Here is a 52,421-nt window from a genome sequence, read left to right on the forward strand (position 1 = left end):
ATATTGCCAAATTTATAGCTCATCTAGATGCTGCAAAAGCCGCATTTGATCAGCATAAATAACTGTTCCAAAGTGAATAAAAAAAGCCCCAACTTTTTAAAATGTTGGGGCTTTTATATTTTTAGATTGATTTTTACAAAGCAATTTGTTTTTCAACCATCATCTTTCTGAGATTGATTAAGCCGTAGCGCATTCTACCTAATGCGGTATTGATACTGCAATTGGTGATTTCAGCAATTTCTTTAAAGCTCATGTTGGCATAGTGCCTTAAGACAATAATTTCTCGTTGCTCTTCAGGTAATAGGTCTAACATCTTTCTGACGCGATCATGGCTTTGACCTTGCATGATTTTCCCATCTGGACCTTCTTCTGAAATTTGCAGTACATCAAAAATGTCTTTGTTGTCGCTTGTTTTAATAGCAGGTGTACGCTTTACTTTTCTGAAGTAGTCAACACAAAGATTGTGTGCAATTCTTAAAGCCCAGGGTAAAAACTTACCTTCTTCTGTGTAGCGCTTGTTTTTTAATGTGTCAATAATTTTAATGAACACATCTTGAAACAGGTCTTCGGCTAAATAAGTATCTTTTACGAAAAATAAGATAGACGAAAATATTTTGTCTTTGTAACGATAGATAAGTGTTTCAAACGCATCGGTGTCGCCATCTTGAAATGCCCTTATCAGCTCTGTATCAGACGCATGGTCTAATGTTCTCATAGTTTAGGTTTTTGAGTCAGGATTAAAATGAGGATATTGGATAGCGATTTTTTAAATCAAGAACAAAATAGAATTCTTTTGTATACATAAATAGGTTGTGGAAATTAAAATGAAACGGAATGGGGTTATTCACATTCTAACTGACTGATTTTTTGGCTGTTATTTGTTGTTTACTCAACCAAAGCTGTAATAATCTGTTTAATTTGTGAACCTTATGGCAACGAGTAAAAAGACGGCAAAAGCATCAATAGACAAAGCAAACAGCCCTGCTGACGAGATATTGGTATGTGGTGCGAGAACGCATAATTTAAAAAATGTAACTGTCTCATTTCCCCGAAATAAGCTGATTGTAGTAACAGGAGTATCAGGAAGTGGTAAATCATCATTAACTATTGATACTTTATTTGCAGAAGGGCAGCGGCGGTATGCCGAAAGCCTAAGTGCTTATGCTCGTCAGTTTATGTCTAGAATGGTTAAGCCCGATGTAGACTATATAAAAGGATTATGTCCTGCTATTGCTATTGAACAGAAAGTGATTACTCGTACACCCCGCAGCACAGTGGGTAGTATGACAGAGATTTATGATTACTTGCGATTATTATTTGCAAGAGTGGGTAAAACCATTTCGCCTATCAGTGGCAAAGAAGTAAAAAAAGATGAAGTAGCAGATGTAATGCATGTAATTGCTGCAATGCCAGCTGGAACAAAAATGGTAATGCTGGTAGCTTTTAAGCAGCATGAACATCGAGCAATCAGAGAAGAGTTGAGTATTCTAATGCAGAAAGGATTTTCAAGAATGTTTTTGATGAAGCAGGGAGAATCAGGATTGCCAGAAAGGATTGAAGATATTTTATCAATGTCAGATTCAGCTTTAGCAAAACATTGGAAAACGCATCAGCATAATTATTACGTGTTGATTGATCGAATGGTTGTTAAGGAATTTGAAGAAGACGACTTACATCGCTTAGCGGATTCGATAGGTACTGCTTTTTTTGAAGGTCATGGAGAAATGTTGATTGAAATAAATAGCAATCAAGTTCTGCATTTTAGCAATAAGTTTGAAGCAGATGGGATGCAATTTGAAGAACCCTCTCCCAATTTATTTTCCTTTAATAATCCTTATGGTGCCTGTGCAGTATGTGAAGGCTTTGGGCAAGTGTTAGGTATAGATAAAGATTTAGTAATTCCTGATAGGCGTTTGTCATTATATGAAAATGCTATTGCGCCGTGGAAAGGAGAAAAAATGAGTTGGTGGAAAGATCAATTTATAAAAGGTGCGAGTAAGTCGGGCTTTCCCATTCATAAACCCATCATGGATTTGACCAAAGAACAGTACCAACAATTATGGACAGGTGTAGGTACTGCATTGGGTATTAATGATTTTTTTAAAGAAGTAGAGCAGAATTTATACAAAGTACAATACCGAGTTTTATTAAGTAGATATAGAGGTAGAACCACTTGTCATGCATGTGATGGGTTTCGCTTGCGAAATGAAGCACTGTATGTTAAAATACATGGAAAGCATATTGGAGAACTCTGCAATATGCAAGTGAGTCACTTAAAAAATTGGTTTGATACAATACCATGGTCCGAACAAGAACAAGCTATTGGAAAAAGAATTTTGACCGAAATAAATCAACGGGTCAAAACTTTATTAGATGTTGGACTTGGTTATTTAACATTGGAACGTTTAGCAAATACCCTCAGTGGTGGAGAAAGTCAGCGTATTCAATTGACTAGAAATTTAGGAAGCAACTTAACCAATTCACTATATATATTGGATGAACCTTCCATAGGATTGCACTCGCGAGATACGCAGCGCTTAATTGGGGTACTAAAATCATTGAGAGACTTAGGTAATACAGTTGTAGTAGTTGAGCATGATGAGATGATGATGCGAGAAGCAGATCATATTATAGACATGGGACCATTAGCATCGCATTTAGGCGGAGAAGTTGTGGCAGCAGGAGATTACAATCATTTAATAAAGGATAAGAATAGTTTAACAGGTAAATACTTAACAGGTGAATTAGCCATTCAAGCTCCTTCAACAATAAGAAAGTGGAATAGTTTTATTCGGGTTGAAGGTGCCAGGCAGCATAATTTAAAAGATATTACAGTCGATTTTCCATTACATTGTTTTTGTGTTGTAGCCGGTGTGAGTGGCAGCGGTAAAACAACTTTAATTAAACAGATACTTTATCCTGGCTTACAAAAAATTAAGGGTGAAGCCGCAGAAAAAGTTGGCTTACATAAAGCCATTACTGGCGATATTGATTCAATTGCACAAATTGAAATGATTGACCAACAACCCATTGGTAAATCATCAAGAAGTAATCCTGTCACTTATATTAAAGCGTATGATGCCATTAGAGATTTGTTTTCAAAGCAAGGTTTGGCTAAAATGCGTGGATTCCAACCTAAGCATTTTTCATTCAATGTGGATGGCGGTAGATGTGATACCTGTAAAGGAGAAGGTGAAACCGTTGTAGAAATGCAATTTTTGGCTGATGTACACCTGACTTGTGAATCTTGTGGTGGTAAAAGATTTAAAGAGGAAGTATTAGAAATAAAATATAATAATGCTTCTATTCATGATATCTTAGAAATGAGTGTAGATGAAGCATTCGAATTTTTTAAAGAAGAAAAACAAATTCAAAAAGCCATCAAAACCTTGCAAGATGTTGGGTTAGGGTATATTAAACTAGGTCAGAGTAGTAATACCCTTAGTGGGGGAGAAGCACAAAGGGTTAAATTGGCCAGCTTCTTGGGTAAAGGAAAAGGAATAGGTCATGTGCTTTTTATATTTGATGAACCCACTACTGGTTTGCATTTTCATGATATTCAAAAATTACTCAACTCATTTAATGCATTAATAGAGCAAGGGCATTCACTCATTGTGATAGAGCATAATACCGATGTACTCAAGTCTGCCGATTGGTTAATTGAATTAGGTCCAGAAGCGGGCAATGCAGGCGGTGAACTAGTTTATGCAGGATTGCCGGCTGATTTGAAAAAGAATAAAAAAAGTATAACCGCCCCCTTTATTTAAAAAGTGGGCGGTTGGTTTATCTTAATCGGTCTGCGTTCTTTACCAATTGCTCGTCTTTATAAATCCCAATAGCTGCTAATACCAGGCATACAGGAATAGATAAACTGATTAATGCGGTAAGGTCTGTATTGTATTCTGTAAAAGATTTGCTTGCGTTGAAGTATAAAAAAATATTCAATAGCGAAACTGCCAATATTATCAGATTAATCAACAGTTGTCTCTTTCTGTCTTTATACATAAAAATGCATACCAGGGTTGCAACACATATCGTGATGGTTAAAATTGCATTTAAGCTTCCTTGAGCTGCAGTATATTCAATCCATTCTTTAACATTGGTTTCTGTATTTAGCTTATTACCACTAAAAAAGGAGAATTGTAAACTTAGTGCACCCATTGTTGCAGCAAGTAGCAACCAAATACTTTGTATTCTTTGTAACATATTAATTAAGGTTAAACTATCCCATTTCAGGATATAAAATGAATTGTTCCATGAACTCGTTTACTTGTTTGCGAACTGCCCCAATAATTTGGGTATCGTCTGCATTCATTAAAACACGGTCAATAGCATCTACAACAAAAGGCATATGGGATTCATTCATCCCACGTGTAGTAATAGCAGGTACACCAAAGCGAATGCCAGAGGTAACAAATGCAGATTTGTCGTCAAAAGGGACCATGTTTTTATTAGCAGTAATATCGGCCTGAACCAATGCTTGTTCTGCTTTTTTCCCACTGATATTTTTATTTCTCAAGTCAATTAGCATGAGATGGTTGTCGGTGCCTCCACTAATAATATGGTATCCTTTATCAACAAATGCCTTTGCCATAGCTTGGGCATTTTTTTGAACCTGCTGTTGGTACACTAAAAACTCATCAGTTAAGATTTCGCCAAAAGCAACTGCTTTTGCTGCAATAACGTGTTGAAGTGGACCTCCTTGAATACCAGGAAAAACAGCCATATCAAGCAGGTTACTCATCATGCGGATATTTCCCTTTACATCTTTAAGCCCCCATGGATTTTCAAAATCTTTGTGCATCATAATAATGCCACCTCTTGGTCCACGTAATGTTTTATGCGTAGTTGAAGTAACAAAATGACAATGTTCGAAAGGAGAATTCAATAATTTTTTTGCAATTAGACCTGCAGGGTGAGCTATGTCAGCTAAAACCAATGCACCTACTTCGTCGGCCACTTTTCTGATTCTTGCGTAATCCCAATCTCGGCTATATGCACTTGCTCCACAATAAATTAATTTAGGTTTTAATGAACGTGCTTTAGATTCCAGCATTTCGTAATCAATCAACCCCTCTTCTTTGGTTACGCCGTAAAAGTGCGGCTGATACAATTTACCTGAATAATTCACTGCACTACCATGCGTTAAATGGCCACCCATACTTAAGTCTAGTCCAAGAGTAATATCGCCAGGTTGAAGTACGGCAAGTGCAACTGCAGCATTTGCTTGAGCACCACTATGGGGTTGAACATTGGCATATGCTACCCCAAAAATTTCCTTTAAACGGTCAATTGCTAATTGTTCGGTTTGGTCAACTATTTCACAACCCGCATAATACCTTCTGCCAGGGTAACCTTCGGCATATTTATTGGTCATCACATTTCCCATTGCTTGCATTACCTGAAGACTGGTAAAGTTTTCTGAGGCAATCAGCTCAATTCCATGTCTTTGTCTTTCTAATTCTTTTCTAATTAAGTCAAAAACCAAAGTATCTCTCTGCATGAAGTGTATTTTTGTCAAATTTACGCGTTATTTACTATTTTACAGCCCCATTTGAACATTGCTGCCTTTAATTAGGTTGAAATGTTTAAACATTAAAGACCTCCCAATGAAAGCGATTATCCCTGTTGCAGGTGCTGGAACAAAGCTTAGACCGCATACTTACACTCAACCCAAAGCATTAATACCTATTGCTGGTAAAACAATATTGAGTTTTATTGTAGATCAGTTAAGAGACGCGGGTATCACAGAGTTCATTTTTATAGTGGGTTATTTAGGAGAAAAAATACAGGACTATGTAAAGCAAACCTACCCAGATTTGACCACTCATTTTGTATTCCAAAATGAAAGACAAGGAACAGGACATGCCATTGAATTAACCAAGGCGATTGTAGGAACAGATGAAGTATTTGTGGTTTTAGGGGATACCATTTGCGAATACGATGTAAAAGAAGTGGTAGACAGTCCTTACAGTATGTTAGGCGTTAAAAAAGTAGATGACCCAAGAAATTTTGGCGTTGCAACAATTGGCGAAGACGGATTTATTGAACAAGTAGTTGAGAAGCCCTCCATACCCAAAAGTAATATGGCATTAGTGGGATTATACAAAATTAAAGAGACTCATTTTCTATTTGAATGCCTACACCATTTGTTTATGCAAGACATTAAAACACAAGGTGAGTATAACCTAACCGATGCCTTAGATTGCATGATTAAACGGGGAGCAAAATTTCAATCTTTCAAAGTGAAGAGTTGGTTTGATTGTGGCAAGAAAGAAAGTCTGTTAGAAAGTAATGCCACTTTGCTGAAAAAATTTGGAGGCAATACAGGTCATGAACATTCATATAAAGACACTATTATTATACCACCAGTGAGTATAGCACCCGGATGTGAAATTTCCCATTCGATTATTGGACCTCATGTGGCCATTGGAGCTAATACCTCTGTTAAACATTCCATTGTACGCGATAGTATTATCGGCTCGTTCACCAATTTATTTGAAGTAGTGCTAGACAATTCTTTAATTGGTAGTGATGCTTCTGTAAAAGGACTTAGTAGAAGTTTAAATATTGGGGATAATACAGAAATTGATTTTGGTTAGAGGGCTTTAATGCTATTAACGCAAGCATTAAATTCAGCAATCATTTCTGCTACAATTGCAGCAGCAGGTTTTATTTCATGGATTAAAGCCGCTACTTGACCAATTTCTAACTCTCCTTCTTTGAGGTCTCCTTCGAACATGCCTTTTTTTGCACGCGCTCTGCCTAATAAATGAGTGAGTTCAGCTTCATCGGCACCTTTATTTTCTGCAGCAGCAACTTGATGAAAAAAATCGTTTTTTAATAAACGAACCGGAACCAGTTTTTTCATGCTTAACTGCGTATCTCCTTCACCTGCTTTAATGATTGCATCTTTAAACTGCATATGAGCAGATGCTTCAGGCGTACAAACAAAACGACTCCCAACTTGAACTGCATCTGCACCTAATGCAATGGCAGCATACATTTGTTGTCCTGTAGCAATACCGCCAGCAGCTATCAATGGGATATTGATTTGTTTTTTTACCGAAGGAATTAATACCATGGTAGTTGTTTCTTCTCTGCCGTTGTGCCCACCTGCTTCAAAGCCTTCAGCAACCACCGCATCACAACCTGCTTCCTGTGCTTTAAGCGCAAACTTGCTACTACTTACTACATGTACTACTTTTATGCCCTGTTGTTTAAATAACGAAGTGTAGGTTTTAGGATTACCTGCACTTGTAAAAACAATGGGTACTTTTTCTTCTAGTATGATTTGTACAATGGCTTCCAAATCTGGATATAATAATGGGATATTAACCGCAAAAGGATGCGGAGTAGCTAGTTTACATTGTTGTATATGTTCTCTTAAAACATTGGGGTACATAGAACCAGCACCAATAATTCCTAAGCCCCCTGCATTACTTACCGCACTAGCTAATTTCCATCCACTGGCCCATATCATACCTGCTTGAATCAAGGGATACTTTATACCAAAAAGCCGGGTGATATTGGATGGGTTTCCTGTAAGCAGCATAAAAAATTATTTATGTAAGTAAAAAGAATTAGCCTGAGATAAACAGGTGACAACTAAATCATTAATGCATACATGGGCAGGCAAAGTAGAAACATAGTAAACTATTTCCGCAATATCTTTTGCTTCCAAAGCTTTATAACCATCGTATACAGCACTTGCTTTTTGTTCGTCCCCTTTAAATCTCACAACAGAAAATTCTGTTTCAGCTGCACCAGGATGAATGGCAGTAACTTTAATTTGATGGGGTAATAAATCAATGCGCATTGCTTTACTAATTGCATCTACTGCATGTTTAGAAGCACAGTATCCATTGCCGTCTTTGTATACTTCTTTCCCTGCGGTAGAACCTATATTAATGATATGTCCTTTTTTTCGCGCAATCATGAAAGGTAAAACCGCTTTAGAAACATACATTAATCCCTTTACATTGGTATCAATCATCGTCTCCCAGTCAGCTAGATTTGCCTATTCAAATGAGTCTCTGCCTAATGCTAACCCAGCATTATTTAATAAAACATCAATCGATTGCCACGCTTCTGGTAAGCTATTGATTGCAGTAAACACATCGATTTTGTTTTGCACATCAAAGCAAAGAACCTGTACTTGAATGCCGTATTTATTTTCTAAAAAATGGGCAAGTTCGGTTAAACGTTCTTTTCTTCTTCCGGTAATAATACAATTCCAATTGGCTGCAGCAAAATGTTCGGCTGTAGCTTTGCCAAAACCAGCAGTAGCGCCAGTAATTAAAATGGTTTTTCTCATAACAACAAAATTAAACTATCTGATAAGTACAGCAGTACCTTTTTTATAAATACGCTTTCCTAAATAGTCTATTCCTTCTACTTGAAAAACATAGGTTCCTGCGGGTTGTGGTTCCCCATTAAATGTGCCATCCCAACCGCTATTTAATTGATTAGTAGTAAAAATACGTTGCCCCCATCTGTTGAAAATAACAAAATAATTAAGCCGAGTGACGCCAACTGTTACGGGTCTTAAAATATCGTTTCTACCATCACCATTAGGTGTAAATCCTGAGGGGACAAAAATTTGAGGACCATCTGTAAAAACACGGATGGTCATTTGGTCTTCTGCAAAGCAACCACCTTCACCAGTAAGTCTAACAGTGTAGGTGATAGAGTCTATACCAGTTGGTAAAGTTGCAATTGGATTAGCAATAGTTGAATTATTTAACCCTGTTGAAGGTGACCAATTAAATTGTCCAGCACCAGTAGCCCTTAATTGAATGGGTTGATCAGGTGCTGCAATAGTATCACGACCTGCATTAATAGTTAAAGGTTGAACTACTCTAACAATGATGGTATCAGTTACCGATTTGTTACAGCCTAAAGTATCAGAAACAGTAAGGGTATAAGCAGTTGTTCTTGATGGACCAGCTAGTGGATTCAACGTGTTTGAATTAATCATTGAATTGGTAGGTGACCACTGAAAAGAAGCACCAACCATACTAGCGGGTAAATTGAGTCTGCTACCAAAACAAATGACGGTATCAGGCCCAAGGCGAACTGCTGGGTAAGGGGCCACATTGATCCGAACAGAATCGCTTGCTTGGCAGTAACCTAAATTGGCGGAAACATAATACGTTTCATTTTGTAATGGGGCTAGCTTCGGAAATTTATCCCGCGAAACAGTTGTTCCAGCTCGGTTAGTCCATAGATAACTTAATGCATCGCTTACCGTTTGCAATTGAATGGTGTCTGTTCTACAGATGCTGGCAGCAGGACCTGCATCAACAGAAATAAAATCTAATACATTTACTGTAACTGTATCCTGATTAATACATCCATTATTATTAAGGGTTACAATGTAACGAGTAGTATCTATTGGATACACCAAAGGATTGGCAATATTTCTATTGGATATTCTAGTTAAGCTGCTTGGTATATCTGGGGTCCAAGTAATGGTTCCCCCTCCAATATTAGCTAATAAGGGTAATGTATCAATACTGCAGATAAGCGTGTCTTTAAATGCTAAATTCAAAGAAGGCCTATCCAAAACAACAAAGGGTTTGGTAATACTGTCGATACAACCTTTGCTATTGGTTACTACTAATTTAATATTGGTACTGGTGGGTGCTGGATATTTCCAAGAACTGTCTTTTGCAAGCGAAGTATCTGCTAAACTAGTGTTGTCTCCAAAATTCCATTTCCAACTATTTACTGTTCCGTATCGGGTAAATGTAGCATCCTTAAAATTGTACTCATTTAGGTAACAGGTTCCTTCAATTTTAATATCTGGTGTGAAACCAGGATAAATACGCACTTCGGCAAAAGCAGAGTCTTGACATCCTCCCGTATTGGTCACTTTTAAAGTTAACCGATAAGTACCTGTGTCTGCATAGGTATAAGTAGGCGTAGGATTAGTTGATATATCAGTAGTGCTATTGGTTACCCCAAAATCCCAAAGATAATTGGCGGCCGCACCAGTAGATTCATTTTGAAAGGTTAGCGTATATCCATTGCAGCTAATATAGGTTGGTTTTAAATCTGCTGCAGATAAGGAACAATCGGCCACTTGAATATGAATTTCTTTTCTTGTTTCGCCAATTTTAACCCCATTTCTAAATTCACTTGCACAAACGGCAACAATATATTCTCCTGTTATAGGGGGAGCAGTGCCGCTAATTAAACCTGTAATTGGATTAATCGTTACAGAGGGAGACATGGGAACACCCCCATCAAAAGGCGCTTCATATAATACAGGTGCATAGGGTGGTGGGCTTGGCGGATTGGGTTGTGAACCTCCAGGACCTGTACTCCCTCCAATCACTCCACTGCAAAAAGAATAAGATAAACTGTCTCCATCCGCATCTGTTGCACCAAAGTCAAAAGTAAAAGGGGCATTAAAACAAACAATCGCAGTATCTCTTTGTGCAAATACGGGGCTACTATTTTTTTGGTAATTAATGCTGCTAATGCGGCCAGGAATGGTATTAGTATAGCTCACCCCAATTTGATCAGAGTTGGCCCCCACATTAATGATATTATCAATTCTGCAACAACGCTGTACCGTTAAGGTATACCCTTCAATCGTATTGGGTAATTCTACCTCAGTAGTATAACGGTCAATAATATAACAAACCCTTGGTCTCGAACTTAAACAAGGGTCATAAGTGCCTTTATCAAGATTGTCGGTGCCAGTTAACGGAATGGTTACGGTGTTCACTAAGACAGAACTGAGGCTATTAAAAATTCCCATATAAACCACTGCGTCTCTTTGGCCACCTCTTGAACTACAATCTAAATATTGTCTTACGGTGATGCGGTATCTTGAACTATTAGCTGAAGAACCATCACCCAAATATTCATATTGAATCCATCCACCTTTTAAGTGTGCTGCATTCAATTGAACAAGCATAAAAAAACTTAAAACAAAAAATAAGCATTTCCTCCACATAACCAAAAGTAAAATTAAAATAAGCCAGAATAATGGATTAAACCAATTGAATGAAATTAGTCAAATGAAGGTTCATCTCATGAGGTGCTTCTAACATTCCCATATGACCTACACCATCCAAAATAGTAAGATACGATTTATTGGGTAATGTTGCTTGCTCCTGAACGTCCTTCAAAGGGGCTGCAATATCTTCAGGTCCAGCAATAAATAAAATGGGGAAATTGGCTGAACCTAAAACAGTGGATCGGTCGGGCCGATTCATCATAGCTCGGGTATACCCAATTAGAATCGAGGATTCAAAATTTTTACTTTGATTGATTAATTGTTCAATAATATGCGCCTGATTTTCTTTGAATTTTTTACCAAATAAATTGGGCATACTGGTTTTAAAAAAAGCAGAGCCGCCGTTTTCTGCAATGAATTGAATACTTTTTTGTCGGACTATTTTCTTTTCGTTGTTGTCTGCAAAAGCTGTACTATGCACCAATCCTAAGCCTAGTAATTTGGATGGGTATAATTCGGCAAATGCTAACCCAATATAGCCACCCATGCTATGCCCTAATAAGATACAGGCAGATACATTTTCTGCAATTAATAGTTGATTGATGCTTTGTGCTAATGAGTCAATGCTCATATTTGGTAACCACTCATCTAAACCTTTAGCCGTAATAGAAGACTTTCCTGAGCCAGGCAAGTCTGGAACAATCAGTAAGCAATGAGCTGATAAATGGGCAATTTGGTTGAGCCAAATTTGACTATCTTCTCCATATCCATGTAATAATACTACGGGAGTTCCTTTGCCATACACCGAATAAGAAAGTTGATAATCCTGTCGATTAAGTTGTTTTATGTTGGCTTGCATGGCTTGTTTTTTTGTAAAAGTAAACTACTACAAAAAGAGCAGCAATGACAGAAGCAATTTTAAAAATATAATCACCGTGTTGAACGTAAAAGCTTAAAGTAGCGCTGGTGGGAATATCCATTTTAAGGGCCCCCGTTTTGTCCCATCCAAGTTCCTGTACTATTTCACCACGCGGATTGATAAAAGCAGAAATACCAGTGTTAGCAGAACGAGCGACCCATCTTCTGGTTTCGATCGCTCTTAGTTTTGCATAAGACAAATGTTGATGGTGTCCAGGTGTATTTCCCCACCACCCGTCGTTGGTCATGATGGTGAGCATGCTGGCCCCACTTTTAACATAGTTGGTTACGTATTCACCATAAATACTTTCGTAACAAATAATGGGAGCAGCATTTAATTGCGCAATAGGGCCTCTAAAAACAACAGCTGTGTCAGATACGCCATATCCTCCAGTAGAACCACCAAACTGTTCAAAAACAGGCGCCATAAAACGTAAAAAAGAAGGAAGCGATTCTACCCCTGGTACTAGTTTACTTTTGTTATAATAAACCGGTTCTTGATTGGCTCTTAAACTTACTGCAGCATTAAAGGCATCGTAATAAATGCCATCATTGGTTTTTCTAGCAGTTTTAGTAGCAGCAGTATTGCCGTACTGTTTAAAAGTTTCAATTCCTGAAATCAATTGAATAGATGGATGCGCTGCTAAGAATTGAAAAATGGGTTGATAGTATGGATTGACTTTGATATTGTGTTGCCAGTCAGCTGCACTCATAGCGGTTTCTGGCCAAATCACCATAACGGTATTAGTATCTATTGCATTCACCGATAATTGAACCAATCTGTTTACCTGATCGGCAGTAGTGAGCGTTTCAAATTTTTGGTAGGGATCAATATTGGGTTGAACCACCACCACATTTTTTTTATTGGGATTATTGCTCGATTTTGGCATTAATAGAAAACTAATCCAGCCTAATAGTAACCATGATAGCAAAATTGAGCCACCCAAAATGCCAGCTCGTAGAGGTGCTTTTTTTTGTATAGCTACAAAAAGCTGAAACCATAAAATGTTCATGATCCATATGAGTAATGATCCACCCCCAACCCCTGTATATTCGTACCATTGAATGTAAAAAGAGATAGCGCTTAGTCCATTGCCCAATGTAAGCCAAGGCCAACTGATACTCCAATTTAAATGAACGTATTCAAATGTTAACCAAAAAACAACCAATGAAAAAAGGCTGATTGATTCAGAAAAATACCGACGGATTTTGATAAATCCCCACCATGGAATACACATTAAAGTGGTGTTGATTACAATGGCTGCAATAGCACCAAACCCGGTTGAATTCCATAGCCACCAAGTAGTGCCAGTGTTCCAAATCAATAAACTCAGTGCCACATATCTTAATAGTGGAAAGGAAGTGTCTTTTTGATGGGCCAATAATAACAAGGGCACCCATGCAAATATCAAACCAATGGTTAAAGCCGTATTAGGCCAAGCACTGGTTAACAATAATCCTGTTAAAAGACTTAATGTAAGCGGATGTAAATAAGTCCACTTGTTCAGTGCCATATTGATGAATTATTTTCTACTGTAATTAGGCGCTTCCTTAGTAATATCCACATCGTGCGCATGGCTTTCTTTCATACCAGCGTTCGTGATTTTTACAAAAGTGGCTTTTTGTAAAGTAGGAATATCTTTTGCACCACAGTATCCCATACCAGATCTTAAACCCCCTACGTATTGATAAATGATTTCACTCAAATTTCCTTTGTAAGCAACACGACCTTCAATTCCTTCGGGTACATACTTTTTAATATCGGCTTCTACATCTTGAAAATAACGGTCTCCACTTCCTTGACTCATGGCACCTAAGCTACCCATGCCTCTGTATTCTTTGAACTTTCTTCCCTCGTAAATAATGGTATCGCCAGGACTTTCTTCAACACCTGCAAATACACTACCCATCATGACCATATTTGCACCAGCAGCTAATGCTTTTACCATATCACCTGTATAACGGATTCCACCATCTGCAATTACTGGAATACCTTTTGCTTTTAATGCATTGGTAGCTTCCATAATGGCAGTTAATTGCGGAACACCAGCGCCAGCAACAATTCTAGTAGTACATATGGAACCAGGACCTATTCCCACTTTTACGCAATCTGCACCAGCTTCTGCTAAAGCTTTTGCTCCCGCACCCGTACCAACATTGCCCGCAATAATGGGTAATTTTTTAAAGTTTTTTCTAAGGGCTTTTAATGCTTCAATCACCCCCTTGCTATGTCCATGTGCAGAGTCTAATGTTACAATATCTACACCCACATGTTGTAATGCAGCTGCTCGATCCATTAAGTCTTTGGTAATGCCTAAAGCTGCACCCACACGCAATCGACCAATACTGTCTTTTACTGCGTTAGGGAAATTACGAATTTGTAAAATATCTCTGTAAGTAATTAAACCAATTAACTTTCCTTGCTTATTTACAACAGGTAATTTTTCAATTTTATATCGGCGAAGAATATTCTCCGCTTTTTTCATATCAGTTCCTTCAGGAGCAGTTACCAAGTTTTCCTTAGTCATTACTTCCTTTACTTTTTTCTTATAATCCGTTTCGAATCTTAAATCTCTATTGGTTAAAATACCTACCAATTTTCCTCCATTGTCTACAACAGGAATACCCCCGATTTTATTTTCTCTCATTAGCTTCAATGCATCACCAATAGTGGCATCTACTAACAAAGTGATGGGGTCTATAATCATTCCGCTTTCGCTGCGCTTTACTTTTCGTACTTGCTCAGCTTGCCTTTCAATACTCATGTTTTTATGTAAAATGCCTAGACCACCTTCTCTTGCTAATGCAATTGCCAAATTGGCTTCAGTAACAGTGTCCATTGCAGCAGAAAGAATGGGAACATTGATAATAATGTCTTTGGTTAAATGCGTGCTGATATTTACGTCTCTAGGTAATATATCACTGTAAGCGGGCATTAAAAGTACATCGTCAAATGTAAGGCCTTCGCCAAATAATCTGGAGGAGTTGCTACGACTGGTAGCGCTTTTGAGATTTGTTGCCATGTGCAAAGATAGCAGAAGGGCTAAATTCCTACCAAAATTATTTCTGTTAACTTCGCAGCTATTTCAGTAAGCAGCTAGCATGGACCCTCAAATAATCAATCCCAATCACCGATTTTTTACTTTTCAATTTGGCTTACTCTGTGTCAGTAATTTTCTTTTTTCGGCCAGTTTTAATATGATGATTCCTGAGTTGCCAGGCTATTTAACCAAGATTGGGGGGGCTGAATATAAGGGCTTGATTATTGCTTTATTTACTTTAATGGCAGGCATTTCTAGGCCATTTAGTGGAAAACTAACCGATACAATCGGAAGAGTGCCGGTGATGGTTTTTGGCTCTTTGGTTTGCGTGGTATGTAGTTTACTATATCCTGTTCTTACTAGTGTAGCAGGATTTTTATTACTACGATTTGTACATGGATTTTCAACGGGATTTAAGCCCACTGCTACAGCAGCGTATGGGGCAGATGTGGTGCATGAATCTAGGAGGGGAGAAGCCATGGGGGCCTTGGCTATTGGTTATACATTAGGGGCATCAGCAGGGCCAATGTTGGGAAGTTATTTGGTAGATTACCATAGTTATGATATTATGTTTTATGTGTCGGCTTTTTTAGCATTGGGTTCAGTAATCATCCTATATAACGTGAAAGAAACCTTGCCCAATGCAACCCGATTTAAAGCAGCACATTTAAAAATTAACCGAACAGAGATATTTGATGCTTCTGCTATAAGACCAGCTATTGTAACATTATTACTTTGTTTTTCAATTGGAACCGTGTTAACTGTTGCGCCAGATTTTAGTGAGCACTTAGGACTGCACAACAAGGGGATTTTTTTTGCATTCTTTACAGTAGCATCTTTATTTATACGATTTGTTGCAGGCAAAATTTCAGATACCTATGGAAGGGTCCCTGTTTTAATTGGATCCACAGCTGTGTTGGTAATTGCGATGGTAATTTTATCTATTTCGCAATCCGTTACGATGATGTTAGTAGGGGCGGTTTTATATGGATTAAGTTGGGGACTCAATAGCCCAGTCATTACTGCTTGGACGGTTGATTTATGCGCCCCTGAAAACAGAGGCAAGGCAATTGCTTCTATGTACATAGCACTAGAAGTAGGTATTGGAACAGGTGCATTATTCTCCAGTTGGATTTATAATAATGACGCGAGTAGGTTTATTTGGGCATTCTTAACTCCAGCTGTTCTCACTTTAATTGCCTGTCTCTTATTAATTAAATGGAATAATAAGCGGGCATCAATGTGAACTTTTCGCAAGGCAATTCTTGAATAACTTGTTGGGTGGATAACTCTAATATTAAAGTATATAAACTGCCAATGCTCAGTCCACTAATGCTTAATAATTCATCTATTGAAAAAATTTCTTGCTGTTGCATTAAACGAATCATTTCTTTTTGGGCAGTGCTTAAATCTGCGGTAGTATTTATCCAATTCAGTTGTTTCATTAATTCATTGGGGGAGGTAAAAATAGACGCTTTATTTTCCTGAATTAATTTTAAACAACCCCTGCTCCGTTGATCGGTTATTTTTCCTGGAACAGCAATGACTTCTCGATGATATTGAGAAGCAAAGTCTGCACTGATCATGCTGCCACCTTTTAATGCGGTTTCAACAACCAAGGTAGCATCTGCCATGCCTGCAACTACTCTATTCCGTTTTGGGAAATTATATTTTTCTGGAATAGTCTTACAATTAAACTCAGTTAGTAAACCGCCTTGATGCAACATTCTCTTAGCTAAGTTTTTATTGGGTGGAGGATAAATCTCATCTAATCCATGCGCTAGCACTCCCACTGTGGGCAATCCATATTGTAAAGCAGTTTGATGTGCAATAGTATCAATTCCTAAAGCAAGTCCGCTTACGATGAGCACATCTTTCGGAAGTGTCTTCAAACATTCTTCAATAACGTATAATCCATAAGGCGTGGGCATTCTAGTGCCTACAATGCTGAGAATTTTAGTGCAATTCAGTTGGGCATTCCCTTTATAAAATAATAAGGTGGGGGCATCGGGACATTCTAATAATTTTTGTGGATAATCTTTATCCGTAATAAATAGCGGCTTGATTTGGTGTTGTTGAATAAATGCAAATTCTGCATCAACTTTATCAGGATTATTCCATTGAACAATCTCATAAGCCATTTTTTCGCCAACACCTTTAACTTTCATCAGCGCTTTTATGGATGCACTTAAAATATTACTGGATGTTTTAAATTCATCAATTAATGCTTTTCTTGTAATCGGGCCTAATGACGGAATACAAGTGAATGCAATATTGTACCAGACTTCTGAACGCATAAAACCTAGTTTTGTGAAAGCTCGGTTTTATTGCATAGCAATGTAAACGTATAAATACTTAAAGTTTGGTTATTTCCACGGAGGTTCTTCTGTTTCTAGCTCTTCCTTCTGGTGTGTCATTAGACGCAATAGGTTGGCTGCTTCCCAATCCTTTATATTCCAATCGATTGTTGGAAATGCCTTTTTCAATTAAATAGTTTACGATTGATAAAGCTCTATTAGCAGATAGCTTTTTATTGTCTACTTCATTGCCCGTATTGTCGGTATGGCCACTAATTAGAACCTGAAGAGTGGGATGCTCATTTAAAAGCGTTACCAATTTATCTAATTCAATTGTAGCTGTTTCTGGCAATATTGAAGCGTTTAAGGCAAATTCAATATTTTTAAAAGTGAAAGAGGCGTTTAGTGCCAAGGGCTGTAGGGCAATATTTTTTACATATACACTATCCGCTTCTTTATTAGCTAATGAATATAATTCGGTGAATGGTAAATACCCTTTTCTGTTAACAGAAAAAGTATAATCTCTCCCTACGGGCAAAGTGATAAAATACATACCTGTTTCATCGGTTTGAATTTTCATCAAAACAGTATGGTCTTGGTTGTTAATCAATTCTACAGAAGAAGGTAATTTTTTCCCACTCATTTTATCTGTGACCACGCCTTTTAAGTACAAGGTTCTAATAGGTCTAATATTGCTGCGTAATTCAAATCGGTACAAATCAAGCTCCCCTCTACTATCAGCACGATCACTGGCATAAAAAGCAGTAAGCCCATCAGCTGAAACAGCCAAGCTCCCTTCATTCTCAATGGTATTAATGGGATAACCTAAATTTTCTGGAATACCCCAACTGCCTTGATCATTTTTTCTAATAATAAATAAGTCTGTACCTCCATATCCCGGATGCCCATCCGAAGTAAAATAAAGTGTTTGATTATCTGCATGAATAAAAGGAGCTTGATCGTCGCCAGCGGTATTAATCTGCGGTCCCATATTTTTAGCTGGGGTCCATTTTCCATTGGCTAAACGTTCACTATAATACAAGTCTTTCCCACCAAATCCTCCAGGCCTATTACTACTAAAATAAAGTGTTCGTTTGTCTGGGCTTAAACTAGGAGCACTTTCCCAGAATTCGGTATTAATAGCTGTTCCCAAATTTTCTGGATCGCTCCATCCCTGCGGAGTTGCATAGGCAATGTATAAATCAAAATTGTCGTATCCCCTCTCAGCAAATCTTCCAGCGAACAACATCCATTCACCATCTTGCGAAACAGTGATGGCGCCTTTTTGTGGTTCTTCATTTATGATTCCTCCAATAGGAACTGCTTTTGCGTATTTTTTAGCAGTGATAGTACTTGAAAAAAAATCCTCCCGCATATACTTGCCTCTTCTAGTAAAAACGAGTAAGCTATCTGTAACCGTAACAGATGGATAATATTCTGATGTGGGTGAATTAACACTATCTCCTAAATTTTCAGGAGCAAATAAATAGCTGGATAAACCATTGTTTTTTGCAGCATATTGTATGGCAAATTGATAGGTCTTTTTACGATAAGCTGCACTTCTGATGCTCTTGTCGTTGAGTTTTGGGTTTTCTAAAAAAAGGTTGACTGCTTGCAGCGCCGCTTCAAAATTACCGTCACCTGCTAAATTAATTGAGTAAGGCAAATAGTAAGGCATAAAATACACAGGGTCTTTTGCTTTACCTATTTCATAAAATTGGATGGAACGTTTATATTGTTTTAATTCGCCAAATACACCGGCTAAAGAAAGATAAGCGTCAACAAAATTGGTATCTGTTTTTATACATTCTAATAAAATAGGAACCGCTTTATTAAAGTCATCTTCTTTTAGTAATTCAATAGCTTTTTCATACAAAGCCAGGGCCTTTCGACCAACTTTATCTGGATTGTACTCTTGCGCCAACAAACTAGTGCAGCATTGAACTAAGAATAAAAATAATACCACTCTTTTCATCGGCAACAAGTTCGTAAAAATTATCACCCATTGTTGTTAAAAATATCACACAAAAAACCCGGCATAAAGCCGGGTTGATGATTGGATATTAAAACGGGTACTTTAGAATGTTTTTGTACCATTAGGTTGAAAGCTAAATCTAAAAGTATAAAAGCGTTGAGTCCTTAATTTTATAGTTTCGGAAGCAGTTGTAGTTGGCGTAACACCTCCTTTATAGTAATTCAGAATCTCTACTTTAGCAAATTTTCCAGTTGCTGTTCTAATAACTAAAACACGTCCAGGAATGGGATTCAATAATTGGTTTATACCATCATACACATACCAAGCTCTATTACTACCAACTGGTATTGCATATGCAGTAGGTGCATTGTCAATTCTAAAAGTAGAATCAGCAGGAACGGTTTTTAAATCATTGAATAAGCCAACAAAAACAAATGCACCACCGCCACCAGGACCGCTGTTGCCACTGTTGGTAGCAATGGTTGTTCCTCTAAAAGCCAAGTCCCATTTGTTGCTTGCACTATCCGAAGCAGGAATAATTTTATTCGTTTCTAAACTATAAAAAGTAAATCTGCCCGCACCAAAAGGAAAACCGCCTGTAGGAGGCGCTCCTGGAGTAATACCAATAATTGTATCTGCTGGTAAGTCCTTTACGGTGATGGTTTCTACAACCGCATTAGAACCGCCTGTATCATCCTTTGTACATGCTACTAAACTCACTGCAATGCCTAACACAAAAAATAGCTGTTTCATCTTGTTCATTATTTAGGGTTTTTATTTAAAAAGTTATAGGATAAAGTCAAGTAAAAAATCCTGCCGGGTAAAGTGGGTAAGTTGATTACATCAGTATAATTCAATAAATTATCTATACCAGTTTGAATACTTAGGCCATTGTTAAAGCTTTTACCAGTAGCCATATTTAATTGGAGGAATCCTTGCGCAAAAGCATCATTGGTATTAAAAATTCCATTCCCATCAGTATCAAGGGTAGCCCATTTACTTCTGTAAATAGCCCTAGCATTAGCAAAGTAAGATTGGTGATCATACTGCATTTTTAAGTTAGCCATATGCTTACTTCTATTGGGTAATCCTACGTATTCACTTCTATTTAATCTTCTACTGAATCCATTTTGATCTCTAGTGAAAACTTTACCATCGTTTATGGCATTGATTTCAGACTGATCACCGGTTAATAAGAATTGGTATCCTGCAGAAAAAGACCAATATTGATTGTGGCGGAACTTAATATCTGTTTCAATTCCTTGTGTAAATGCATTCTTAACATTGAGGTAGCTAAAGATTTGCGCACCACCCGTTTTGTAGGCAACTAGTCTGCTATCAATTAAGTTTTCGATATTATTTCTGAAAAGATTTGTGGTAATTTGCCACTGTTCGTTTTGAAAACTAATACCTAAATTCAACCCAGTAGAAAATTCTGGTTGTAAATTACTAAGCTGGTAAAAAGATGGTTCCAAGCTACTGATTTGACCAAGTCTGTTGAGTTCGTTAATGATTTTTTGCGCTTCAACTGTGCCAAAAACACTGTAACTACCCGCAGCGGTGTTGGTAAAATTTAAATAGAGTTGCCTAAAGTCTGGTGCTTTAAAACCTCTACCAATACTAGCTTTTAGCGAAAATCGATTGTTTATTTTGTATTGCAAAGCCAGTTTGGGACTAAAAGCAGCAGCGAATAATTCGTTGTGGTCATAACGCGCACCACCTATAAATATTAGTTTGTTCGAAGCTTTCCATTCTGATTGTAAAAAAGCATAACCAATGCGATTTGTTTTGATACTAGTGCTATTATCGTAGCGAGTACTATTAGCTGTTTCATGGATATAACCACCCCCTATATTGAACTCTAGCTTTTCATTTAGGGTTAAATCGGTTTGATTTTCAATTCTTGCAAACTGTTGTTTAAACGCGTCTAAATAAGGAACTCCATTATCAGAAATTAATTCTTGCGTAGAATTAAATTGAGTGCCGTACAAGCGAGTCGTATTTTTTAATCGCTCATTTACTTTGTGCGCTAATTGTAGCGTTGCATTGAGGTCTTTATTTTTTTCAACCCCAACAGAATTAATCAAATTGCCATTGTTTATGACAGTGATATTGTTTTTGATGGTTTCTATATTGTGTCGAATATTTAAACTTAAGTTGGTGCGATCGCTGAAACGATAGCCAATATTGTGTTGATGTGTAAATCGATCAATAGGCGCTATACTTCTTTCTCTACTATTTGGTCTTATGCTAAAACCATCCGTTCTATAATAATTACCAAAACCTTGATAGTTGATACGATTGGTCCTGATGGCGCCTTTCAAATTAAAGTCGGCTGTATTAAAGCTCCCATAACGCGTGCTGATACCCAAACTATTTTTTCGAGGTTTGTCAGTTATTATATTAATTACCCCCGCCATTGCTTCACTACCATATAAACTAGATGATGGGCCTCTAACGATTTCAATTTGTTTGATATTCCCAACAGTAATACGCTTTAAATCTAATACACCACTGGTTCTTCCAATTAAAGGTTCTCCATCAATCAGAATCAATGTGTAATCTGGGTTAAGTCCTTGCATGCTTACGCCCGTTCCAAATCCGGTAGTCATGAATAAACCTGTTTGTTCTGCAAGGATATCCGACAAACGCAAAGAGCCTGCTTGTTGAATCGTTTTTTGGGTAATAATTTGAACAGGAACAGCAACATTGCTGAGCGCACGTTCTGTTTTTGTAGCAGTGAAAACAGTGATAGCGGTATTACCCGATAAAGTATCTTTTTCTTGCGCAAAGGAAGTAACAATAAAGCCAGAAGAAATCAACAACAAAATCCACTTATACATACCCACGTTTTGTGAGTGCAAAGTTGCATGTACAGCAGAAGTAAATTGTCATAAAACTGTAGAACCAAATTCAACAAAACCTTTTTTACAAATGCATGACAATGCAAAAATAAAAAGCCAAAAAAATTAAGGAATATTCAAGTACTTATGAACCTGCAAACTCAGCCTCCACTGTGGGTTTGCTTGAATATAGTCTAAAATAAGTGGGGTCATTTCAGCCGCTTTATCCCACTCAGGTTGTAAGAATAATTTGCAGGAAGGATTGACTAATGCAGCATATTTTTCGGCCCATTCAAAATCGTGTTTATTAAATACGACTACTTTTAATTCATGAGCTTCAACAATCACTTCATCTAATGGAGCTTTAAATTTTTTGGGAGACAAACAAATCCAATCCCAATGGCCACTCAAGGGCGAAGATCCAGAAGTTTCAATATTGGTTTCGAAACCAGCAGCATGCAAAGCATCCGTTAAAGCATCTAGCGAATGCATCAGCGGTTCTCCACCCGTAATAACAGCCAATCTTCCAGGATGCGAAACAGCTTTTGACACGATTTCCTCTATTGTAACGAGTGGGTGTTTGGTTACATCCCAGCTGTCTTTTACATCGCACCATACACAGCCCACATCACAACCACCTAATCGAATAAAATAAGCAGCCCGGCCTTGGTGTGCACCTTCTCCCTGAAGCGTATAAAAGGCTTCCATCACAGGTAACTTAATTGAAGTATCAGTAATACTACTCATTACCCTCGGTTGTTTTTATAAGCCTGTAAAGTGTTTTTAAGCAAACCCGCAATAGTCATTAGCCCCACTCCACCTGGAACAGGTGTAATAGCACTGGCTTTACTTGCAACGTCATGGTATAGCACATCCCCTTTTATTCTAAACCCTTTTTTTGCAATGGTATCCTCCACACGCGTAATACCTACGTCTATAATGACGGATCCTTCTTTCACCATATCGGCCGTAACAAATTCAGGTTTACCCAAAGCAGCCACCACAATATCAGCTTGTAAGCATAGCTCTTTTAAATTCGGGGTATGAGAATGACAAAGGGTTACCGTACAGTTGCCTTGAGGAATATTACTACTTAAGAGTATGCTCATCGGGCGACCAACAATATTGCTTCTTCCAATTACCACTGCATGCTTGCCTTTTGTTGGAATATTAAAATGTTCAAGTAATAGTAATATGCCATATGGAGTAGCAGGAATAAAAGTAGGGAGGCCTTGAACAAGCCGTCCGATATTGCTAGGATGAAAACCATCCACATCCTTCCTTGGATCTATGGTTTCTATCACTTTTTCTTCACTAATATGTTTGGGTAGAGGCAATTGTACTAAAATGCCGTCAATAGCAGGGTTATTATTGAGGGATTGGATGGTATCTAATAAGGTAGCTTCCGCTATATCTGCTGGTAGGCGGATTAAGGTTGACTCAAAGCCAGTCTCTTCACAGTTTTTTACTTTACTAGCTACATAGGTTTCACTGGCTCCATTATTACCTACTAAAATAGCCGCAAGGTGTGGCGCAGGCTTGCCTTTTATAACTAAATCGGCTGTTTCAGCCTTTAAGGTTTCTTTTACAGCTGCCGAAGCCAGCTTGCCATCTAGTACTAACATGGCGCAAAATTACCAAAAATAAGGGGGAATGGTAAAATTTAACCTTGAGAGGAGCTAAAACACTGATATTTTAAAAAAGTTAATTTTTATAGATGGAAGTTTTAGAAAAAAGTCTATATTAGCGTAATTATTAAAGCATTTAACAATTTTTTGTAAAACTAAAACTTAACACATGAGAAAAAGTCTGACACTGTTAGCGTTTGCGTTGTTGTGTACAATAGCAACCTACGCTCAAACAGTCCTCGTGCAGGGGCAGGTGACCGATGATCGAGGTCCTGTGCCAAACGCAACCGTGCAGGAAAAAGGCACAAAAAACATCACTCGTGCCGATGAGCTGGGTAAATTCAGCTTTAAAGTGAAGCAAGGCGCATTAGTTGTAGTATCAGCAGTAGGCCATGAGCCATTTGAATTTGCTGCAACTACTGGTTATCAGAATGTTAAAATAACTACAATAGCTGGAGAGCTAGAAGAGGTATTTTAACAAGCGCATTCGGCGTAAAAAAATCTCAGAGAACAACACCTTTCAGTTCTCAAGTAATTAACGATGAACAATTGAATGTAATTCGTCAGCCCAACTTAAACAACGCTTTAGCGGGTAAAGTTGCAGGTGTACAATTTAGAGGACAATCTTCAGCTAAATTAAACGACCAAGGTTTCTTACGTATTAGAGGTGGTGGTTCATTAAATGACCAAGGTGCTATATATGTAGTTGATGGTACTATCACTAATTCATTTGATATTAACCCTGACGACGTTGAAGATCTTACCGTTTTAAAAGGTGCAAACGCTACTGCATTATTTGGTAGCCGTGCTGGTAATGGTGCAATTGTTGTTACTACTAAAAAAGGTAGAAAAGGCAAGGGTATTGGTGTAGAAGTAAATCAGTCAACCATGTTTGACAAAGCAGCTTTCTTGCCTAACTACCAGAATGAATATGGTGGTGGTGATGGAGGTTGGTTAACGTTTAACTATAACGCATCTATGCCTGCAGAATGGCAAGCGTTAAATGGAAAGCGTTACCGCGATTTTACTGATGATGCTTCTTGGGGACCAAAAATTGATGGTTCTGAGTATATTCCTTGGTATGCATTTATTCCAGGTCATTCTAGATCAGGAAAAACAGCCAGCTTTACTCCTCAACCAAACAATGCAAAAGATTTCTGGAATACAGGTGTTACTGCTAATACCAACGTAAGTTTCTCTCAGAACAATGGCGCAGGTCAAAGTTTAAGGGTTTCTTATACCAACCAGAATATCAAAGGTATGTTACCTAATACCAAGTCTTTAAGACATAATTTGAATGCAAATTTCTCTATGGATTTGGGTAGCATTTTTACCATTGGTGCTAACTTAACTTATACCAATCAATTAATTTCTGGTGAATTCAACGATGGATATTCTAATAATTCATCTGGTAACTTTAGCCAGTGGTTCCACAGAGATTTAGATATTAATATCTTAAAAGAATTGTCTGGTATCAGAACTCCAATAGGAACTATTCCTTCTTGGAACTTCCGCAGAAACCCAGGTTCATGGAGTGCAGCTGCACCACAGAACAGTGTTTGGGCAGGTAACTACTGGTACAATCCTTATTCATATTTCGAAAACATTCAGCGTAATCAACGTCGTGATCGTTTATATGGAGACATCAATATGACTGTTAAGTTTTCTAAAAACTTAAAGTTCAAGGGTAGTATCCGTAAAGATCAGTTCAACGGTAACGTAGAGAATATTGATCCAAATATTTTACAAACATCTGGTGGACAAACAGGTTTATTGGCCTCTTATGGAACCAGCAATACGATCAACAGCGAGTGGAACTTTGAAGGTATCTTATCTTACAATAACACTTTCGGTGATTTCGTAGTAGCTGCTAACGTGGGTGCTAACCGTTTGAATATTCGCAACAGAGCTGTTTCAATGAATACCAATAACGGTTTGAACGTTCCTGGTTTATATGCAATCAGCAACTCTAAAACAGTTCCTACCATTTCTAACACAAGATCTGACCAACAAGCAAATTCATTGTTTGTATTTGGTGATGTAGAATATAGAAAGTTCTTAAGCTTAACATGGGCTGTACGTAACGACTGGTTCTCTACTTTACCTTCATCAAACAATTCATTGTTGTCTCCTTCATTGGGTGGTGCATTTGTATTCTCTGAATTCACTAAGTCTGCATTGCCTTGGTTAAACTTTGGTAAGGCTTTTGCATCTTGGGGTAAGAAGCCTAAGACTTTGAACCCTTATGCATTAAACTTGAACTACTCAGTTAACCCATTATTATGGGGTACTAACTTCTTAATGTCTACACCTGATGGTTCTCCTGATGCAAACCTTCGTGGTGCATTAACGACAACTTGGGAAGCAGGTTTAGATTTGCGTTTTGCTAAGAATAAAGTACGTATGAATCTTACATACTATAACGAGAACAACAGAGACGAGCCTTTAGGTGTAACCGTATCTGGTGTATCAGGATTTACTTCTCAAACCATCAATGCTGCATGGGTTAGCCGTTCAGGTCTTGAATTGGAATTGGGTGTAGATATTATGAAGAAGAAAGACTTTAACTGGACAATCAATACTACTGCTGCTTACTTGTTAGATAACAAAGTAAGAGCGTTGGCTCCAGGTTTAACCAGCTTTACTTTAGCAGGTGGTTCTTTTGGAACTCGTTTTGCACGTGCTTTCCACTTTGTGGATCAGCAGTGGGGTATGTTAAGAGGTGGTGGTATCAAGCGTAATGCAGATGGCCAACCATTAATTACAACCAACGGATTTAGCGGTGGTTTAGGTTGGTATCAAGGAGATGCAACCAAAGATTGGGGTTCAGTTGTTCCTAAGTTAACTGGAGGTTTACAAAACTTCTTCAGTTACAAAAACTTCAATTTAGGATTAACATTTGATTATCAATTTGGCGGACGTTTCTTCTCTTTATCTGAGCAGTGGGGAACTTTCTCTGGATTAATGGATAATACAGCTGGCTTAAACGACAAGGGTAACCCAATCCGTGATGCAGTTTCTGCTGGCGGTGGTGTACGTGTAACAGGTGTTGATGCTAGAGACGGAAGAACTCCAGTTGATGTTTATGTAGACGCTTATGATTATTTCCACCAGTTTTACTATCAGCAAATTGCTGAACCATTTGTTCACAAATTGTCTTATGCTAAATTGCGTGAGTTAAGCTTAGGCTACTCTATCCCAACCAACAAACTAGGGAAGTTTGGTAAATCAATCCAAGGTGCTTCAGTTTCTTTAACTGCACGTAACTTGTTCTTTATCTTCAGAGATTCTAAGAACTTTGATCCATCTGAAATCAGTGGAGTACAAGGGGAAGATGGTCAAATGCCAGGTGCAAGAACAATTGGATTTAACGTTAAGGTATCATTCTAAAACCCTAAAACAATTATCATGAAAAGTATGAATATAAAAAAAGCTGTGCTGTCGTTAGGGGTTTGTGCCACACTAATGGTAGGTTGTAGCAAGGGCATTAACGAATTCGGTGATATTAACCGAAATCCAAATGCAACAACCGTTCCTATTACTTCAGCCTTATTAACCAACGTATTAGCCGGAGTAGGCGGTAACGTTTGGGGAAATGGTATCAACACAACTGCGGGATTATACGCGCAGTATATGTCTGAAACCCAGTATACCGACATTTCTCGCTATGCAACCCAAACCCTTAACTGGGACGGTTTCTATGCAGGAGCAATGTACGATTTACAAAATATCATCAATACCAATTCAGATCCTTCAACAGCAGCAGCTGCGGCTGAGTTTGGTGCAAATGCTAATCAAATTGCTATTGCACGTATTTTGAAAGCGTATTACTTCTCTGTATTAACAGATGCTTACGGTGATATTCCATATTCTCAAGCATTGAAAGGCAATGGTACCATTCCTTACGATAAGCAAGAGACTATATACCCAGCATTAATTGCTGAGTTAAAAGCAGCTAACGCACAGTTTACAACTGGAACAGCTGTACAAGGCGATATCATGTATGCAGGAAATACGACCAAGTGGAAAAAGTTTGCAAATTCTTTAATTGCAACACTTTCATTGCGTATGTCTAAGGCTAATCCTACTTTAGGTAAAGCAGAATTTGCAGCAGCTGTTGCAGCTGGTGTGATTGACGCAAATGCTGATAATGCTACCATTTCATATCCTGGTGGAAACTACCAAAATCCAGTATATGCTTACTATGTGGTAACCCAGCGTTTTGACTATGCAGTAAGTTCTACCATTGCAGATAAATTAACTTCATTGGGAGATCCGCGTATTGGCGTATTTGGTAACAACTCTAAGGGATTCCCTTATGGTTTAACCAGAGCAGATGCATTAGCTTGGCAAACGACCAATCCTAACTTTGCGTTTATTTTTGGATATACTGGAACACCTCAAACTATGCCATTAAGCTTAATTTCTGCTGGTCAAATGTTTTTGGCGAGAGCAGAAGCTGCTAAATTGGGATGGACTTCTGAAAATGCAACCACCATGTACAACAGTGGTGTAACTGCAGAAATGAACAGATGGGGTATTACCAATGCAGGTGCAATCACTAACTACTTGGCACAGCCATCAGTAGCGTTAAATGGTTCTGCAGCAGATAATGCTAAAATTGGTGAGCAGCGTTGGTTGTCACACTATCCAGATGGTTTACAAGGATGGTCTGAGTGGAGAAGAACAGGATTCCCTGTATTAACTCCTGCACCAGGTGCCGGTAAATCAATTCCAAGAAGAATTCCTTACGGACCAAACGAACCTTTATATAACCCAACCAATTATGCAGCAGCTGCAGCGTTGTTTAACAGCAACTCTCAAGATGCTAAAGTATGGTGGGATAAATAGTTAGTTTTTCATTCTCAGTTTTAATTCTCATGGGGGGCCGTATTCTTACGGCCCCTTTCTTTTTGTGTATGGAAATCAGGGTTTTAAACCCTACTTTTGGCATTCAAAATTCATGTATGGATCAGCAAGCCAACAATCAGTTGAATATAGAAATTTCAGAAGAAGTAGCAGAAGGTGCTTATGCCAACCTTGCCATTATCACCCATAGTAATGCAGAGTTTGTAATTGATTTTGTAAACGTGATGCCTGGTACTCCTAAAAGCAAAGTAAAGTCTCGTATCATCTTCACGCCCATGCATGCCAAGCGTTTCATGAAAGCAATCGCAGAAAATATCGCGCGTTTTGAAGAAGCCAATGGGCCTATTCAAGATTTGGAGCAGATTGAGATTCCAATGCATTTTGGAGGTCCTACTGCGCAAGCCTAACATCTTGTTTTTCATAGTAACTGTTTCAAAAAAGTTGTTTCGTTCGCTACCCAGTATTGCTTGAATTATAATCCCATCAATTTAGGTAATCATCGTTCAGCAATCCTGAAATGCTCACTACACAACTTTTTTGAAACTCTTTCTATTTTACGGTTCAATTTTTATTATTGCTTACGCCTCTCTCAAAAATTATTGAACGGTATTTATAAAATGTTCTCTCGGTGTTTTTTCAAGCACCCCATTATTATCGTATTTTGTAAGATTACTTATGCTTGGTTTTGCATATTGCGTATTTCAAAAGTGGCGCTTGAAATACACTCTTCTTTCACGTTTATAAATATCTATAATTTTTTCGTTCCTAAATTTCAACCCTTAACTTTAATAACCTATGATTTAGGGATTATTGAAGTCTTCTTAAATGAAAACGTATTTATTAGTATTTTTTTTATTAGTATCAACCTATTTATTGGGACAATCAATTAAAAGGATTGACGGTACTCAATATTCTGCAGATAGCTTGAATGCAAAAATTGAGAACTTAATGAAATCGGCTAATGTTACGGGCGTTGCAGTTTCAGTATTCAACAACAATAAAGCTATTTTTAGTAAAACCTATGGACTTGCCAATGTTCCCGAAAATATTCCTTTAGAGCAATCATCCGTTTTATATGCAGCATCATTTGCTAAAACTGTATTTGCATATATAGCTATGCAATTCATTCAAGAAAAACTAATTGACCTTGATAAACCACTTGTTGAATATTTAAATAAGCCATTGCCCGATTATATCATCAATGGGTTTAGACGTGGATATCATGACCTTAAAACGGATAAACGCTACGAGAAAATTACTGCAAGAATGTGTCTTACACATACAACAGGATTCCCCAATTGGCGTTGGTTTGAAGCGGATAAAAAACTCAAAATAAAGTTTGATCCAGGAACTCGATATGCTTATTCTGGGGAGGGACTTTATTTACTGCAATTTGTTATGGAACAAATTACCGGGAAAGATTATGAAACAATTTCTCAAGAAAGGGTATTTAAACCTTTAAGGATGGAGAATACCAGCCAAATTTGGCAAACTAAATTCAATGACAAAATTGCTTATGGGCATAATGTAAAAGGAGAACCTTACGAATTGATGAAGTGGAAGGAAGCAAGTTCTGGCGGCTCAATGAGTACAACATTTGAAGACTTTACAAAATTTTATTCCGCATTAATTAACGGCAGGGGTATTGATAAAAGGTTTTTTAGAGAAATGACAAGCCAGCAGATTAGTATAAAGTCTAGAAGACAATTTGGACCTCTTGCACAAATAGATGGAACAGAAAACGATGAAATTCAATTGGGATATGGTTTTGGAGTTGGAACATTTTTTACTCCTTTTGGTAGAGCCTTTTTTAAAGAAGGACACGACGATGGCTGGGGACATTATTCAATATGTTTCCCTGATAAAAAAATTGCAGTTGTAATTATGACAAACAACGACAACGGGGAAAGTATATTCAAAGAATTATTAGAATACAGTATTGGAGATAAATTCACACCCTGGCAATGGCAAAACTATATTCCGTATAATTATATTCCACCTCCAGTTACTAATCTAATTAAATTAACTCCAAAAGACTTAGACCAATACATTGGGACGTATTCAAGTAAAGAATTACCTATTAAAATTAAGATTACTAGAATTGCGTTGAACCTTATTGCAGAGGCAACAGGGCAAGTAGCTTTTGCGCTACAAGCAGTTGAGAAAGATCAATTCAGTTATGAAACCGAGGGAATAGTTTTAGTGTTTAACCAGCAAGAAAACACAATGATTCTAAAGCAGTCAGGAAAGATATATACATTTAGAAGGGAATAAAACATTCTAAAATAAGTCAAATATTTTTTAACGCTCTAACGAGCATTTCAAAAATAGCTCCTTAAGAAAATTACTGTGCATCATCATTCAAAAACTTGCGAGAACGAACATTTCAGCGGATTGAGTAAATGCTTTAATAATAACACATTCATATAGAGGTCTGCATATTCAAAAAATTTGCGAAGAGAGCATTTCAGGATTGCTCAACGGTATTTACAAATGCATTAATGATTTATTTTAAAGCAATACTGGGTAGCGAACGCAGCAAATTTTTGAATATACAGACAAGAATAGGCATTATTAAAGCATCCCCTCATCCGCAAAACTGAAATACCCCTCATGACTCACAATGATATGATCAGTCACTAAAATATCTAAAAAAGCAGCCGCATTTTTTATTTTACGCGTCAACATTTCGTCTGCTTGGCTAGGTTTTAAGTTGCCGCTAGGATGGTTATGACATAGAATAATCCCTGTGGCATTGTACTCTAAAGCCCGCTTTAAAATGATGCGCGGGTCGGCAACGGTGCCGGTGATTCCTCCTTCACTAACGATTTCGAAGTGAATGATTCTATTGGCTCTATTCAATAGTACTATAGCAAAAACTTCTCTTTGTAAATACTGCATGCTAGCCTGCAAATAAGAAGCTACGTCTTTACTACTGCTGACCTGTTTTCTCTGGATGGTGTCTGATTGTCTTCGAATGCCCAATTCAAGGGAAGCCGCAATAGCAATGGCTTTGGCTTCGCCTAGTCCTTTAATTTTTAGGTTCACCATTTCTTTTACACTTAAAGTGGCCAATTTGTGTAAACTATTTTCGGTGGCATTTAATAAATGCTTGGCAATATCATTGGCACTTAAAAAAGCATTGCCTGAATTAATTAAAATGGTCAATAATTCTGCATTAGACAGCGACGAAGAACCATTCTGCATGAGCTTCTTACGCGGTTGGTCATCCACCGCCCAATCCTTGATAGAAAATTTCCTCATATTATAAACATTAGTTAAATCAAAATACAAAAACCATTTTGATTTAAATACCTTTGCGCCTTACCCACAACTATATGAATCCTTCTGTTAAAATTTTTTCTGGTACTGGTTCGCAAAAATTGGCCGAGAAAATAGCCCAACGTTTTGGAGCCACCATTGGTAAAATCAATATTCAAAAATTCAGCGACGGAGAATTTCAGCCTGTATTTTTAGAGAGTATCCGCGGAGATTATGTTTTTTTAGTGCAAAGCACTTATGCTCCCACCGATAACTTGATGGAATTATTACTGATGATTGATGCTGCCAAGCGCGCAAGTGCCTACAAGGTAATTGCAGTAATTCCCTATTATGGATTTGCCCGTCAAGACCGTAAAGACAAGCCAAGAGTAGCGATTGGTGCTAAATTGATTGCTACTTTATTAGAGGCAGCTGGTGCAGATAGAATCATTACGATGGATCTACACGCAGCTCAAATTCAAGGGTTCTTTGATGTGCCAGTAGACCACTTAGATAGTTCTGCGATTTTTATCCCTTATATAGAGCAATTAAAACTCGAAAATTTGGCTTTTGCCGCACCGGATGTGGGTAGTACCAACAGAGTACGCGAAATAGCCAGTTATTTTAATGCCGAAATGGTAATTTGCGATAAGCACCGTAAAAGAGCCAATGAAATAGCTAGTATGGTGGTGATTGGAGATGTGACCGGTAAAGACATTGTGTTGGTGGATGATATTTGCGACACAGGCGGAACGCTGGCCAAAGCTGCAGGCTTACTCAAAGAAAAGGGGGCAAGAAGCGTACGGGCATTGATTACTCACCCTGTTTTAAGTGGGAATGCTTACGAGAACATCGAAAACAGTGTATTAGAAGAGTTGGTCGTGTGTGATACCATTCCTTTAAGGAAGGAATCTGCAAAGATTAAAGCGATTTCAGTGGCAGATTTGTTCGCAATTGCGATCCGAAATGCCTATGAAAACAAGAGTATTACCAGTCTTTTCATTCATTCTCAGTTAAAAGGCCGTAATAAGTAAGATTTTCCTTACTTTTGCAGTCCAAAAATTTAAAAAAATGAATACAATTACAATCGAAGGTGTTCTGAGGACCGAACATGGCAAAAAAGCCGCCCGCCAGATTCGCTCTCAAGAAAACGTGCCAGGTGTAATTTACGGGGGTGCGGAGGAGATTAATTTCTATGCTCCAGCTAAGGCCTTTAAGCCATTAGTATACACTGGTGAATTCCAATTGGCAGAAGTTTCAGTAGGTGGAAAAAAATACAAGTGTATTTTGAAAGACCTACAGTTTGATAAAGTGTCAGACAGCTTAATCCACGTAGACTTATTAGAATTAGTAGACAACAAAAAAGTAATTGCAACATTGCCTTTGAAGTTTACTGGTACTTCAGTTGGTGTTAAAGGTGGTGGTAAGTTGGTAACCAAAATGAAGTCTTTAAAAATTAAAGCTCTTCCTAAGGATTTAACTTCAACTATTGAAGTAGATATTACCAATTTAGAGTTGAATGGCAATATTCGTGTTGAAGATGTAAAGACACCTAATATGGAAATCTTGAACTCTCCACGTATTCCAATTGCATCAGTAGTGATGACTCGTCAGTTAAAGCAGGAAGAAGCTAGTGCTGCAAAAGACGATAAAAAGAAATAATTATTTAAGAATGAATAGTTTTAATCCCGATTGCTTGCAGTCGGGATTTTTTATTTGTATAATGGGATGGTAATAAAAAACGTACTACCCATATCTACTTCGCTAATAGCCCAAATTTCACCCTTGTTTTTATCGAGAAACTCTTTGCATAATTTGAGTCCTAAGCCAGTGCCCCGCTCTTTATCGGTACCATGGGTAGACTTGATTTCATCAGAGGTAAATAATAAAGCCAATTGTTCTTTCGGCATTCCCATGCCAGTATCTCTGATAGAAATAGAAAGCTCTTTATTATTGATTGAATGGTTAATGGCAATACTGTGTTTCTTTTTGCTAAATTTAATTGCATTAGAAAGTAAATTACGAATCACCACTTTGAAGTGATCTGGATCTATCCAAACCATTTCTTCAAAAGGTTCAAATTCAATTTCTAATTCTTTACTCTGCCATTGTTGTTTTAATAAATCAATGACTTCTTGAATGATGTCAGAAGCTTTAACCGCTTCAGGTTTGGTAACAATCCCGTTTAATTGACTTTGGCTCCAAGTAAGCAGGTTATTCATATTGTCTTGCAACTGATCTATCTGCTTGGTAAAATGATGGGAGAGTTCATGAAATTCTTCTTTAGAAATGAATTCTCTGTTAACCAAATCAAGTGTGCTTTTTAATTGCCCAATGGGAGAACGCAAATCATGCGCGATGATGGAGAATAATTTTTCTTTGGTTTTATTTAAAGCTTCTAGTTCAGCATTTTTTTGTTGAATCGCTCTTTGTGCAGCCAGTTGTTCAAATTTGAAATATTGCAAAGCAATCACAAAAGAAATAAGTGCTGTGGATACATTAAAAAGAATCCTGCCATTGGATACTGTATCAAATAAGGGTAAGTTATAGGCAGCATCGTACCTGATCCAAAAGAAACAGAGTACATTAATCAAAGTGATTACAAAGATGAATTTCTTTTCGGTGTAATAAATAATGGCAACTATAATATTGATGAGAAGCAGCAACTCGTTTCCATTGCGAAAAAGCAAACATTGTGCAGTAAAAATAACGGTAGATGCAATTACAATGATAAAACGAGCCAGTTGCAATTTCTGTCTGAACTGGGTAATCAGAATTAAAATACCCCCTACAAACAAAGTGAAATTAAAAGAAGCTAATAGATAGCGGGTGTCTAAGAAATTAATGATAGAAAAATATAAAAAAAGGGGCAGCCCAAACGCAACCACTAGATTAGTGACCTGTGTTTTTTTCTTCTCAACAAATTCTAGGTCTGGTGAAACGCCAATATTGGCAATAGCGTTCCAACCCTTTATTAAAAAACGAATCACGATGAGGGGTATTAGTATTTACTCAAATATACCTATTACTAATTATATATACAATTTCAAATTGGCTTAGAAGCCAACAGCCATTACTTTTGCAAATCATGAACAAGTTTTTAATCATCGGCTTAGGAAATATAGGGGAGGAGTACAAGCATACTCGTCATAATATTGGTTTTGACGTATTGGATGCATTTGTACGAAAGCACAATGGTTTTTTTAAAAATGATCGGCTGGCCGATATAGCCGAAGTGAAGTGGAAGGGTAAAACTTTTATCTGTATTAAGCCAACCACTTATATGAACTTGAGTGGGCGGGCATTTAAGTATTGGTTAGACAAGGAAAAAATCGATATTCCTCAAACATTAACCATCGTAGACGACCTGGCATTGCCCTTGAATAAGTTAAGGTTAAGGGGATCGGGGAGCGATGCGGGGCATAATGGCTTAAAAGATATACAACTTATATTGGGCACGGACCAATATCCTAAGTTACGATTTGGGATAGGCAATAATTTCCCTAAAGGAAAACAAGTAGACTTTGTTTTGGGCAGGTGGTTGGCCGATGAACAGGCCATGGTAAACCAAAAAATAGTGGCTTGTGGCGAAATAATTGAATCATTTGCAGCCATTGGGTTAGAAAAAACCATGAATATGGCAAATAATTTGAGCTTTACATAATAAAATACCCCCTTTCATAGTTATTAATGCTGGAACATAATCAGCTGAACTATGAAAATATTTTGCGTTGGCCGTAATTATGCCGAACATGCAAAAGAACTAGGCAACGCCGTACCGGAGGAGCCAGTTATTTTCATGAAGCCTAAGTCTGCACTATTGCAGCCTAATACCCCGTTTTATTATCCACCCTTTTCCAATGAATTGCATTACGAAGTAGAATTAGTATTGCGAATCTCAAAGAATGGAAAATACATACCTGAAAACCAAGCCAGCAAGTATTATGATGCTATTTCGGTAGGGATAGACTTTACCGCAAGAGATGTGCAAGCCAACTTAAAGAAAAAGGGATTGCCATGGGAAAAAGCAAAAGCATGGGACAATTCTGCCGTTAAAGGAGATTGGATTTTACTAACAGACGAAATGTTAGCCAATCCCTTTCATTTTTCCTTAACAAAAAACGGAGAGCAGGTACAAGTGGGTGATACCACCAATATGATTTTCTCATTTGACCATATTGTTTCGCATATATCGCAATATTTTTCGTTAAATATAGGAGACATGATCTACACCGGAACACCAGCGGGCGTAGGAGAGTGCGTGGTAGGCGATCAATTAGAAGGATACTTAGAAACAAAAAAAATATTCGAACTCGAAATTAAGTAATGTTAACACCCAGTATATTATTACAAGCCTATAAACTCATGATGACTGCAAAGTCTATGAGTGAAACCTATGACGCCAATAGAGCGGTTTGTAAATATGTACATTCCACTTCAAGGGGGCATGAAGCCATACAATTGGCAACAGGCCTGCAATTGGAGCCCTGCGACTGGGTAAGCCCTTATTATAGAGACGACAGTTTAATGCTAGCAGTAGGCTTTACTCCCTACGAATTAATGCTGCAATTATTAGCGAAAAAAGACGATCCATTCTCAGGAGGACGCTCGTATTATTGTCATCCCAGCAGTAAAGACCCGAGCAGACCATCCATCATACACCAGAGCAGTGCAACGGGCATGCAAGCCATACCCACCACGGGTTTGGCACAAGGGGTGCAACATTTAGAAAAGAATTTACCAGGACGCTTAAGAAAATCGGCCGACGGAAAATCACCGGTTGTAGTATGTTCATTAGGCGATGGATGTATGAGTGAAGGAGAAGTAAGTGAAGCATTGCAGTTTGCGGTATTAAAACAATTACCTATTGTTTATTTAGTTCAAGACAATCAGTGGAGCATTAGTGCAACTGCAGATGAAATAAGAACCATGAATGCCTATGAATATGCATGTGGTTTTAAGGGATTGAAGCGCATGCAAGTAGATGGCAGCGATTTTATGCGCTGTTTTGAAACCATGGAGCAGGCGGTGAACTATGCAAGAAATGAACGCAGACCAGTATTGGTACACGCAAAAGTGCCTTTATTAGGACACCATACCAGTGGCGTAAGAAAAGAATTTTACCGCAGCCGCGAAGACTTATTAAAGCACGGCTTATACGATCCCATCCCTAAACTAAGATTATTATTAACGGGCGTGGGCTTTACCGATTCAGAGATCAATCAGTTAGAAGCCGATGCATTGGATTTGGTATTAGAAGATTTTAAAAGAGCACAAGCGGCAGCAGAACCAGATATTAGATCAGTAGAAGAGCATGTATTTGTACCCACACCGGTAAGAGAAGAGACAGGAGATCGAATACCGAAGGGAGCGGAGCGTATACTCATGGTAGACGCGGCATTGCATGCGATAGATGAAATATTAGCAGAACACGAAGAAGCCATATTATATGGCCAAGACGTGGGCGGAAGATTAGGAGGTGTGTTTAGAGAAGCCGCCACATTAGCAGAAAAATATGGCGACAACCGCGTATTTAACACAGCCATACAAGAAGCTTATATCATCGGATCAACAGTAGGATTATCGGCCATGGGCATGAAACCCATCGTGGAAGTGCAGTTTGGCGATTATATCTATCCAGGATTTAATCAATTGGTGACAGAAGTATCTAAGTCATGCTATTTATCGAACGGAAAATTTCCCGTACAAATGTTATTGCGCGTACCAGTAGGCGCATATGGCGGCGGCGGACCATACCATAGTGGCAGCATCGAAAGCACTTTGTTAACCATCAAAGGAATCAAAGTAGTGTATCCATCGAATGCAGCAGATATGAAGGGATTGATGAAAGCCGCGTTCTTAGACCCCAACCCCGTGATCATGCTAGAGCACAAGGGATTGTATTGGAGTAAAGTGCCCGGCACAGACGGAGCAAGAACCACCGAACCATCCAAGGATTATATATTGCCATTAGGCAAAGCCAATATCGTGATGACGGCCGAAATGGAACATGTGAGAAAAGGAGACACCATCTGCGTAATCACTTATGGAATGGGCGTGTATTGGGCAAAAGCAGCCGCAGAGCGCTTTCCAGGGCAGGTAGAAATAGTTGACTTAAGAACACTATTCCCACTAGACGAAGACGCCATCTTTAACGCAGTAAAGCGCCACGGAAAAGTATTGGTATTAAGTGAGGAACAACAGAATAATTCTTTTGCCGAAGCATTATCCTTACGAATATCTAACGATTGCTACCATTTCTTAGACGCCAAAGTAGAAGTAATGGGCGCCAAGAATTTGCCTGCAGTACCTATAAACGTTGCATTAGAGTCGGCTATGTTACCGACGGCCAACAAAGTAGCCGAACGAATTGGCAAATTGTTGAACTACTAGCTTTTTCTTTTTACCGAAACCCCCTATATTTGCACCCCGAATACAAATATCCGGCGAGGTAGCTCAGTTGGTTAGAGCGCAGGATTCATAACCCTGAGGTGATGGGTTCAATTCCCATCCTCGCTACACAAAACCTCTCAACGCAGTTGAGGGGTTTTTTTGTTTGCGAGCGTGCCAAGTTTACTTGGCTAAGTGGATGCGAACAAAAAAACCACAATGGCAAGGCCATTGAAGGTTTTGTGTAAAGCCCCCCAACAGAAAGTCGGAGCAACTACGTTGCGACGACAATTCCTCACCTCATCTAGATGCGCACGAGGAAAAATACAATTTTTTCGTCATATCACCCTTTCTTCTTATATTCACAGTACCCCAATTTGTTATTTATTACCCCCAATTATTACTGTTCGTAATCACTTACTGACCCTTGCAATCTATTGTCTGGGAGTCAGGGGGCGGTGCTGTGATAAGAATGAAGAAATATAAAAAGTATAATGGTTGTCTTATCAATCAACAATAAAAATGGATAACGGTATTTACGCAACTATAATATAAAATGTATTCCCATAATATGTTAAATGACAGATTGCTCAAATTTGATTTTCTTTTTTGAGTAACGTGCTTTACCGTGTTGGCGGTAATTTTAAATTACGATAGTATAACTATAAAACAACGAAATGGCAAAAGTTAACTTAGACGCAATTATACCCAGAGAAGACTTTGAAGTTGAAGAAAACGCAACACCAGGAAAAAAGAAAGAAACACTTTCAATAGAAGACATCAAATCTGACTCATTCTTTTTTTCTAATGTTCGCAAACCAGATTTTCAAAGAGAAACAAATGAATGGGACAGTAAAAAAATTGCTGACTTTATAGAGAGTTTTCTAGATGGAGACCTTATCCCAGCAATTATCTTGTGGAGAAGCACAGGTGGTTACTTATTTGTAATTGACGGTTCACATAGGCTTAGTTCTTTGGCTGCTTGGATAAATGATGACTATGGGGACGGATCAATTTCAAAACTGTTTTATGATGGCATAATTCCTGACGAACAAATTGAGATTGCTGAAGAAACTCGAAAACTAATTCGGAAAAGAATCGGTTCATATTCAGATTTTAAATTAGCATTAACAAATCCCGAAAAGGTATCACCAGACATCCAGAGAAAAGCTAAAAACCTTGCAGCATTAGCAATTCAATTACAATGGGTTGATGGCGGTGCTAACAAAGCTGAGAACTCATTTTTTAAAATCAACCAACAAGCAGCACCAATAGACAAGACCGAATTAGTTTTACTCGAAGCACGCAAAAAGCCTAATTGTATTGCGGCACGAGCAATAATTCGAAGTGGAAAAGGACATAAATATTGGTCCAATTTCTCAAAAGAAAATCAAACAACAATACAAGAGTTGGCTAAAGAAATCAATTCAGTATTATTTGCACCAAAACTTGAAACACCAATAAAAACATTGGACATACCAGTTGGTGGTAAAAATTACTCTGCACAAACTTTGCCTTTAATTCTTGAGTTTATAAACATTGTAAACAACATTCCAACTGACTTTAGGGAAAGCTTGCCAGATGATTTAACCGGAGACGAAACCGTTAATATTCTTAAACAAACAAGGCGAATAGCTTGGCGAATTAATAGTAATCATTCATCATCATTAGGACTACATCCAGTTGTATATTTTTATTCGCAAGATGGCAGACACAAGGTAGCTTCGTTTTATGCAACTCTCGCATTTGTAAAAGAACTTGAAGAAAAAAAGAAACTAATTGAGTTCTGCTTGGTAAGACCAAATTTTGAAAATATATTATTGCAAAATGACTCTTTAATACAACAGATAAATCGTAAATACAGAAGTGCAACTGCGAGTTACAGCCAAATTAAAGATTTTTACTTTGCAGTAATTGAACTCTTTCAAAACGGTGTTAATGAAAGTGAAGTAATCACGCAACTCATTAAGACTAGCAAATTCAACTATTTGACATTAACAGTTGAGCAAAATGAAATTACTTCTAACAAATTCTCGACAGAAAGAAAATCCGCTATATACATAAAAGAAGCACTTTCAAATGCTCCTAAATGTAAATTATGCGGTGGTTACATTCATAGAAATTCAATTTCAATTGACCATATTGACAGAAAACAAGACGGTGGACTTGGAACTATTGACAACGGACAAATAACACATCCATATTGCAATACAACACTCAAAAACTAAGAAAAACTACCGCCAACAGCCATTTGGCGTCATGCGGTGAGACGTGCTTAAATTCAATCGCAGTGCTCCTATTGACCTTTAGTGGTATGTTGACAGTAAAGTGCTCCTAAATCCCGCACGAACGCCAAGCGGCAAAACGTTATGAGTCACCCTATTGGAGCATTCCCTTCTTAATTGTGGTCCGACAGAGAGGGCTTCAGCAAGCTACCACTCATTTTAGCACATTTGCAAGGCACACAAATCTTGACACAAAGCCAACCTTGCAAAAGAGCTAAAATTTTGCTATCCCAGATCAACCACCGACATTAATAAATCGAAACCGCTTCAAACAGTAACAGATTTACTAAATTTGTTGGTATGACAGCAGTGATAGACATAAAACCACTCACCAATGAGTTACCAAGCCACTTTGCAGACAGGGTTGGACAGCTTTATGCTAAAACTGTTTCGACACAGCACAAGAAGGAAAATGGACAGTTTTTTACTCCGACAGAAATTGCTCATTTCATGGCAGGACTCACCAAACAGACAAAAGACAAATTTAAAATACTTGACCCAGGTTGCGGCACTGCCACTCTTTCAAGTTCACTCATTGAAACACTTGTAAAGCATAATGACAATTTAAAGGAAATAGAACTCGTAGTTTATGAAACCGACCAAGACATTTTACCTTACACACAAGCAGTGCTTGATTATTTAGGCAAATGGCTAAAGCAACATAAAATTAAATTTAAAGCAACGCTTGACACAAATGATTTTGTACTTGAAAACAAAGATTGTTTTCAGGTTTCAGCTACTCTCTTTTCTGAACCCAAAAATGCTACTTACGATATAGTAATTTCAAATCCACCCTATTTCAAAATATCAAAGGATGATAAACGGGCAACTGTAGCAAAGTCTATTGTTTGGGGGCAACCTAATATTTATTCAATCTTTATGATGGTGGCAACGAAGATTTTAAAAGAAGGCGGCGAACTAATTTTTATCACGCCGAGAAGTTTTGCTTCAGGCAATTACTTCAGGGCGTTTCGTGAAGCTTTCTTTCAAGAGATAGAAATTGAACATATTCATTTATTCGGCTCAAGGACTGACACTTTTGACCGTGACTGTGTTCTTCAAGAAACTTTAATCTTAAAAGGTAGGAAGCAAAAACTTAATGAGCATTTATCTTCAATACTTGTAACACATTCCAACGGAATAAGAGATATTGAAAGTTTTACTGAAAAGATTTATAAAACTGACGAACTCATTGACTTAAAGTCAAAAGAAAAAATCATTCACCTTCCAACTAATGAAACAGATGATAAAGTAATCAAGTTGTTTAAATCATGGGCAGGTAGTTTACGACAGTACGATATTCAAATTTCAACAGGCCCAGTTGTTTCATTCAGAGCAACTCAATATTTATTTGAGCAATACCAAAATGGAACAGTTTTTTTAGTTCCGTTGTATCAGCTTATCAATACAACTAAAATGCAATTTGACTGGCCTGTTACTAAAAGGAATAAGCCTCAATACATTCAAATTTGTGAAGCAACCAAATCACTTTTAATTCCAAATAAGAACTACGTTTTTCTCCGTCGGTTTAGTGCAAAGGACGATAAAAGTAGGCTGGTTGCAACGCCTTACTTTGTAGATATTACTCAAGCAGAATATATAGGTGTTGAAAATCATCTAAACTATATTTACAGACCAAAAGGGCATCTTGAAAGAAATGAAATATTAGGACTTGCTGCCTTGTTAAACAGTAATCTCTTTGACACATATTTCAGAACCTTTAACGGAAATATAAATGTGAGTGCAACTGAATTAAGGGAAATGCCCTTACCCCCACTACACGATATTAAAGCAATTGGTGACCAACTTATTTTGGCAAATAACTATTCAGCGGAGTTTGCAAGTCTAATTGTAGACGAATTTTATAACATTGACGAATTAATTACAAATGAAAAAAGTTAAAGAAGCTCTCAAGCTTCTAAAGGAATTAGGCTTACCGCTAAAACAACAAAATGAACGTTCTGCTTTAGCTTTGTTAGCTTTTGCTAATTTAAAGGTAAATTCTAATTGGTCAGATGCCACTCAAATTAGTATGTCTGTAGTTGGTAGCAAAGACGGAAAAGGAAAATATCCGGGAATTATGCAGTTCATAAATCAGAATTACTCAAAGGTCAAAAAATACAAAGAAAATAGCAGAGAATCATTTCGTGACGAAACAGTAAAACCATTTGTTCAAGCGGGTATCTGCGAACACAATCCAGAAGAGCCCGGACTTTCTCCGAATAGTAAAAATAATCACTACAGACTTACTTTAGAAGTATTAAAAGTAATAAGAAGCGTAGGTAGTGCAAATTTCGAGACCGAGCTTTCTGAATACAAAAAAGAGGTTGGCACTTTGAGTGAAAAATATGCAAAAGCAAGAAATCTTTTAAAAATCCCTATTAAGCTGTCAAGCGGTGAAGAATTTGAATTTGCACCTGGTGTACACAATCAATTGCAAGCAGCAATTATTAAGGATTTTGCGTCTGTCTTTGCACAAGGTAGTGTAGTTGTATACTTAGGCGATACTTCAGATAAAGATTCCCACATGGATAAAAAGCTTTTAGCTAAATTAAAAATTCCAATCGCTATTGATACAAAACTTCCAGATATAATTCTTTACGATCAAAAGAAAGATTGGTTGTTTTTAATTGAAGCAGTAACATCTGTGGGTCCAATGTCTCCTCAAAGAATAATTGATTTAGAAAAGATGCTAGCTAATTGTAAATCAGGCAAAGTATATGTTACAGCTTTTCCTGATCGCAGCGTTTTTCGTAGCCATATGGCAGACATAGCATGGGAAACTGAGGTATGGATTGCAGACAATCCAACACATATGATTCATTTTAATGGTGACCGTTTTATGGGGCCAAGATAAGATAACTCACCAAGTCAAGCGCATTTGCAAGTCACATAAATCCGACATACAAAAACTAACCTTGCAAAAGAGTATGCCTGACCAACCGCACAAGGATAGTGCAAACTTGACACGAAAGACCGTTGAAAGAATGAAGAGCAGCTTGTAACATGAACTGTACAAAAACCATATAAAAAACTACCTTTTTAATGTAAAGTTGAACAGTAATTAGGTTGATAAAGAGAATTGTTTTTTACTACAGCAAATACTTGTTTTAATAGCTTGTTCATAAGTGCTATTAGTGCTTGTTTCCCAGTTTTGCCATTCGCTTTCAGTCTGTCAAAAAGTAGTTTACAAGCCTCATTAGTTTATTTAGCATTCATGGCACACATGTATAAAACATCACGAATTGGTTTGCCACCTTTTTTATAGAAGCGGTTGCTTCCTTTTATATTAGTCTCATTAGAATATTCTGTTGAACTTAACCCAGCAAAGCTGATTGATTGACGATGATTGGTAGTATGTTTAAAACATGGAGTGAAGATGATTAATAAAGCATTAGCCCGTTTTTCAAGGTCATTGATAATACACTTCTTTAGTTTGATTAATTTTTATTCTTTGTGAAAGAAGAACTTTTATCGTTTTAAAATAATTTTCTAATCATACCAATTCAAAGTAATATACCACAATTAACACCAGAAATAACTAATAAACAATCATATCAATCAATAAACCAAATAATTTCACTTTGGGAAGAGCTAGTGAACATGCAAGAGTATATTAATAAACTTGTATTAGAGTTAAGATCAAAATTTGAACCAAAGGAGTATGCTGAAATCAAGCTGCTTTTGTTTAATAAAACACATGATGACTGGGTGATTTTTAAAAATTCAAAAGCAGAATTAGATGCATCTCCATATCTTGGTCTCAAAAGATACAAGGAAGTAAAAGCTTCAAGTATGTTGGAAAGCACAAAAAGTTATATTCAGTATTTAGAATTAATAAAGGATTCCATCAAATGATTTTTGTCACTTTTGTTTGCAAATAAATCAAAAAATTATATTCTTTTGGAATTCAGGGTCCCAATTTATTCCTATTGCATATTCAGATGAAAGTGACCCACTAAAGAGTGTGTGTTTTAAAGGGAGAAATTTTGACCAATGCTCATTTATGCTTTAGGTATAATTGTCATTTTATACCATAGAAAGCAGAATATTTGAAATCGTATCTGATTAATAATCATTACATAGGTTGAGATAAGTTATTTTATACTATTTTGAAAGGAGTTAAATTCAATAATCAATGAAATTTGGGAAGACAATAAAACTGTTTCTTTTAGATGGTGATCCCAATGGGCGTATTAGTTGTGAGTTATCTAACTGGACTGGCAAAGCCTATAAAATATCCAGGATCAAGGTAAAAGATAGTGGAAATCGTGAAGAACTAAATAGCACAGGGGTATATTTATTATTTGGAAAACTTGAAGACCAAACAGATCAGGTTTACATTGGCGAAGCAGAGTCAATACTACGAAGGTTGAACCAACAAGTAACTCAAAAAGAATTTTGGAATGAGGCTATTGTATTTATTAGCAAAGATGAAAATCTTAATAAAGCCCATATTAAATATCTTGAAAATCGGCTTCATGAATTAGCTAAACAGGCTAATAGGTATAAAATCGAAAATGCAATAATCCCTACCCAGTCATCCATTTCTGAGTCAGATAGAGCGGAAATGGAAGAGTTTATTGAAAACATTAAACTTTTAGTAAACACACTAGGTCATAAAGTTTTTGATGACAAAAGAGAAATCAAATCTATTCAGAAACACGAAACGTTTTTTATAAAGGCATCAAGAGGTGCTGATGCAATGGGTGAGCCGACCTCAGAAGGATTTGTGGTTTTTAAAGGGTCTAAAGCTTCAGCAACAACAGTTAATTCAATTTCTATTCCATTTCTAAATCTAAGGGAATCTCTTATTGATAAAGGTATTTTACAATTAACCGAAGATGTTCTAGTTTTTACCGAAGATTATGTTTTTAGCAGTCCTTCAACAGCAGCGGTTATGGTCATGGGAAGAAATGCTAATGGGCCACTTGAGTGGAAATTAATCAATGGTAAAACACTTAAAGAATTTGAAACAAACGGAAAATGATTTACTACTTAAATTTTATTCTAGATGCCAACATACAGTGAACTTCTTGAAATGCCAGAATGGAAAGTCAAAAGGAAAGAGATTGTAACCAGAGACAAACAAACATGTCAAATCTGTTCCAATTACAATCATTTAATGGGCTTAAAAGTTGGTTATATAAATAGGAGTGAGATAAATAATAATGAGCTTTGCTTAGGATGGAATTTTTCCGGTCTCCAAAATAGTAGTGTAGTTCACTTTGATGGAATGACTTATATGTTATACATTAAGGATAGAAATACTTTAGGGTTTAACGAACTTTATAATTACCTAGTTTATTTTGAAATTATTGAAACACACAGGTATATTGTAGCAATCAGCGAGGTAGATATTCCATTTACAAGTTTCAATTCTTACCGTTTTATAGGAAGTAAAAATCCATTTAAACAAAAGAATTTTATAACTAAAGCAAAATATTTAGTCGTTCACGGTCTTCATGTTCATCATACTTACTATCAGTTGGATAAAATGCCATGGGAATACCCATCTAAAAGTCTCAAGACAGTTTGTTGGAAATGTCATGAAGAACTCCATAAAAGTGAAAAGGTTCCTATTCTAGACTCGAATAATATTCAAATTGGGGAATTAACACCTTGTACTAAATGTTGTGGAGCTGGCTATATACCACAATACCGTCACGTTGAAAATGGGATTTGTTGGGATTGTAATGGAAAGCGTTTTATTGAATTTTAAAATCATAGTCATTAATACTTAACTAGGTCACTAACAGAATAGTTCAAAATATGATTTATAAATACAAATTTTTTATTTTAATAATTGCTCTACTATTACTAATAACTGTAATCCTCTTTTTTATAATTCTGCCAATGAATCTTGATAAAAAAATTAAAATAACAGACTACATAACATTAATAGCTTTAGTACTAACATTGATTGCTGCTGTTTTTGCATTTTATTTTAAAAATCAACAAGCAATTTTATTAAATGCTCAAAGACAACAAGATTTGTTAGAAATCGCAAAAGCAAATGAAAGTTCTGCATTAGCAAGAAGAGATTCTGAAAAGGCAAAAAAAGATGCAGCTACAGCTTTTGAGAAGGCAGCAAGTTCAAATGAAAAAGCAGCAAAGGCAGAACTTAAAAGTAAGGAACTAGAAATGGAACTTCTTCAGTTAAGACTTGCAGTTTCTGATAGATTTCTACCAGACTTTGTAAAAGAGTCTTTGACAAATAAATTGAAGTATTATCAGGGAATAAGAGTATTAATTATTTGCAATATTTCAAACAACACTGAGCCAATGAATTTTTCAATAGAGTTAAAAAATTTTTTAATTGGCATTGGCTGGAATACTGAAGTAAAGAATAACCAAAATGTTATGATTCCCCCACCAACAGGAATAAAGATTTATACTAATGGCGAAACAAATCTTACAATTGCAAAATTAATAAAGGAAGAATTTGCTAATATTAATTATCCTTGTGATATTATTAAAACTAACGACTTTAATGAATCTATATTAATACAAGTCAATTCAAAATAATTCTTCATACAAAAAGTATTTTTGTGTAAGTGTAGAAAGAGGGAATTACAATTCAACGATATATTTTCAAGTTCTGAAATAGGTTGATTTAAAAAATCATTATATACTTTAACAATCAGATTATTCAAGAGTATTTTACACAGTGCTGTCGCTATAGAATTTCCAAACTAAGTATCAAATAAGCAGAGGAAAATACTAGGAGCACAATTTTTATATGACTATTTGGATTATCATACTATTCTTGGTTTCCCTTGCTCTTGTTATTATTTATCGAGATATTCAAAATGATAAGTTACTTAGAACTGTAACTAATAGGAGCAGGGGTACTTGGTCAGAAAGGGACTTAGTACTAAGACTTCTAAAGAATGGGTTTTCTTCTGAAAGGATCTTTCATGATTTATATGTTAAGAAATCTGATGGGAGTTACTCACAAGTTGATATAGTTATACTAACAGAGGTTGGCATTATAGTAATTGAAGTAAAACATTTAAGTGGTTGGATATTTGGGACTGGAAATCAAACAAAATGGGTTCAAGTATTAGCCTATGGTAAACAGAAGTATTCTTTTTATAATCCAGTTTTTCAGAACAACAGTCATATAAAGTACCTAAAGAGTAGATTGTCCAACTTAGAAGATATTCCCTTTTATTCCTTAATCGTCTTTTATGGTGACTGTGTTTTAAAGGATTTATCTCAAATTCCAAGTGAAATTAGTATTGTTAAATTTGATGATGCAATAGAAGCAATTACCAAACTTATACAAACTGGGAAGAAATCTACTTATACTAATTTAGCTGATATCGAAGTTATATTATTTGAATCTGTTAATTATGGTGAAGATAGAGATGTTCGACTTCAACATGCTGAAAATATTAGAAGTAAATTGAATCTTCATAGTTTTTAAATTCCAACTGATAACAAAATACTTTTAGTAAGTTAGGAATTTTTACAATGGACTATCAACTTTGCTAGTACTAATGAACTTCTGTAATTTAATTTAAATCAAACTTTTAATTTGTGGCTAAGCCTAAAATTATTAATCATCATTAAAATATGACCTTTTAAATGTCTGAAAAATTAAATTCCAAAATTGCTGCAGAGTTTTTAAAACTGAAAGAGGATGGAAATCTATATCATCGAGAAAGCCAGTTTATTGAATTTAAAGAGTCCTTTAATTTAAAGGGACTTGCTGACTATTTTCGAGATTTTTCAGCATTTGCTAATAATAAAGGGGGCTATTTAATTTTTGGTGTTAAGGATAGACCCAAAAGAGAATTGGTAGGTCTATCTTCAAGTGCTTCTGAACAATTTGATAAAATTGACCCGGAAAAAATTTCAGGTTATTTGCTTGATATATTTTCTTCAAATATACAATGGGAGCACGAACTTTATGAATTTAAGAATATGAATTTTGGTTTTTTCTACATTTATGAGGCTGTAATAAAACCAATTATTTGTAAAAAAGATGAAGGCAAAGATCAAATCTTAAAAAATGGTGAAGTCTATTTTAGGTATGGTGGTCGTACACAAAAAATCCAATCAGCAGAACTAGAATCAATAATACAAAAACGAATTGAGCAAACAAATCACCAATGGATGGATTTAGTTCAAAAAATAGGTAAAAGTGGACCACAAAATGCTGCAATACTTGACTCTGAAAAAGGAATAATCGAAAAAGGGAATAATCAAATTTTGGTAGTTGACGAGAACTTATTAAGTGGATTTCAAATTATTAAAGAAGGACAGTTTGCAGAAAAGAAAGGTGCAATGACTTTAAAATTGGTTGGAGATATTACACCTATTAATCAAGTTGAAGTCATAAAAAAAGTAAGAGAAGATAAATTGAAAGAATATCCATTATCAGCAGAACAACTTGCAACTGAAATTAAAAGACGATTACCTAATTCAAATAAGAATCGAATTTGGGAAATTATAAAAGAGATTGATTTAAAAAATAACAAAGATTATTCTGACTACTCGTTTAGAAATCAACAACAGAGATTAGATTATGAGGAAAGAAAAATTTTAGCAAAAGGTGTTCCTTCAATTTATAAGTTAACAGCAGTTGGTTTACTTGTAAAAATGTTAACGAATGAATAGTAAAATGAAACTTCAATTTCTTTTTGTTTTTTTTTGGCGCTATGATTATGGCCTAAATATTTTCATTTTATTGTGATTAGACTATGTCCTAATTTAATGTTTATTCTCATTTTCTAATTATACTTTTATTGAGAGGACGATAAATCAACCCAGAAGATAAACGAATTATTAAATAAAAAATTGGTGTTTATGAACTTTTCATTATTTCCAGACGAAGAACAATGGAAACCAATTAAGGAATTTCCACAATATCTTGTTAGTAGTCAGGGGAGGGTAAAACATACTTTGACTGGTAAAATGAAGGTGCAAAAAAGAGAAGTTCAACGTCGAAAAAATGGAACAGTATCTTCTGCCTACCTTTTAGTTATTTTAAGTGACTTTAAAGGGAAAGATGGCAATACATATAGACGTTTTGTTCATAGGCTGGTTGCAATTGCATTTCTCGGAAATCCACCTACACCAGAGCATACTGTTGACCATATAGATACAAATCCTTTGAATAACAATCTTAATAATTTAAGATGGGCAACAAAAAAGGAACAGTTTTTGAATAATAGAATTTCTAATAAGTGGCCAATTTCCTTAGAGAATCTTCCACATGAAGAGCGATTAAAAACTTTAGATAAATTAAATTTAAATTTTAGTAAGGATATATAATTTTAATTTGATTCTCAACTCGAATTTTAATTATTTCCATTGTTTATTAGTTGTTTTGTCAGTATAATTTATAAAAAGAGATTATTATAAAAATGAAAAAATATAGTATTCTATGAGTTATGAATATGAACATAAAAAGTGACAGAATAAACCCAACAACGGATCATCATAATCGGTACAAATTAGTTCTTGTAATACCTGTTTCTTCTATTTTTAACTAGGCCGATTTTAGGAAGATGTCAAAATCATTATTATGTATTTTAGAAAAGCAAATTCTCAATTTTTAATCTAGACCTTCATTCAAAAAGCTATATACCTATTTCTAAAATATTAAACCTTTTAAACCAACTACAATGAAAAATATCTTCTTTTCACTTATTTTACTTTGTTCCTTTAGTTTAGGAGCATTTTCTCAGACCACCGTAAAGATTGATTTTAAAACAAAAACAATTGAATATCCTACTAAAGTTCAGTTGCAAGAAGCAAAAGATGTTCAAATTAAAGTAATTAATATTCCTACTAATCTTTATAAGGTAAACATTAATAAAACCGATTCATTTGTAAATATTGGAACTCCACCAGCACTTTTCAACGTATTTAATTTCGGGGATGGTTTTAATAGTCTATTGGGTAATCTAACGGGTTACAGTGTTCGCAATTTGAATGAATTTGTTTCTTCATCTACTCAAACTGAAGGCCTTTCAACGAATTTAAAAAAAATGATGTTAGAGTATAAGGTAGAGGAGGGCAAGGCAAAAAAAATTACTGACCTTATAAGTCAAAATGATTGTGATAAATCTGTTCCCCTTATAATGCCATTTATGACAGAAATGAGAATAAAATTATTTGATTTTCATTTTAAATTTAGAGATCAAGTCATAAAAAATGCCGATAAGCTTGTTTATGAAAACAATCTGAATCCATTAACAGCTATAAAGTTTAGAGAAGGAGCAGAAGCAATCATTCAACGAAGACTAGAATTTGAGAAGGAAATTGAAAGTTATTTCTTGAATTACTACGATTCGATATTACCCAAATATGATATTGTTAATAAATGTATTCCACTTGCAACTTCAGACAGCATGCTAAGTGCATATAAAGTTGGATTTGCTCATTTTCTTAATAAATTTGATACCACTTTCAATGAAGTATTTATTGCAAGAGAATATAAGAAGTTAAATGCAACACCTCCAGCTACTGAATTTATTTCTTTGCCATTTGAAGTAAAAAGTGATATAACAAAGTTTGCTATTGATATAACTGGAATTGATGCTAATAAAACACCACAATCATATAATACTACTTTTGAACTAAAAAAACATCCAAATAGAATATGGGCATTCACAACAGGTGTTTTTGTAAGCGGGTTGAAGAATGATGAGTTTTCAATTCTTACGCGAGTACAACCCAATGGTATTAACCCTATAAAGTTGGATACACTTAACTATTCAATACTTCAAGAAAACAATTCTGGAGTAAGTGCTGGAATTAATGCTTTAATGCATTTTGGTGGTTATTTTAGTAATACAAGTGATTTCGGAGGATTTATATCATTTGGTCCAGGATTGACGCTTGAAAAAAATCCTCAAGTTCGTGTAATGATTGGAGCAGGTTTACTATTTGGACGTACAAATAAACTTGCGTTAACTTTTGGTAGGATTGGAGGTCCTGTTAAAAGACTTTCAAGTAATTATAATACAACAGATAAATACAATCCAGCACCAACGGACATTACTCGAGATAGATTTAGAGGAAGTTGGTTTTTATCTCTTGGTTATGGATTGTTTGGTAAATAATATTTCTATTCTTTTTAAATTTAAATAATCTCCTAGTTTTGGCAAATGAAAAACTTTTGACCTATGGTATTTTAAACGGTGAGTTAAAACATATTTCTACTGTTTCAAATGGACTTTCTTGTAAATGTATTTGTGCATGTTGTAATCAAGCTTTAGTTGCAAAAAACAATCCGAAAAATAAAAAAGTAATTCATTTTGCACACCATTCAGGAGTAGAATGCGATGGCGCATTTGAAACCTCTTTACATTTATTAGCAAAAAAAATACTTGGGGAGACCAAAACCATTTTAACACCCCAATATCACTATGACTATAATCCCGAGAATGCTAGATCTAAATTTAAGAAATCTCGACTAGTCTCATTTGAAGAAATAATTTTAGAAAAAAGTATCAAATTCAAAAATGAAAGTTTTGTTCCCGATGCAATTTGTGTAAAGCAATCCAAAAAACTATTTATTGAATTTGCCAATACACATTTTATTGACGAGTTAAAAAAGAATAAAATTCGTAAATCTGGTATTGCTTGTATTGAAATTGATTTATCAAATCAAATTTTAGACGAAGAAAGTCTCAAAGAATTCTTATTGTCTGATTCTGTAGATATTTATTGGATTACAAACCCGAAATATGACAAAGAATATCTTGATTTTAAATTGAAAAAGAAACTTGAAAGTGATGAGCGAAGGAAAAAGTTAGCTATTGAAAATGTGTTGAAAATGGCCGAAGAAGAAAAGATAAATCAAGAAAAGATAGAGAAATCTAAGTTCAAGTAATAAGTGCAATTTTTTGTTGTAGCACTTGATTAGGGGTTAAGTAATTAAATTTTCTAACTGGTCTATCATTTAATAATTGTTCAACACG

Annotated in this window: 43 protein-coding genes, 1 tRNA gene and 1 pseudogene (1 of these 45 running past the window's edge); 27 read left to right on the forward strand and 18 right to left on the reverse strand. The window is 36.4% G+C overall.

Annotation, left to right across the window (positions count from 1 at the left end; translation table 11 throughout):
* Positions 1-62, forward strand: the end of a protein-coding gene (locus tag ACTIEI_RS06560; RefSeq protein WP_439505487.1) for a protein-disulfide reductase DsbD family protein. The gene continues 1,897 nt to the left of window position 1, outside the view; the window shows 62 of its 1,959 coding nt (coding positions 1,898-1,959); its start codon lies beyond the left edge, outside the window; its stop codon occupies positions 60-62.
* Between the two features lie 71 nt (positions 63-133).
* On the opposite strand, the gene ACTIEI_RS06565 is transcribed toward ACTIEI_RS06560, so the two are convergent.
* A complete protein-coding gene (locus tag ACTIEI_RS06565; protein ID WP_439505488.1) occupies positions 134-715 on the reverse strand; it encodes an RNA polymerase sigma factor in 582 nt (193 codons plus the stop codon).
* A 214-nt stretch (positions 716-929) separates the two neighbouring features.
* Between ACTIEI_RS06565 and uvrA the strand changes: the two genes are divergently transcribed.
* A complete protein-coding gene (gene uvrA / locus ACTIEI_RS06570; protein WP_439505489.1) occupies positions 930-3,767 on the forward strand; it encodes an excinuclease ABC subunit UvrA in 2,838 nt (945 codons plus the stop codon).
* 16 nt (positions 3,768-3,783) lie between these two features.
* Here the strand turns inward: uvrA and ACTIEI_RS06575 are convergent, their stop codons facing one another.
* Positions 3,784-4,206: a DUF4293 domain-containing protein gene (locus ACTIEI_RS06575; RefSeq protein WP_439505490.1), complete on the reverse strand. Its 423-nt coding sequence runs from the start codon at positions 4,204-4,206 to the stop codon at positions 3,784-3,786.
* A gap of 16 nt (positions 4,207-4,222) precedes the next feature.
* Complete coding sequence (glyA, locus tag ACTIEI_RS06580) at positions 4,223-5,503, reverse strand: serine hydroxymethyltransferase (protein ID WP_439505491.1); 1,281 nt, start codon at positions 5,501-5,503, stop codon at positions 4,223-4,225.
* A gap of 106 nt (positions 5,504-5,609) precedes the next feature.
* Here glyA and ACTIEI_RS06585 point away from each other — a divergent pair, with 106 nt between their 5' ends.
* Entirely contained in the window at positions 5,610-6,602 is a 993-nt protein-coding gene (locus ACTIEI_RS06585; RefSeq protein ID WP_439505492.1) for a sugar phosphate nucleotidyltransferase, read from the forward strand.
* Here the strand turns inward: ACTIEI_RS06585 and ACTIEI_RS06590 are convergent.
* The 6 genes and pseudogenes from ACTIEI_RS06590 to guaB all read right to left on the reverse strand — a co-directional run bounded on the left by ACTIEI_RS06590 (position 6,599) and on the right by guaB (position 14,913).
* Positions 6,599-7,555, reverse strand: a complete 957-nt coding sequence (locus tag ACTIEI_RS06590; RefSeq protein ID WP_439505493.1) for an NAD(P)H-dependent flavin oxidoreductase — start codon at positions 7,553-7,555, stop codon at positions 6,599-6,601. The genes ACTIEI_RS06585 and ACTIEI_RS06590 overlap by 4 nt on opposite strands.
* 6 nt (positions 7,556-7,561) lie before the next feature.
* Positions 7,562-8,317: pseudogene (locus ACTIEI_RS06595) on the reverse strand (SDR family NAD(P)-dependent oxidoreductase).
* A gap of 15 nt (positions 8,318-8,332) precedes the next feature.
* Positions 8,333-10,930: a PKD domain-containing protein gene (locus ACTIEI_RS06600; protein ID WP_439505494.1), complete on the reverse strand. Its 2,598-nt coding sequence runs from the start codon at positions 10,928-10,930 to the stop codon at positions 8,333-8,335.
* Positions 10,931-11,006: 76 nt separating this feature from the next.
* Positions 11,007-11,831, reverse strand: coding sequence for an alpha/beta fold hydrolase (locus ACTIEI_RS06605; protein WP_439505495.1), 825 nt, complete (start codon positions 11,829-11,831; stop codon positions 11,007-11,009).
* A complete protein-coding gene (gene lnt, locus ACTIEI_RS06610) occupies positions 11,806-13,404 on the reverse strand; it encodes an apolipoprotein N-acyltransferase (protein ID WP_439505496.1) in 1,599 nt (532 codons plus the stop codon). Before lnt ends, ACTIEI_RS06605 begins: the two co-directional genes overlap by 26 nt.
* Before the next feature lie 9 nt (positions 13,405-13,413).
* Positions 13,414-14,913: an IMP dehydrogenase gene (guaB, locus tag ACTIEI_RS06615; protein WP_439505497.1), complete on the reverse strand. Its 1,500-nt coding sequence runs from the start codon at positions 14,911-14,913 to the stop codon at positions 13,414-13,416.
* A gap of 79 nt (positions 14,914-14,992) precedes the next feature.
* Between guaB and ACTIEI_RS06620 the strand changes: the two genes are divergently transcribed.
* A complete protein-coding gene (locus ACTIEI_RS06620) occupies positions 14,993-16,177 on the forward strand; it encodes an MFS transporter (RefSeq protein WP_439505498.1) in 1,185 nt (394 codons plus the stop codon).
* On the opposite strand, the gene dprA is transcribed toward ACTIEI_RS06620, so the two are convergent.
* The 6 genes from dprA to ACTIEI_RS06650 all read right to left on the reverse strand — a co-directional run bounded on the left by dprA (position 16,146) and on the right by ACTIEI_RS06650 (position 23,671).
* On the reverse strand, positions 16,146-17,228 hold the full coding sequence (dprA, locus tag ACTIEI_RS06625; RefSeq protein WP_439505499.1) for a DNA-processing protein DprA: 1,083 nt from the start codon (positions 17,226-17,228) through the stop codon (positions 16,146-16,148). The two genes, ACTIEI_RS06620 and dprA, sit on opposite strands and share 32 nt — an antisense overlap.
* A gap of 58 nt (positions 17,229-17,286) precedes the next feature.
* Positions 17,287-19,203: an OmpA family protein gene (locus ACTIEI_RS06630; protein WP_439505500.1), complete on the reverse strand. Its 1,917-nt coding sequence runs from the start codon at positions 19,201-19,203 to the stop codon at positions 17,287-17,289.
* Between the two features lie 102 nt (positions 19,204-19,305).
* Positions 19,306-19,956, reverse strand: a complete 651-nt coding sequence (locus ACTIEI_RS06635; protein ID WP_439505501.1) for an HmuY family protein — start codon at positions 19,954-19,956, stop codon at positions 19,306-19,308.
* Positions 19,957-19,964: 8 nt separating this feature from the next.
* Entirely contained in the window at positions 19,965-22,046 is a 2,082-nt protein-coding gene (locus ACTIEI_RS06640; RefSeq protein ID WP_439505502.1) for a TonB-dependent receptor plug domain-containing protein, read from the reverse strand.
* Positions 22,047-22,172: 126 nt separating this feature from the next.
* The gene (locus ACTIEI_RS06645) at positions 22,173-22,793 is read right to left on the reverse strand and encodes a 7-carboxy-7-deazaguanine synthase QueE (protein ID WP_439505503.1); all 621 of its coding nucleotides are present in this window, start codon (positions 22,791-22,793) and stop codon (positions 22,173-22,175) included.
* Positions 22,793-23,671, reverse strand: coding sequence for a bifunctional 5,10-methylenetetrahydrofolate dehydrogenase/5,10-methenyltetrahydrofolate cyclohydrolase (locus ACTIEI_RS06650; RefSeq protein WP_439505504.1), 879 nt, complete (start codon positions 23,669-23,671; stop codon positions 22,793-22,795). Before ACTIEI_RS06650 ends, ACTIEI_RS06645 begins: the two co-directional genes overlap by 1 nt.
* Positions 23,672-23,843: 172 nt before the next feature.
* Here ACTIEI_RS06650 and ACTIEI_RS06655 point away from each other — a divergent pair, with 172 nt between their 5' ends.
* The 5 genes from ACTIEI_RS06655 to ACTIEI_RS06675 all read left to right on the forward strand — a co-directional run bounded on the left by ACTIEI_RS06655 (position 23,844) and on the right by ACTIEI_RS06675 (position 30,817).
* Entirely contained in the window at positions 23,844-24,152 is a 309-nt protein-coding gene (locus ACTIEI_RS06655; RefSeq protein WP_439505505.1) for a carboxypeptidase-like regulatory domain-containing protein, read from the forward strand.
* On the forward strand, positions 24,146-27,064 hold the full coding sequence (locus tag ACTIEI_RS06660) for a SusC/RagA family TonB-linked outer membrane protein (protein ID WP_439505535.1): 2,919 nt from the start codon (positions 24,146-24,148) through the stop codon (positions 27,062-27,064). Before ACTIEI_RS06655 ends, ACTIEI_RS06660 begins: the two co-directional genes overlap by 7 nt.
* An 18-nt stretch (positions 27,065-27,082) precedes the next feature.
* Positions 27,083-28,525, forward strand: coding sequence for a SusD/RagB family nutrient-binding outer membrane lipoprotein (locus tag ACTIEI_RS06665; protein WP_439505506.1), 1,443 nt, complete (start codon positions 27,083-27,085; stop codon positions 28,523-28,525).
* A gap of 116 nt (positions 28,526-28,641) precedes the next feature.
* Complete coding sequence (locus ACTIEI_RS06670; RefSeq protein ID WP_439505507.1) at positions 28,642-28,950, forward strand: DUF3467 domain-containing protein; 309 nt, start codon at positions 28,642-28,644, stop codon at positions 28,948-28,950.
* Between the two features lie 418 nt (positions 28,951-29,368).
* Positions 29,369-30,817 (forward strand): serine hydrolase domain-containing protein, encoded by a 1,449-nt coding sequence (locus ACTIEI_RS06675; RefSeq protein WP_439505508.1) that lies wholly within the window; start codon positions 29,369-29,371, stop codon positions 30,815-30,817.
* Positions 30,818-31,117: 300 nt separating this feature from the next.
* Here ACTIEI_RS06675 and radC read toward each other — a convergent pair whose 3' ends face one another.
* A complete protein-coding gene (gene radC, locus ACTIEI_RS06680) occupies positions 31,118-31,807 on the reverse strand; it encodes a RadC family protein (protein ID WP_439505509.1) in 690 nt (229 codons plus the stop codon).
* A gap of 74 nt (positions 31,808-31,881) precedes the next feature.
* Between radC and ACTIEI_RS06685 the strand changes: the two genes are divergently transcribed.
* Complete coding sequence (locus ACTIEI_RS06685; protein ID WP_439505510.1) at positions 31,882-32,838, forward strand: ribose-phosphate pyrophosphokinase; 957 nt, start codon at positions 31,882-31,884, stop codon at positions 32,836-32,838.
* A 37-nt stretch (positions 32,839-32,875) separates the two neighbouring features.
* Entirely contained in the window at positions 32,876-33,466 is a 591-nt protein-coding gene (locus ACTIEI_RS06690) for a 50S ribosomal protein L25 (RefSeq protein ID WP_439505511.1), read from the forward strand.
* 50 nt (positions 33,467-33,516) lie between these two features.
* Here the strand turns inward: ACTIEI_RS06690 and ACTIEI_RS06695 are convergent, their stop codons facing one another.
* Positions 33,517-34,794 carry a sensor histidine kinase gene (locus tag ACTIEI_RS06695; protein ID WP_439505512.1) on the reverse strand — a complete coding sequence of 426 codons (1,278 nt, stop codon included), beginning with the start codon at positions 34,792-34,794 and terminating at the stop codon, positions 33,517-33,519.
* Positions 34,795-34,892: 98 nt separating this feature from the next.
* Here ACTIEI_RS06695 and pth point away from each other — a divergent pair, with 98 nt between their 5' ends.
* The 7 genes from pth (at position 34,893) to ACTIEI_RS06730 (ending at position 43,336) form a co-directional block, all read left to right on the forward strand.
* The gene (pth, locus tag ACTIEI_RS06700; protein WP_439505513.1) at positions 34,893-35,468 is read left to right on the forward strand and encodes an aminoacyl-tRNA hydrolase; all 576 of its coding nucleotides are present in this window, start codon (positions 34,893-34,895) and stop codon (positions 35,466-35,468) included.
* A gap of 51 nt (positions 35,469-35,519) precedes the next feature.
* A complete protein-coding gene (locus tag ACTIEI_RS06705) occupies positions 35,520-36,131 on the forward strand; it encodes a fumarylacetoacetate hydrolase family protein (protein WP_439505514.1) in 612 nt (203 codons plus the stop codon).
* A complete protein-coding gene (locus ACTIEI_RS06710) occupies positions 36,131-38,197 on the forward strand; it encodes an alpha-ketoacid dehydrogenase subunit alpha/beta (RefSeq protein ID WP_439505515.1) in 2,067 nt (688 codons plus the stop codon). Before ACTIEI_RS06705 ends, ACTIEI_RS06710 begins: the two co-directional genes overlap by 1 nt.
* 52 nt (positions 38,198-38,249) lie before the next feature.
* Positions 38,250-38,323: transfer RNA gene (locus ACTIEI_RS06715), tRNA-Met, on the forward strand.
* Positions 38,324-38,871: 548 nt separating this feature from the next.
* Entirely contained in the window at positions 38,872-40,422 is a 1,551-nt protein-coding gene (locus tag ACTIEI_RS06720; protein ID WP_439505516.1) for a GmrSD restriction endonuclease domain-containing protein, read from the forward strand.
* 357 nt (positions 40,423-40,779) lie between these two features.
* On the forward strand, positions 40,780-42,381 hold the full coding sequence (locus tag ACTIEI_RS06725) for an Eco57I restriction-modification methylase domain-containing protein (RefSeq protein ID WP_439505517.1): 1,602 nt from the start codon (positions 40,780-40,782) through the stop codon (positions 42,379-42,381).
* A complete protein-coding gene (locus tag ACTIEI_RS06730) occupies positions 42,368-43,336 on the forward strand; it encodes a BsuBI/PstI family type II restriction endonuclease (protein WP_439505518.1) in 969 nt (322 codons plus the stop codon). The genes ACTIEI_RS06725 and ACTIEI_RS06730 overlap by 14 nt, the downstream gene beginning before the upstream one ends.
* Before the next feature lie 347 nt (positions 43,337-43,683).
* Here ACTIEI_RS06730 and ACTIEI_RS06735 read toward each other — a convergent pair whose 3' ends face one another.
* Positions 43,684-43,920, reverse strand: coding sequence for a transposase (locus ACTIEI_RS06735; protein ID WP_439505536.1), 237 nt, complete (start codon positions 43,918-43,920; stop codon positions 43,684-43,686).
* A 162-nt stretch (positions 43,921-44,082) separates the two neighbouring features.
* Here ACTIEI_RS06735 and ACTIEI_RS06740 point away from each other — a divergent pair, with 162 nt between their 5' ends.
* From ACTIEI_RS06740 to ACTIEI_RS06780, 9 genes are all read left to right on the forward strand, one after another.
* Complete coding sequence (locus tag ACTIEI_RS06740) at positions 44,083-44,337, forward strand: hypothetical protein (RefSeq protein ID WP_439505519.1); 255 nt, start codon at positions 44,083-44,085, stop codon at positions 44,335-44,337.
* A gap of 280 nt (positions 44,338-44,617) precedes the next feature.
* Positions 44,618-45,469 (forward strand): GIY-YIG nuclease family protein, encoded by an 852-nt coding sequence (locus ACTIEI_RS06745; RefSeq protein WP_439505520.1) that lies wholly within the window; start codon positions 44,618-44,620, stop codon positions 45,467-45,469.
* 24 nt (positions 45,470-45,493) lie between these two features.
* Entirely contained in the window at positions 45,494-46,201 is a 708-nt protein-coding gene (locus ACTIEI_RS06750) for a hypothetical protein (protein ID WP_439505521.1), read from the forward strand.
* Positions 46,202-46,335: 134 nt separating this feature from the next.
* Complete coding sequence (locus ACTIEI_RS06755; protein ID WP_439505522.1) at positions 46,336-47,007, forward strand: hypothetical protein; 672 nt, start codon at positions 46,336-46,338, stop codon at positions 47,005-47,007.
* Positions 47,008-47,221: 214 nt separating this feature from the next.
* Positions 47,222-47,911: a nuclease-related domain-containing protein gene (locus ACTIEI_RS06760; RefSeq protein ID WP_439505523.1), complete on the forward strand. Its 690-nt coding sequence runs from the start codon at positions 47,222-47,224 to the stop codon at positions 47,909-47,911.
* 161 nt (positions 47,912-48,072) lie between these two features.
* Positions 48,073-49,107 carry an ATP-binding protein gene (locus ACTIEI_RS06765; protein WP_439505524.1) on the forward strand — a complete coding sequence of 345 codons (1,035 nt, stop codon included), beginning with the start codon at positions 48,073-48,075 and terminating at the stop codon, positions 49,105-49,107.
* A 189-nt stretch (positions 49,108-49,296) separates the two neighbouring features.
* Positions 49,297-49,764 carry an HNH endonuclease gene (locus tag ACTIEI_RS06770; RefSeq protein WP_439505525.1) on the forward strand — a complete coding sequence of 156 codons (468 nt, stop codon included), beginning with the start codon at positions 49,297-49,299 and terminating at the stop codon, positions 49,762-49,764.
* 353 nt (positions 49,765-50,117) lie between these two features.
* A complete protein-coding gene (locus ACTIEI_RS06775; protein WP_439505526.1) occupies positions 50,118-51,560 on the forward strand; it encodes a hypothetical protein in 1,443 nt (480 codons plus the stop codon).
* A 38-nt stretch (positions 51,561-51,598) separates the two neighbouring features.
* A complete protein-coding gene (locus ACTIEI_RS06780; RefSeq protein ID WP_439505527.1) occupies positions 51,599-52,333 on the forward strand; it encodes a hypothetical protein in 735 nt (244 codons plus the stop codon).
* Positions 52,334-52,421: the final 88 nt, after the last annotated feature.

The sequence above is a fragment of the Sediminibacterium sp. genome, from assembly GCF_051860225.1.
Taxonomy (GTDB): Bacteria; Bacteroidota; Bacteroidia; order Chitinophagales; family Chitinophagaceae; genus Sediminibacterium.

Bases quoted from the DNA above. Each gene is read 5' to 3' on its own strand.
- ACTIEI_RS06565 (WP_439505488.1), bottom strand. From the start codon at position 715: ATGAGAACATTAGACCATGCGTCTGATACAGAGCTGATAAGGGCATTT.
- uvrA (WP_439505489.1), top strand. From the start codon at position 930: ATGGCAACGAGTAAAAAGACGGCAAAAGCATCAATAGACAAAGCAAAC.
- ACTIEI_RS06575 (WP_439505490.1), bottom strand. From the start codon at position 4,206: ATGTTACAAAGAATACAAAGTATTTGGTTGCTACTTGCTGCAACAATG.
- glyA (WP_439505491.1), bottom strand. From the start codon at position 5,503: ATGCAGAGAGATACTTTGGTTTTTGACTTAATTAGAAAAGAATTAGAA.
- ACTIEI_RS06585 (WP_439505492.1), top strand. From the start codon at position 5,610: ATGAAAGCGATTATCCCTGTTGCAGGTGCTGGAACAAAGCTTAGACCG.
- ACTIEI_RS06590 (WP_439505493.1), bottom strand. From the start codon at position 7,555: ATGCTGCTTACAGGAAACCCATCCAATATCACCCGGCTTTTTGGTATA.
- ACTIEI_RS06600 (WP_439505494.1), bottom strand. From the start codon at position 10,930: ATGCTTGTTCAATTGAATGCAGCACACTTAAAAGGTGGATGGATTCAA.
- ACTIEI_RS06605 (WP_439505495.1), bottom strand. From the start codon at position 11,831: ATGCAAGCCAACATAAAACAACTTAATCGACAGGATTATCAACTTTCT.
- lnt (WP_439505496.1), bottom strand. From the start codon at position 13,404: ATGGCACTGAACAAGTGGACTTATTTACATCCGCTTACATTAAGTCTT.
- guaB (WP_439505497.1), bottom strand. From the start codon at position 14,913: ATGGCAACAAATCTCAAAAGCGCTACCAGTCGTAGCAACTCCTCCAGA.
- ACTIEI_RS06620 (WP_439505498.1), top strand. From the start codon at position 14,993: ATGGACCCTCAAATAATCAATCCCAATCACCGATTTTTTACTTTTCAA.
- dprA (WP_439505499.1), bottom strand. From the start codon at position 17,228: ATGCGTTCAGAAGTCTGGTACAATATTGCATTCACTTGTATTCCGTCA.
- ACTIEI_RS06630 (WP_439505500.1), bottom strand. From the start codon at position 19,203: ATGAAAAGAGTGGTATTATTTTTATTCTTAGTTCAATGCTGCACTAGT.
- ACTIEI_RS06635 (WP_439505501.1), bottom strand. From the start codon at position 19,956: ATGAAACAGCTATTTTTTGTGTTAGGCATTGCAGTGAGTTTAGTAGCA.
- ACTIEI_RS06640 (WP_439505502.1), bottom strand. From the start codon at position 22,046: ATGTATAAGTGGATTTTGTTGTTGATTTCTTCTGGCTTTATTGTTACT.
- ACTIEI_RS06645 (WP_439505503.1), bottom strand. From the start codon at position 22,793: ATGAGTAGTATTACTGATACTTCAATTAAGTTACCTGTGATGGAAGCC.
- ACTIEI_RS06650 (WP_439505504.1), bottom strand. From the start codon at position 23,671: ATGTTAGTACTAGATGGCAAGCTGGCTTCGGCAGCTGTAAAAGAAACC.
- ACTIEI_RS06655 (WP_439505505.1), top strand. From the start codon at position 23,844: ATGAGAAAAAGTCTGACACTGTTAGCGTTTGCGTTGTTGTGTACAATA.
- ACTIEI_RS06665 (WP_439505506.1), top strand. From the start codon at position 27,083: ATGAAAAGTATGAATATAAAAAAAGCTGTGCTGTCGTTAGGGGTTTGT.
- ACTIEI_RS06670 (WP_439505507.1), top strand. From the start codon at position 28,642: ATGGATCAGCAAGCCAACAATCAGTTGAATATAGAAATTTCAGAAGAA.
- ACTIEI_RS06675 (WP_439505508.1), top strand. From the start codon at position 29,369: ATGAAAACGTATTTATTAGTATTTTTTTTATTAGTATCAACCTATTTA.
- radC (WP_439505509.1), bottom strand. From the start codon at position 31,807: ATGAGGAAATTTTCTATCAAGGATTGGGCGGTGGATGACCAACCGCGT.
- ACTIEI_RS06685 (WP_439505510.1), top strand. From the start codon at position 31,882: ATGAATCCTTCTGTTAAAATTTTTTCTGGTACTGGTTCGCAAAAATTG.
- ACTIEI_RS06690 (WP_439505511.1), top strand. From the start codon at position 32,876: ATGAATACAATTACAATCGAAGGTGTTCTGAGGACCGAACATGGCAAA.
- pth (WP_439505513.1), top strand. From the start codon at position 34,893: ATGAACAAGTTTTTAATCATCGGCTTAGGAAATATAGGGGAGGAGTAC.
- ACTIEI_RS06705 (WP_439505514.1), top strand. From the start codon at position 35,520: ATGAAAATATTTTGCGTTGGCCGTAATTATGCCGAACATGCAAAAGAA.
- ACTIEI_RS06710 (WP_439505515.1), top strand. From the start codon at position 36,131: ATGTTAACACCCAGTATATTATTACAAGCCTATAAACTCATGATGACT.
- ACTIEI_RS06720 (WP_439505516.1), top strand. From the start codon at position 38,872: ATGGCAAAAGTTAACTTAGACGCAATTATACCCAGAGAAGACTTTGAA.
- ACTIEI_RS06725 (WP_439505517.1), top strand. From the start codon at position 40,780: ATGACAGCAGTGATAGACATAAAACCACTCACCAATGAGTTACCAAGC.
- ACTIEI_RS06730 (WP_439505518.1), top strand. From the start codon at position 42,368: ATGAAAAAAGTTAAAGAAGCTCTCAAGCTTCTAAAGGAATTAGGCTTA.
- ACTIEI_RS06740 (WP_439505519.1), top strand. From the start codon at position 44,083: ATGCAAGAGTATATTAATAAACTTGTATTAGAGTTAAGATCAAAATTT.
- ACTIEI_RS06745 (WP_439505520.1), top strand. From the start codon at position 44,618: ATGAAATTTGGGAAGACAATAAAACTGTTTCTTTTAGATGGTGATCCC.
- ACTIEI_RS06750 (WP_439505521.1), top strand. From the start codon at position 45,494: ATGCCAACATACAGTGAACTTCTTGAAATGCCAGAATGGAAAGTCAAA.
- ACTIEI_RS06755 (WP_439505522.1), top strand. From the start codon at position 46,336: ATGAATCTTGATAAAAAAATTAAAATAACAGACTACATAACATTAATA.
- ACTIEI_RS06760 (WP_439505523.1), top strand. From the start codon at position 47,222: ATGACTATTTGGATTATCATACTATTCTTGGTTTCCCTTGCTCTTGTT.
- ACTIEI_RS06765 (WP_439505524.1), top strand. From the start codon at position 48,073: ATGTCTGAAAAATTAAATTCCAAAATTGCTGCAGAGTTTTTAAAACTG.
- ACTIEI_RS06770 (WP_439505525.1), top strand. From the start codon at position 49,297: ATGAACTTTTCATTATTTCCAGACGAAGAACAATGGAAACCAATTAAG.
- ACTIEI_RS06775 (WP_439505526.1), top strand. From the start codon at position 50,118: ATGAAAAATATCTTCTTTTCACTTATTTTACTTTGTTCCTTTAGTTTA.